55 protein-coding genes, 3 tRNA genes and 1 pseudogene (1 of these 59 cut by a window edge) are annotated in these 56,492 nt (G+C 53.9%); 30 read left to right on the forward strand and 29 right to left on the reverse strand.

The features are described 5' to 3' along the window. A protein-coding gene (locus tag PUZ33_RS10425; protein ID WP_072203715.1) for a LysR family transcriptional regulator crosses the window boundary here: on the forward strand, positions 1-526 show its 3' portion. It extends 359 nt beyond the left edge of the window; the window shows 526 of its 885 coding nt (coding positions 360-885); the start codon falls outside the window, past its left edge; the stop codon is at positions 524-526. Here PUZ33_RS10425 and fumA read toward each other — a convergent pair. Continuing rightward, positions 515-2,164, reverse strand: coding sequence for a class I fumarate hydratase FumA (gene fumA, locus PUZ33_RS10430; RefSeq protein ID WP_038419999.1), 1,650 nt, complete (start codon positions 2,162-2,164; stop codon positions 515-517). The genes PUZ33_RS10425 and fumA overlap by 12 nt on opposite strands. Positions 2,165-2,216: 52 nt before the next feature. Continuing rightward, positions 2,217-3,725, reverse strand: a complete 1,509-nt coding sequence (locus PUZ33_RS10435) for an anion permease (RefSeq protein WP_013097758.1) — start codon at positions 3,723-3,725, stop codon at positions 2,217-2,219. 608 nt (positions 3,726-4,333) lie between these two features. Here PUZ33_RS10435 and PUZ33_RS10440 point away from each other — a divergent pair. Both PUZ33_RS10440 and PUZ33_RS10445 read left to right on the forward strand, forming a co-directional pair. After that, positions 4,334-7,114 (forward strand): flavocytochrome c, encoded by a 2,781-nt coding sequence (locus PUZ33_RS10440; RefSeq protein ID WP_063161188.1) that lies wholly within the window; start codon positions 4,334-4,336, stop codon positions 7,112-7,114. A gap of 94 nt (positions 7,115-7,208) precedes the next feature. Next, entirely contained in the window at positions 7,209-8,171 is a 963-nt protein-coding gene (locus PUZ33_RS10445; protein ID WP_058681714.1) for an FAD:protein FMN transferase, read from the forward strand. Here the strand turns inward: PUZ33_RS10445 and dcuR are convergent. Both dcuR and PUZ33_RS10455 read right to left on the reverse strand, forming a co-directional pair. Further along, positions 8,152-8,871: a two-component system response regulator DcuR gene (gene dcuR, locus PUZ33_RS10450; RefSeq protein WP_013097755.1), complete on the reverse strand. Its 720-nt coding sequence runs from the start codon at positions 8,869-8,871 to the stop codon at positions 8,152-8,154. The genes PUZ33_RS10445 and dcuR overlap by 20 nt on opposite strands. After that, positions 8,868-10,484, reverse strand: a complete 1,617-nt coding sequence (locus PUZ33_RS10455) for a sensor histidine kinase (RefSeq protein ID WP_058681713.1) — start codon at positions 10,482-10,484, stop codon at positions 8,868-8,870. Before PUZ33_RS10455 ends, dcuR begins: the two co-directional genes overlap by 4 nt. A gap of 164 nt (positions 10,485-10,648) precedes the next feature. Between PUZ33_RS10455 and PUZ33_RS10460 the strand changes: the two genes are divergently transcribed. Beyond that, complete coding sequence (locus PUZ33_RS10460) at positions 10,649-11,512, forward strand: N-acetylmuramic acid 6-phosphate etherase (RefSeq protein ID WP_013097753.1); 864 nt, start codon at positions 10,649-10,651, stop codon at positions 11,510-11,512. 56 nt (positions 11,513-11,568) lie between these two features. On the opposite strand, the gene PUZ33_RS10465 is transcribed toward PUZ33_RS10460, so the two are convergent. Then, complete coding sequence (locus PUZ33_RS10465) at positions 11,569-12,642, reverse strand: porin (protein ID WP_038419991.1); 1,074 nt, start codon at positions 12,640-12,642, stop codon at positions 11,569-11,571. A gap of 432 nt (positions 12,643-13,074) precedes the next feature. On the opposite strand from PUZ33_RS10465, the gene drpB reads away from it, so the two are divergent. The 4 genes from drpB (at position 13,075) to PUZ33_RS10485 (ending at position 16,058) form a co-directional block, all read left to right on the forward strand. Continuing rightward, the gene (drpB, locus tag PUZ33_RS10470; RefSeq protein WP_029882559.1) at positions 13,075-13,344 is read left to right on the forward strand and encodes a cell division protein DrpB; all 270 of its coding nucleotides are present in this window, start codon (positions 13,075-13,077) and stop codon (positions 13,342-13,344) included. Between the two features lie 51 nt (positions 13,345-13,395). Then, a complete protein-coding gene (locus PUZ33_RS10475; RefSeq protein ID WP_058681712.1) occupies positions 13,396-14,097 on the forward strand; it encodes a phosphohydrolase in 702 nt (233 codons plus the stop codon). 61 nt (positions 14,098-14,158) lie between these two features. Further along, on the forward strand, positions 14,159-15,574 hold the full coding sequence (locus PUZ33_RS10480) for a DNA cytosine methyltransferase (RefSeq protein ID WP_058681711.1): 1,416 nt from the start codon (positions 14,159-14,161) through the stop codon (positions 15,572-15,574). Further along, entirely contained in the window at positions 15,555-16,058 is a 504-nt protein-coding gene (locus tag PUZ33_RS10485) for a very short patch repair endonuclease (protein WP_023619809.1), read from the forward strand. Before PUZ33_RS10480 ends, PUZ33_RS10485 begins: the two co-directional genes overlap by 20 nt. Here PUZ33_RS10485 and yedA read toward each other — a convergent pair. Then, positions 16,018-16,932 carry a drug/metabolite exporter YedA gene (yedA, locus tag PUZ33_RS10490; RefSeq protein ID WP_058681710.1) on the reverse strand — a complete coding sequence of 305 codons (915 nt, stop codon included), beginning with the start codon at positions 16,930-16,932 and terminating at the stop codon, positions 16,018-16,020. The two genes, PUZ33_RS10485 and yedA, sit on opposite strands and share 41 nt — an antisense overlap. Before the next feature lie 169 nt (positions 16,933-17,101). On the opposite strand from yedA, the gene PUZ33_RS10495 reads away from it, so the two are divergent. The 3 genes from PUZ33_RS10495 (at position 17,102) to dgcQ (ending at position 20,057) form a co-directional block, all read left to right on the forward strand. Further along, the gene (locus PUZ33_RS10495) at positions 17,102-18,022 is read left to right on the forward strand and encodes a DUF808 domain-containing protein (RefSeq protein WP_170942733.1); all 921 of its coding nucleotides are present in this window, start codon (positions 17,102-17,104) and stop codon (positions 18,020-18,022) included. A 78-nt stretch (positions 18,023-18,100) separates the two neighbouring features. Then, on the forward strand, positions 18,101-18,283 hold the full coding sequence (locus PUZ33_RS10500) for a YodC family protein (RefSeq protein ID WP_013097745.1): 183 nt from the start codon (positions 18,101-18,103) through the stop codon (positions 18,281-18,283). Between the two features lie 73 nt (positions 18,284-18,356). Next, positions 18,357-20,057 carry a cellulose biosynthesis regulator diguanylate cyclase DgcQ gene (gene dgcQ / locus PUZ33_RS10505; RefSeq protein ID WP_062676645.1) on the forward strand — a complete coding sequence of 567 codons (1,701 nt, stop codon included), beginning with the start codon at positions 18,357-18,359 and terminating at the stop codon, positions 20,055-20,057. Here the strand turns inward: dgcQ and PUZ33_RS10510 are convergent. Together PUZ33_RS10510 and yodD are read right to left on the reverse strand one after the other, a co-directional pair. Then, positions 20,042-20,872: a mannosyl-3-phosphoglycerate phosphatase-related protein gene (locus PUZ33_RS10510; protein WP_038979683.1), complete on the reverse strand. Its 831-nt coding sequence runs from the start codon at positions 20,870-20,872 to the stop codon at positions 20,042-20,044. The genes dgcQ and PUZ33_RS10510 overlap by 16 nt on opposite strands. A gap of 270 nt (positions 20,873-21,142) precedes the next feature. Beyond that, positions 21,143-21,370, reverse strand: a complete 228-nt coding sequence (yodD, locus tag PUZ33_RS10515; RefSeq protein WP_013097742.1) for a YodD family peroxide/acid resistance protein — start codon at positions 21,368-21,370, stop codon at positions 21,143-21,145. A 128-nt stretch (positions 21,371-21,498) separates the two neighbouring features. Here yodD and dsrB point away from each other — a divergent pair, with 128 nt between their 5' ends. Beyond that, on the forward strand, positions 21,499-21,687 hold the full coding sequence (gene dsrB, locus PUZ33_RS10520; RefSeq protein WP_013097741.1) for a protein DsrB: 189 nt from the start codon (positions 21,499-21,501) through the stop codon (positions 21,685-21,687). Between the two features lie 88 nt (positions 21,688-21,775). Here the strand turns inward: dsrB and rcsA are convergent, their stop codons facing one another. From rcsA to fliF, 14 genes and pseudogenes are all read right to left on the reverse strand, one after another. After that, on the reverse strand, positions 21,776-22,399 hold the full coding sequence (gene rcsA / locus PUZ33_RS10525) for a transcriptional regulator RcsA (protein ID WP_013097740.1): 624 nt from the start codon (positions 22,397-22,399) through the stop codon (positions 21,776-21,778). A 279-nt stretch (positions 22,400-22,678) separates the two neighbouring features. Continuing rightward, positions 22,679-23,480, reverse strand: a pseudogene (gene fliR / locus PUZ33_RS10530) (flagellar biosynthetic protein FliR). 7 nt (positions 23,481-23,487) lie between these two features. Continuing rightward, positions 23,488-23,757 carry a flagellar biosynthesis protein FliQ gene (fliQ, locus tag PUZ33_RS10535; RefSeq protein WP_008500315.1) on the reverse strand — a complete coding sequence of 90 codons (270 nt, stop codon included), beginning with the start codon at positions 23,755-23,757 and terminating at the stop codon, positions 23,488-23,490. A 10-nt stretch (positions 23,758-23,767) separates the two neighbouring features. Then, positions 23,768-24,505 (reverse strand): flagellar type III secretion system pore protein FliP, encoded by a 738-nt coding sequence (gene fliP, locus PUZ33_RS10540; RefSeq protein ID WP_013097738.1) that lies wholly within the window; start codon positions 24,503-24,505, stop codon positions 23,768-23,770. Beyond that, the gene (gene fliO / locus PUZ33_RS10545; RefSeq protein WP_038419977.1) at positions 24,505-24,879 is read right to left on the reverse strand and encodes a flagellar biosynthetic protein FliO; all 375 of its coding nucleotides are present in this window, start codon (positions 24,877-24,879) and stop codon (positions 24,505-24,507) included. Before fliO ends, fliP begins: the two co-directional genes overlap by 1 nt. 2 nt (positions 24,880-24,881) lie before the next feature. Then, the gene (fliN, locus tag PUZ33_RS10550; protein WP_008500318.1) at positions 24,882-25,295 is read right to left on the reverse strand and encodes a flagellar motor switch protein FliN; all 414 of its coding nucleotides are present in this window, start codon (positions 25,293-25,295) and stop codon (positions 24,882-24,884) included. Next, positions 25,292-26,296, reverse strand: coding sequence for a flagellar motor switch protein FliM (gene fliM / locus PUZ33_RS10555; protein ID WP_014832481.1), 1,005 nt, complete (start codon positions 26,294-26,296; stop codon positions 25,292-25,294). The genes fliN and fliM overlap by 4 nt, the downstream gene beginning before the upstream one ends. Positions 26,297-26,300: 4 nt before the next feature. After that, positions 26,301-26,771 carry a flagellar basal body-associated protein FliL gene (fliL, locus tag PUZ33_RS10560; RefSeq protein ID WP_014832480.1) on the reverse strand — a complete coding sequence of 157 codons (471 nt, stop codon included), beginning with the start codon at positions 26,769-26,771 and terminating at the stop codon, positions 26,301-26,303. Between the two features lie 106 nt (positions 26,772-26,877). Further along, positions 26,878-28,113: a flagellar hook length control protein FliK gene (fliK, locus tag PUZ33_RS10565; protein ID WP_045903213.1), complete on the reverse strand. Its 1,236-nt coding sequence runs from the start codon at positions 28,111-28,113 to the stop codon at positions 26,878-26,880. Then, positions 28,110-28,553, reverse strand: a complete 444-nt coding sequence (gene fliJ, locus PUZ33_RS10570) for a flagellar export protein FliJ (RefSeq protein WP_013097733.1) — start codon at positions 28,551-28,553, stop codon at positions 28,110-28,112. The genes fliK and fliJ overlap by 4 nt, the downstream gene beginning before the upstream one ends. Before the next feature lie 21 nt (positions 28,554-28,574). Then, positions 28,575-29,945: a flagellar protein export ATPase FliI gene (gene fliI, locus PUZ33_RS10575; RefSeq protein ID WP_013097732.1), complete on the reverse strand. Its 1,371-nt coding sequence runs from the start codon at positions 29,943-29,945 to the stop codon at positions 28,575-28,577. Then, positions 29,945-30,655, reverse strand: coding sequence for a flagellar assembly protein FliH (gene fliH / locus PUZ33_RS10580; protein WP_013097731.1), 711 nt, complete (start codon positions 30,653-30,655; stop codon positions 29,945-29,947). Before fliH ends, fliI begins: the two co-directional genes overlap by 1 nt. Continuing rightward, a complete protein-coding gene (fliG, locus tag PUZ33_RS10585) occupies positions 30,648-31,646 on the reverse strand; it encodes a flagellar motor switch protein FliG (protein WP_008500327.1) in 999 nt (332 codons plus the stop codon). Before fliG ends, fliH begins: the two co-directional genes overlap by 8 nt. Next, a complete protein-coding gene (gene fliF / locus PUZ33_RS10590) occupies positions 31,639-33,318 on the reverse strand; it encodes a flagellar basal-body MS-ring/collar protein FliF (protein WP_023619799.1) in 1,680 nt (559 codons plus the stop codon). The genes fliG and fliF overlap by 8 nt, the downstream gene beginning before the upstream one ends. 228 nt (positions 33,319-33,546) lie before the next feature. Here fliF and fliE point away from each other — a divergent pair, with 228 nt between their 5' ends. Next, positions 33,547-33,861, forward strand: a complete 315-nt coding sequence (gene fliE / locus PUZ33_RS10595; RefSeq protein WP_013097729.1) for a flagellar hook-basal body complex protein FliE — start codon at positions 33,547-33,549, stop codon at positions 33,859-33,861. A gap of 75 nt (positions 33,862-33,936) precedes the next feature. After that, positions 33,937-34,350 (forward strand): lipoprotein YedD, encoded by a 414-nt coding sequence (yedD, locus tag PUZ33_RS10600; protein WP_013096004.1) that lies wholly within the window; start codon positions 33,937-33,939, stop codon positions 34,348-34,350. A gap of 93 nt (positions 34,351-34,443) precedes the next feature. On the opposite strand, the gene amyA is transcribed toward yedD, so the two are convergent. Genes amyA through fliD form a run of 4 tightly spaced genes read right to left on the reverse strand, consistent with a single transcriptional unit; the run spans position 34,444 to position 38,207 of the window. Further along, entirely contained in the window at positions 34,444-35,931 is a 1,488-nt protein-coding gene (gene amyA / locus PUZ33_RS10605) for an alpha-amylase (RefSeq protein ID WP_058681656.1), read from the reverse strand. 52 nt (positions 35,932-35,983) lie between these two features. Next, on the reverse strand, positions 35,984-36,358 hold the full coding sequence (fliT, locus tag PUZ33_RS10610; RefSeq protein ID WP_058681655.1) for a flagella biosynthesis regulatory protein FliT: 375 nt from the start codon (positions 36,356-36,358) through the stop codon (positions 35,984-35,986). 5 nt (positions 36,359-36,363) lie between these two features. Beyond that, complete coding sequence (gene fliS / locus PUZ33_RS10615) at positions 36,364-36,768, reverse strand: flagellar export chaperone FliS (protein WP_045292524.1); 405 nt, start codon at positions 36,766-36,768, stop codon at positions 36,364-36,366. Between the two features lie 14 nt (positions 36,769-36,782). After that, positions 36,783-38,207 carry a flagellar filament capping protein FliD gene (gene fliD, locus PUZ33_RS10620; protein ID WP_045292522.1) on the reverse strand — a complete coding sequence of 475 codons (1,425 nt, stop codon included), beginning with the start codon at positions 38,205-38,207 and terminating at the stop codon, positions 36,783-36,785. A gap of 390 nt (positions 38,208-38,597) precedes the next feature. Between fliD and PUZ33_RS10625 the strand changes: the two genes are divergently transcribed. The 9 genes from PUZ33_RS10625 (at position 38,598) to sdiA (ending at position 49,816) form a co-directional block, all read left to right on the forward strand. Beyond that, entirely contained in the window at positions 38,598-39,491 is an 894-nt protein-coding gene (locus PUZ33_RS10625; RefSeq protein ID WP_045292520.1) for a flagellin N-terminal helical domain-containing protein, read from the forward strand. Positions 39,492-39,619: 128 nt separating this feature from the next. Next, complete coding sequence (locus PUZ33_RS10630; protein WP_274205315.1) at positions 39,620-43,792, forward strand: O-linked N-acetylglucosamine transferase family protein; 4,173 nt, start codon at positions 39,620-39,622, stop codon at positions 43,790-43,792. Positions 43,793-44,126: 334 nt separating this feature from the next. Next, the gene (locus tag PUZ33_RS10635) at positions 44,127-44,846 is read left to right on the forward strand and encodes an RNA polymerase sigma factor FliA (protein WP_013096018.1); all 720 of its coding nucleotides are present in this window, start codon (positions 44,127-44,129) and stop codon (positions 44,844-44,846) included. Positions 44,847-44,900: 54 nt separating this feature from the next. Then, positions 44,901-45,452, forward strand: coding sequence for a flagella biosynthesis regulatory protein FliZ (gene fliZ / locus PUZ33_RS10640; protein ID WP_013096019.1), 552 nt, complete (start codon positions 44,901-44,903; stop codon positions 45,450-45,452). 86 nt (positions 45,453-45,538) lie between these two features. Beyond that, positions 45,539-46,339, forward strand: a complete 801-nt coding sequence (tcyJ, locus tag PUZ33_RS10645) for a cystine ABC transporter substrate-binding protein (RefSeq protein ID WP_013096020.1) — start codon at positions 45,539-45,541, stop codon at positions 46,337-46,339. A 107-nt stretch (positions 46,340-46,446) separates the two neighbouring features. Continuing rightward, positions 46,447-47,433, forward strand: a complete 987-nt coding sequence (dcyD, locus tag PUZ33_RS10650) for a D-cysteine desulfhydrase (protein WP_045903203.1) — start codon at positions 46,447-46,449, stop codon at positions 47,431-47,433. A gap of 21 nt (positions 47,434-47,454) precedes the next feature. Next, positions 47,455-48,123, forward strand: a complete 669-nt coding sequence (gene tcyL, locus PUZ33_RS10655; protein WP_013096022.1) for a cystine ABC transporter permease — start codon at positions 47,455-47,457, stop codon at positions 48,121-48,123. Further along, entirely contained in the window at positions 48,120-48,872 is a 753-nt protein-coding gene (gene tcyN, locus PUZ33_RS10660) for an L-cystine ABC transporter ATP-binding protein TcyN (protein ID WP_013096023.1), read from the forward strand. Before tcyL ends, tcyN begins: the two co-directional genes overlap by 4 nt. 221 nt (positions 48,873-49,093) lie before the next feature. Next, positions 49,094-49,816 (forward strand): transcriptional regulator SdiA, encoded by a 723-nt coding sequence (sdiA, locus tag PUZ33_RS10665; RefSeq protein WP_045903201.1) that lies wholly within the window; start codon positions 49,094-49,096, stop codon positions 49,814-49,816. A 65-nt stretch (positions 49,817-49,881) separates the two neighbouring features. On the opposite strand, the gene PUZ33_RS10670 is transcribed toward sdiA, so the two are convergent. Together PUZ33_RS10670 and PUZ33_RS25215 are read right to left on the reverse strand one after the other, a co-directional pair. Beyond that, positions 49,882-50,106: a DUF2594 family protein gene (locus PUZ33_RS10670; protein WP_013096025.1), complete on the reverse strand. Its 225-nt coding sequence runs from the start codon at positions 50,104-50,106 to the stop codon at positions 49,882-49,884. After that, positions 50,093-50,173, reverse strand: a complete 81-nt coding sequence (locus PUZ33_RS25215; RefSeq protein WP_418250438.1) for a hypothetical protein — start codon at positions 50,171-50,173, stop codon at positions 50,093-50,095. Before PUZ33_RS25215 ends, PUZ33_RS10670 begins: the two co-directional genes overlap by 14 nt. A 399-nt stretch (positions 50,174-50,572) precedes the next feature. Between PUZ33_RS25215 and uvrY the strand changes: the two genes are divergently transcribed. The 6 genes from uvrY (at position 50,573) to PUZ33_RS10700 (ending at position 54,111) form a co-directional block, all read left to right on the forward strand. Continuing rightward, entirely contained in the window at positions 50,573-51,229 is a 657-nt protein-coding gene (gene uvrY, locus PUZ33_RS10675) for a UvrY/SirA/GacA family response regulator transcription factor (RefSeq protein ID WP_013096026.1), read from the forward strand. Further along, complete coding sequence (gene uvrC / locus PUZ33_RS10680; protein ID WP_013096027.1) at positions 51,226-53,058, forward strand: excinuclease ABC subunit UvrC; 1,833 nt, start codon at positions 51,226-51,228, stop codon at positions 53,056-53,058. Before uvrY ends, uvrC begins: the two co-directional genes overlap by 4 nt. 56 nt (positions 53,059-53,114) lie before the next feature. Further along, the gene (gene pgsA / locus PUZ33_RS10685; RefSeq protein WP_013096028.1) at positions 53,115-53,663 is read left to right on the forward strand and encodes a CDP-diacylglycerol--glycerol-3-phosphate 3-phosphatidyltransferase; all 549 of its coding nucleotides are present in this window, start codon (positions 53,115-53,117) and stop codon (positions 53,661-53,663) included. A gap of 152 nt (positions 53,664-53,815) precedes the next feature. Continuing rightward, positions 53,816-53,891, forward strand: a tRNA-Gly gene (locus PUZ33_RS10690). Between the two features lie 47 nt (positions 53,892-53,938). After that, positions 53,939-54,012, forward strand: a tRNA-Cys gene (locus PUZ33_RS10695). A gap of 12 nt (positions 54,013-54,024) precedes the next feature. After that, a tRNA-Leu gene (locus tag PUZ33_RS10700) sits at positions 54,025-54,111 on the forward strand. A 240-nt stretch (positions 54,112-54,351) separates the two neighbouring features. Here PUZ33_RS10700 and PUZ33_RS10705 read toward each other — a convergent pair. Next, positions 54,352-55,092, reverse strand: coding sequence for a hypothetical protein (locus PUZ33_RS10705; protein ID WP_001721490.1), 741 nt, complete (start codon positions 55,090-55,092; stop codon positions 54,352-54,354). Positions 55,093-55,172: 80 nt separating this feature from the next. Here PUZ33_RS10705 and PUZ33_RS10710 point away from each other — a divergent pair, with 80 nt between their 5' ends. After that, complete coding sequence (locus PUZ33_RS10710) at positions 55,173-56,375, forward strand: site-specific integrase (protein ID WP_252107684.1); 1,203 nt, start codon at positions 55,173-55,175, stop codon at positions 56,373-56,375. The last annotated feature ends 117 nt before the right edge of the window (positions 56,376-56,492 follow it).

A 56,492-nucleotide genomic window follows, 5' to 3' on the forward strand; every position in this document is an offset into this window, starting at 1 on the left:
ACGCCTGAGCCTGACCAGCGCGTCGCGTGACGAGGCCGAAGCCCTGCTGGCGAGCGGAGAGGCGGATTTAGGTATCTGCCAGGCGCGCAACCGCAGCGTGGGTAATGAGATGGAGTGGCGGGCTTTGGGAGCCATCGACATGGATTTTCACGCCGCAGACGCGCTTTTTGCGAAGGTTGCCACGCCGGTTTCGCTGCTCGATCTCTCTCTGGTTCCGCAGGTGGTTATGCATGCCGCGTCAGATGAACCGGTTGCCCGTCGTCTGCAAATTGCCGGGCATACCCTTTTCACTAATGAAATTGAGATGCTGCGCGGCCTGCTGGAGCAGGGCTGTGGCTGGGGCTTTTTGCCGACCCATCTTCATGCGACGCAGTGGAAAAACGTAAAAAGGCTGCCCACCGAAGTGGGCAGCCAGGGGATAAGTCAGACGATGGTCACTATCTGGAAGCCGGGCAGCGACAAGCGTGAGCGGATCAATCAAACGTTGTCGCGGCTGCCGGCACTCTGGAAACACTCAGCGCTGTGAACATCCCTGGCACTGTTTGTTCTGGATCTGCTGGAAGAAGTCGTTACCTTTGTCATCCACCAGGATAAACGCCGGGAAGTTCTCCACTTCAATTTTCCAGATGGCTTCCATTCCCAGTTCCGGGTACGCCACGCACTCCAGGCTCTTGATGCTGTTTTGCGCCAGTACCGCCGCCGGGCCGCCGATGCTGCCCAGGTAGAAGCCGCCGTGTTTGTGGCAGGCATCCGTCACCTGCTGGCTGCGGTTGCCTTTAGCCAGCATGATCATGCTCGCGCCGTGGGACTGCAGTAAATCCACATACGAGTCCATGCGGCCCGCAGTGGTTGGGCCGAGTGAGCCGGAGGCATAACCTTCCGGCGTTTTGGCCGGGCCCGCGTAGTAAATCGGATGGTCTTTCACGTACTGCGGCAGTTCCTCGCCGTTGTCGAGCAGCTCTTTCAGCTTCGCGTGGGCGATATCACGCGCCACGATGATGGTGCCGTTCAGCGACAGGCGGGTAGAGACCGGGTACGCGGAAAGCTGCGCCAGGATCTCGTTCATCGGCTTGTTGAGGTTGATGCTGACCACGTCGCCTTCGCCCTGCTGGCGCAGCGATTCAGGAATGTACTGACCCGGGTTGTGTTCCAGTTTTTCAATCCAGATCCCGTCGCGGTTGATTTTCGCTTTGATGTTACGGTCTGCGGAGCAGGAGACACCCATGCCGATTGGGCAGGAGGCACCGTGGCGCGGCAGGCGGATCACGCGGATATCGTGAGCGAAGTATTTACCACCAAACTGCGCACCCAGACCCAGGTTCTGCGCTTCCTGGAGCAGTTCCTGTTCGAGCTGAACATCGCGGAACGCCTGGCCGTGCTCGTTCCCCTCGGTAGGCAGGGCGTCGTAGTAGCGGGTGGAGGCCAGCTTCACCGTTTTCAGCGTCGCTTCCGCGGAGGTTCCGCCAATCACGAAGGCAATATGGTAAGGCGGACAGGCCGCGGTACCCAGGGTGCGCATTTTCTCCACCAGATAGTTTTTCAGTTTCGCCGGAGTGATCAGCGCTTTGGTTTCCTGATAGAGGTAGGTTTTGTTGGCTGAACCGCCGCCTTTCGCCATGCAGAGGAATTTGTACTCGTCGCCGTCGACGCTGTAGAGATCGATCTGCGCAGGCAGGTTGGTGCCGGTGTTCACCTCTTTATACATATCTAGCGCCGCGTTCTGGGAGTATCGCAGGTTGTCTTCGATGTAGGTGTTGTACACCCCCTGACTCAGCGCGGCTTCATCGCCACCGCCGGTCCAGACGCGCTGGCCTTTTTTACCCATGATGATCGCTGTGCCGGTATCCTGGCAGGTTGGCAGCACGCCTTTAGCGGCGATTTCAGAGTTACGCAGGAACTGCAGGGCAACGTACTTATCGTTCTGGCTCGCTTCCGGGTCGTTAAGAATGGCGGCGACCTGCTTCTGATGGGAAGGACGCAGCATAAACGCAGCATCGTGGAACGCCTGCTGCGCCAGCAGCGTCAGCGCCTCTGGCTCGACTTTCAGGACTTCCTGACCGTCGAACTCGGCAACGGAGACGTGCTCTTTGGTCAGCAGATAATATTCGGTGTCGTCGTGCGCGAGTGGGAAGGGGTTTTGATAAAAAAACGGTTTGTTTGACATAGCTTGCTCCAGAAAAATAAAACCGCCGGAGGAGAAGTCCGGCGGTCAGGAATCAGAACATCATGGACATCCACGGATAACCAATCAGCAGCAGGGCCGCCAGGAAGATGGCACCGAAGATAGTGCCCAGGCGCCAGTAGTCTTTGGTTGGCAGGTAGCCACTACCGTAGTAAATCGGGCTTGGGCCGGTACCGTACGGGGTGATGATCCCCATCACACCCAGCGAGGTCACCATCAGCAGGACGAAGACTTCCATATTCATGCCCGGAATGGTGGAGGCGATGGTCAGCATCGCCGGCAGCAGCGCGGTGGTGTGCGCGGTGGTGCTGGCAAACAGGTAGTGCAGCAGGTAGAACGCCAGCAGCAGTACGATGGTGGCAACGCCCGGCGAGATACCGCTCATTAACAGACCGCCCTCTTTACCCAGCCAGCTGATAAAGCCGGTAGAGGAGAGGCCATCTGCCAGCGCGACCAGGGTGGCGAACCAGACGAAGGTATTCCACGCGGCTTTATTGCCGGTGATATCGTTCCACTCCAGCACGCCGGTCCACAGCATCAGACCCACAATCAGCAGGGCAGCCATGGCCGGTTCAATCCACGCGGCGGCGAAGATCCACATCAGCAGCGCACAGCACACGAACACCAGCAGCAGAATTTCATTGCGGGACAGTTTGCCCAGTTTTTCCAGTTCACGGGTTGCCCACAGCGGTACTTCATTATTCACTTTGACTTCTGGTGGGTAGAACCAGTAGGCCAGCAGCGGCATGGTCAGAATCAGCAGAATGCCCAGCGGCAGGAAGGCGAGGAACCAGGTACCCCAGGAGATATCAATCCCTACCGTGCTTTTCACCAGCGCCAGTGCCAGCAGGTTCGGCGCAAGGGCGGAGAGGAACATCGAGCTGGTGATACAGGCCGCGGTGATCGCCACCCACATCAGGTACGAACCAATTTTACGCGCGCTTGGGTCGTTTGGTTTTGAGCCATACAGCGGCGGCAGGTTAGCGATGATCGGGTAGATGGTCCCGCCGCTACGTGCGGTGTTGGACGGCGTAAACGGTGCCAGCAGCAGGTCCGCGAAGGTGATGGCGTAACCGAGCGTCAGGCTGCGACGGCCGAGATATTTCACCAGAATCAGCGCCAGACGGCGGCCGAAGCGGGTTTTATCATAGCCAGCGGCGAACATGAAGGCGCCGAAGATCAGCCACACAGTCGAGTTACCAAACCCGCTGACCGCCCACTTAAAGGAGGCACCCGCCAGCTTGAATTTCGGGTCGGCCAGCTGTTCAGGGCTGAACAGCACCCACTGGCTGCACAGCGCAATCGCCACCACGCCGGTCAGACCGATCACCGCACCCGGCAGCGGTTCGAAGATTAAGCCGACGATCACGCCGACAAAGATCGCGAAGTAGTGCCACGCATAAGGCGGCAGTCCTTCCGGTACCGGAACAAACAGCAGCAGGACGGCGACGATGACGGGCAATGCCATCATCAGCAGTCGTTTTGCTTTCCCATTTGATGCCTGGTTCGCCACAGGGGGCGTTACAGCAGTTTTTGTATTCATAGTTTCACGTCTTAAGTTGTCAAAAATTCGGTCGCACTGAAAAACAAAATTGCTTTCTTAAGTTTCTTTGCTTTTTTTAGTTATTAAAGGTGCTGATTTGTATTTTCAGTAATAGCGATTTAACGCATTTTGGTTTGCGCTAAATTAAAAATTGATGATGTTTTTATATTGCGCTTTTGGATGCCATGACTATTGATCGCGATCAAAAAAAGAGAATTGCAGCGGTATTTTTATGCTTTTATTAATAACCACTCTGGCGTATGTGGGTATTACGTATATTATGAGTTCAATTTATCATTTCTGTAACAATGCTAAGTTTTGATAATTTTTATCTCATTGATTTGTATGGGTTTGATTGGTTATTGGTGAAATGGTTTTACCATTCTTTATTTAACGAATTTTAAATTATTGTGAATGGCTAAATTACAATCACTAACACCAATGTGTTATTTGTGTTATCGCGGGGATTAAATAGTTTTTTAACTAACGTAATAACTTTAGAAACTAAAAAAATCATTATATTAATATCATGACATCGGCAAATAACGACGAAATAAAAAATCAATCCGATAACGAATTCTTAATTTTTAAAGTTTGGAGTTTCAATTATGAGCACTAACGAACGTATTCTGAGCCCCTTCACATTACCGAATGGCACCGAACTGAAAAACCGTTTGTTAATGGCACCCATGACCACCTGTACCGGCTATTACGACGGCACGGTCACCAGCGAGCTGGTGGAGTACTATCGGGCCCGTTCCGGCAGCATGGGTACCATTATTGTTGAATGCTGCTTTATCGATGACCTCGGCCTTGCGTTCCCCGGCGCGATTGGTATCGATAACGACGAGAAAATCGCCGGGCTGGCGAAAATCGCGGACGCCATTAAATCCAAAGGCTCGAAAGCCCTGCTGCAGATCTACCACGGCGGCCGTATGGTCGATCCAAAACTGATCGGTGGCCGCACGCCGGTTGGCCCAAGCGCCGTTGCCGCGCCGCGTGACGGGGCCGCCACGCCGGTTGCCCTGACCAATGAAGAAGTGGAAGGCATGATCGGCAAGTTTGGTGAAGCCGTTCGCCGCGCTATCCAGGCCGGTTTCGACGGGGTTGAAATTCACGGGGCCAACACCTACCTGATTCAGCAGTTTTACTCTCCAAACTCTAACCAGCGCGACGACGAGTGGGGCGGCAGCCGCGATAACCGCGCTAAATTCCCGCTGGCGGTGCTGGATATCACGCACAAAATGGTGCGCCAGTACGCGGACGACGCGTTCATTATTGGCTACCGTTTCTCCCCTGAAGAGCTGGAAGTCCCGGGTATCCGCTTTGAAGACACCATGTACCTGCTGGAAAAACTGGCGGCACGCGGTGTGGATTATCTGCACTTCTCCGTAGGGGCGACCCTGCGTCCTTCCATTGTCGACACCCAGGACCCAACCCCGCTCATCAAAAAATATTGCGCCATGCGCTCTGAAACCCTGGCTCAGGTTCCGGTGATGGGTGTCGGCGGCGTGGTAAATGCCGCTGACGTTAACGAGGCGCTGGATAGCGGTTACGACCTGATTGCCGTGGGCCGCGCTACCATCGCTTACCCGGACTGGACTGACCGGATCGCGGCAGGTGAAAGTCTGGAGCTGTTTATGGACAGCACCAAACGCGAAGAGCTGAGCATTCCTGAACCGCTGTGGCGTTTCTCGCTGGTGGAAGCGATGATCCGCGATATGAGCATGGGCGAATCAAAATTCAAACCAGGCATGTTCACTGAGAAGGTGCAGGACGATGTTAACGAACTGGTAATCAACGTTAGCCTGGAAACCGATCGCATCGCCGATATTGCGCTGGCGTCTGGCCCGAGCGAACACGTTGAGTTTGTCACCAGCTTTGAAGAGATCCGTACCCGCATTCTGGACGCCAACACCCCGCACGTGGATGCCATCACGGGTGCAACCAGCCAGAGTGAAGCGGTGAAAAAAGCGGTCTCTAAAGCGATGCTGAAATCCAGCAAAGCGCTGGCGGCAGAAGAGGGCGCTGACCCGAACGCGACCCGCAGCGTGGATGTGGTGGTAGTGGGTAGCGGCGGCGCCGGTCTGGCCGCAGCCATTCAGGCCCACGATGAAGGCGCGAGCGTGCTGATCGTTGAGAAGATGCCAACCATCGGCGGGAACACCATCAAAGCTTCTGCCGGGATGAATGCCGCAGAGACGCGCTTCCAGCGGGTGAAAGGGATCCAGGACAGCAAAGAGCTGTTCTACCAGGAGAGCCTGAAAGGGGGCGGTAACAAGAACAACCCGGAACTGCTGCGCCGCTTCGTGGAGAATGCGCCTCAGGCGATTGAATGGCTGGCAACCCGCGGCATTATGCTGAATGACATCACCACCACCGGCGGAATGAGCATTGACCGTACGCACCGTCCAAAAGACGGCTCTGCGGTAGGCGGCTATCTGATCAGCGGCCTGGTGCGTAACGTCAACAAACGCAACATCGACGTAATGCTTGATACGTCTGTCAGCGACATCCTGTTCGAAAACGGCGAAGTCACCGGCGTGCGTCTGACCACAGAAGAGAACGAAACCCTCACCGTGACCACTAAAAGCGTCATTGTCGCCACCGGCGGCTTCAGCGCCAACAGCCAGATGGTGGTGAAATACCGCCCTGACCTGGAAGGTTTTGTCACCACCAACCACAAAGGGGCAACCGGCGGCGGTATCGCGCTGCTGGAACGCATCGGTGCCGGTACGGTAGATATGGGTGAAATTCAGATCCACCCAACCGTTGAGCAGAAAACCTCGTACCTGATTTCCGAATCCATTCGCGGCGGCGGAGCGATTCTGGTGAACCAGCAGGGGAACCGTTTCTTCAATGAGATGGAAACTCGCGATAAAGTCTCGGCGTCAATCATCGCACTGCCGGAGAAATACGCGTATATCGTCTTTGACGAGCACGTTCGTGCCAAAAACAAAGCCGCGGATGAGTACATCGCTAAAGGCTTTGTGACCAGCGCCAGCTCGCCAAAAGCCCTGGCCGAGGCGCTGGGAATGGATTACCACGCTTTCCTGGCGACCCTGGAACGCTACAACGGCTTTGTTGAAAAACAGCATGACGATGATTTTGGCCGTACCACCGCGCTGCGTGCGCCCATCAACGAAGGGCCGTTCTATGCCATTCAGATTGCGCCGGGCGTGCACCACACCATGGGCGGCGTGACCATCAACACCGAAACCTGCGTGCTGGACAGCAACCACAACGTGCTGCCAGGGGCGTTTGCGGCCGGTGAAGTGGTCGGTGGGATCCACGGTGGTAACCGTATCGGCGGTAACGCGGTGGCAGATATCATTATTTTTGGTACGCTTGCAGGACATCAGGCGGCTATGCGTTCGAAAAAGCAGTAAGACCCCTGTGTTGTATGCCGGATACGCGCAGCGTTATCCGGCATTTTCCCCGGCGGCGCGGTGCTTGCCGGGGCTACATCTGAGGACTCATGCTATGCCTGATGACCATCGCGTTTACAGTTATTCCGCCGTCCTGATGGGATCGCCCATTCTCCTCAAACTCTTTTCCCATAACGAAGCCCTCGCCTCCCGCGTGTTTCGCCTGATCAAACAGTACGAAGACCTGCTTACCGTTAACCGCGCGCACTCTGAAGTTATGGAAATCAACCATGCGGCGGGACAGCGCCCCGTCAGCGTCAGCCGTCCGGTGTTCGAGCTGATCCGCTGCGCAAAAGCGGCGAGCCTGCTCAAGGACAGCGCGTTTAACCTGGCGATTGGCCCGCTGGTCAAGCGCTGGAAAATCGGCTTTCGCGGCGACAGCGTGCCGCCCGCCGAAGACATCGCCGCCTTGCTGGCGATTACCCGTCCTGAGGATGTGGTGCTGGACGAGGCCAGCAGTAGCGTCTTTTTGACCCAAAAAGGGATGGAGATCGACCTGGGCGCCATCGCCAAAGGCTATATCGCCGACAGGGTGCGGGATTATCTGCGCAAAGAGGGCGCTGAACTTGGGCTGATCAACCTCGGGGGCAATATCCAGACGCTGGGCTCGCCGGAGGGGGGCTGGAGCGTGGGGCTTAAAAAACCGTTTGCGGGTGATGAGCTGATCGGCGCGATGACGCTAGAGAATCGCTCCGTGGTGACGTCGGGAACCTATGAACGCTACTTTGAACAAAACGGCAGGCGCTACCACCACATCCTGGACCCGCGTACCGGGTATCCGCTGGATAACGAACTGGACAGCGTGACCATCATTTCAAACGATTCTATCGACGGGGATATATGGACCACGCTGATGTACGGCATGGGTGTGGAGAAAGGCTGTGCGGTGCTGCGTGCGCGTCCTGATATAGAAGCGATCTTTGTGACCAAAACAAAAGAAGTGGTGCTCTCGTCAGCGCACCACTTCCGCTTTACTTTACTGGATAATAGTTACCGCATTACTGACAGTACTGTTTGAGCAGGCCTGTCTGCTCGGGCTGGAGACGGTAACGATATACCGGGCGCCCTGTCGCGCCGTAGTGAATGCTGGTGAACAGAATATTGATTTGCGCCAGCCAGATCAGATATTTGCGGCAGGAGACGCGCGAGATATTCACTGCACTGGCCAGGTCATCGGTAGAAAACTCGGTCTCCGGGTGAGCGTCAATCCACTGGCAGATGGTGCGCAGCGTTTGCGGCGTTAACCCTTTTGGCAGCTTTTTGCTGTCTGCCAGCTCCGGCGCCCCGCCGTGGATCAGCCTGTCGACGTCCGCCTGCTCATAATACTGGTGCGAGCCCATCAGGCTGTGCTTTGCCTTCCAGCCGTTCAGCGCCTCTTCAAAGCGCGGGAACTGGAACGGTTTAATCAGATAATCCACCACGCCGTAATGGATAGAGGTCTGGATTGTCGCGGCGTCCGCAGCCGAAGAGATCATAATGACATCGATTGGGCGACCGGAGGCGCGGATCACTGGCAGCAGATCCAGCCCGTTATCCTGCTGCATGTAGACATCCAGCAGCACCAGATCAACCGGCTGGGCAGGGTTGTTAATAATGGCCTCGGCCTGGTTCAGCGTGGAGGCGACGCCGCAGCAGCTAAAGCCTTCAACACGGTTAACATACAGACGGTTGAGGTCGGCTACCATGGCGTCATCATCGACAATTAATACATTTATCACGCGATATTCCTCTCGCTATCCCAGGGGATGTGAACAAAAAATTGGGTAAATACGCCAGGTTCAGATTCGACGGTGATATCACCGCCCAGGTTCTGAATTTGCTGGCGGGCAAGGAACAGCCCAACGCCCCGGTTTTCACCTTTTGTTGAGAAGCCTTTAGTAAAAATAGTCTCCAGCTGGGCGGGATCAATTCCCGGGCCGTCATCGCTGACTTCACAGCTGAGCCAGCCATTCTGATAGTGCAGCAGCAGGGTGATTTCGCCTTCCGGCTGGCCCTCCATCGCGTCCAGCGCGTTTTCAATCAAGTTACCGAGCACGGTAACCAGCACCGCGACCTGCTCTTCGTTGGCGGTATCCGGTATCTGGCACTCATCCGCCAGGGTGAGGCTGATCCCCGCTTCTTTCGCCCGGTTGATTTTACCCAGCAGGAACCCGGCAATCACCGGCGATTTCACCTTGCTCTGGATGGTGCCAATGTCCGTCTGATAATTGTGCGCTGTCTGCAGGATGTACTCTTCCAGTTTGTCGTAGCGCTTGATATGCAGCAGGCCCAGGATCACGTGCAGTTTGTTCATAAACTCGTGCGTGTGGGCGCGCAGGGCATCGACGTAATTCACCATGCCGTCGATGCGCTGCATCAGCTGGCTGATTTCGGTTTTGTCGCGGAAGGTGGTGATGGCGCCTATCACCCGCTCCTGGCTTTTCACCGGCACCATGTTGCACAGCAGCAGCCGTCCGTTGCAGCTGATCTCCTGATCCTGACGCGCGATGCCCGTCTTTGACACCTCACGCAGGCTGGCCAGCAGGGGCGCGCTGGCGTTTTCGGTCTGCTTGCCGGAGGGCAGGAGCAATATCTCTCTGGCGGTGTGGTTTATCATCGTCACGCGGCCATGAATATCGACCGCTAACACTCCTTCGCGCAGCGACTGCAGCATCGCCTGCCGTTGCTCAAACAGCGCGGAGATTTCATACGGCTCCAGCCCGAACAGGATGCGTTTCAGAACGCGAACCAGTCCCCAGATCGCCATGGAGCTCATAAAGATACTGAACAAAATGGTCCAGACGGCGTTGAGTCGTCCGCGGGCGATCTGGTCTTCCACTTTTTTTAGCGAGATGCCGACCACCACCACGCCGATCTGCTCGTGCTGGCTGTCATACACGGGCGTAAATACGCGAAGGGCTTCCGCGAGCGCGCCCCGGTTAACGGAGACGTTCTCTTTCCCTTCCAGCGCCGGGTTCAGATCGTCGCCGATAAAATGCAGGCCAATCAACGCTTCGTTCGGGTGCGAATAGCGAATACCGCGCATGTCGGTGACCACGGTCAGCAGCAGGTCGTTGCGTTTTGTAACGCCCTGGGCGATGGGCTGGATGATATCGGCCTGCGGCGGTTGCATCAGGCCACGCTGGATCTCCGGGCTGTTCGCCAGCGTACGGGCAATACCCAGCGCCGTATCTTTGACGTCATCGCGGGTTGCCCGGGTGATCTGCACTGAATAGAGCGCAAAGACCAGCAGCAGCACAGAGGCGATGATCGCGCACACCATCAACGTGACCAGCGTGTTCAGTTTCATGGGGCGCTTGCGCGTCTGGGGAAAGGGCTGCAAATCGCTCATCAACACTCCGCGATGAAGAAGAAAGGGGTAATTATCGCCGATGACGCGCTTTTCTTAAAGCTGTGTAAAAGCATGCATTTGCTCCGCTTTTCGTGACCCTCCTCGCATGTCATCCATATAAAACACTTTATAGTGTGTGGGTACTCATAATAAGGAGGCTGTTTATGAGCATTATGCTTACCGGTTCGGTCAAGGAAAGACGGCACGCCAGCACGATGAATATCGATAGATTGTCCACGCTGGACATGCTGAAAGTCATTCACCAGGATGATGCACTTATCTCCGCTGCAATCACCCCTTTTTTACCCATTATTGCCCGTGTGGTGGATAACGCCGCCGCGACCCTGAGCCACGGGGGGCGTCTGGTTATGGTTGGCGCGGGGCCGTCCGGCTGTGTGGCGAAACAGGCGGCGGATGAGTATGCCCCGGGTAAAACCCCGGTGATTGCCATCACGGCGGACGACGATGCGACAAGCTACGAGCGCGGCGTTGCCGACCTGCAGGCGATTAACTTTGGCGAGCACGATATGATGCTGGCGGTCACCGTAAGCGGAAAAACGCCGTGGGTCTGGGGTGCCATGCGGCATGCGTGGTCGCTCGGTTCACCGGTGGCGGTGATTACCGATAATGCGCAAAGCGAAGCGGCGCAGCTGGCAAGTATGGTGATTGCGCCAGAGCTGGGCCCGGATGTGGTTGCCGGGTATCTGAACACCAAAGCGGCCATCGCGCAGAAAATGATCCTCTCTATGGTGACCACCGGCCTGGCCGTCCGCACCGGGCGGGTTTACAGCAACCTGCGCGTGGATCTGGAGGCGAGCAGCACCCAGTGGGCTGAACGGCAAATCGCGATAGTGATGGAAGCGGGGGGATGCACCCGAGCGGTAGCAAAAGCCGCGCTGGAGAGCTGTAACCATAACTGCAAAACGGCGGTGCTGATGGTGCTGACCGGGCTGGATGCCTGGAAAGCGCATGAGTTGCTTGCGCAGAATAACGGGTTTATTCGGGTGGCGTTGCAGGAAGCGCCGTAATAGAGAGCGCAGGAATAAAAAAAGGCCGCGATTGCGGCCTTTGGTGTTTTGGGGGATTAGAACTGGTAAACAATACCCATCGCGAACTGATCGTCAGTTGCGTTGCCAGTGATGGCACCGTCTTCTTCGTCCAGCAGGTTAAATTTATAGGCAGTATAAACGTTCATGTTTTTATTGAAGTAGTACCAGGTACCCACTTCAATATAATTTACGCGGTCAGCGTCAACGCCTTTATAGCCATTACGGGCATACAGATCTTTACCCTGTGAATATACATAGCCCAGGGATGGACGCAGACCAAAGTCGAATTGATACTGAACAACGGCTTCAACGTTTTGGGTCTTATTGGCGAAGGCGTTATATCCAACTTTAGTCATATTACGGGTTTCACCGTACATCACCGCAGCATAAACGTTGTTTGCATCATATTTAGCAGACAGAGACCAAACTTCCGCCGTATCGCCATAACCGTCAGCAGATTGCTCATCGGTACGATCGGATTTACCGTAGACGCCAACGAAACCAAAGCCATCAAGGTTATAATTCACAGACATGCTGTAACCATCACCATTTGCTTTGAATTCATTGCGGTTATCGTTTTTACCCTGGTACTGAACAGCAAAGTTAAGACCTTCAACCATACCGAAGAAATCGGTGTTACGGTAGGTCGCAACGCCATTGGTACGCTGAGTCATAAAGTTATCTGTGGCAGCCCATGAGTCGCCACCCCATTCAACCAGCATATCGGTATACGCCGCGCCGTCATAAGCCACGCCGTAGTTGCGGCCATAATCGAATGAACCGTAGTCTGCGAATTTCAGACCCGCAAAGGCCAGACGTGTACTTTCGTCCTGCTCACCTTCAGGCTTGCTGGCTTCAATGTTGTATTCAAACTGGCCGTAACCGGTCAGTTGACTATTAATTTGCGTTTCGCCTTTTACGCCAAAACGGGCATATGACGTATCTTCATTTTCACTGTTGCTTTCATCAGTGTTGGACCAGATGCGTTCACCAACCATCTTTCCATAGAAATCAAGTTTATTACCGTCTTTGTTATAAATCTCAGCGGCATTTGCTGCGCCAGCCATTAATAACGCGGGTACAAGAATGGCCAATACTTTTCTTTTCATTATATATTCCCTTTAGAGATAATTTATATGAATATATGTAATCACGCTCCGCAACTACAGCGTCGATACTATTCCAGGAGAGGGGGTTTAAGTTCAATAATAAATGTAATTAAATGGGTAAAAATATTACTAAATATTTCTAAGTGTCGATTTATTTTTCTCATGAATTATAATTTGAAATATATATTGGTTAATTATTGTTAAGTATTTTTCGTGGTTATTTTATAAATTCTATTATTAGCCTTAATTATATTTCTCCGAATTAAACACTCACCAGTCGTCCTCTTCTGTAACCTTGCCTAGGATCAACTTAAGGCAAACTGAGCGTCAGAAACCTTCACACAGGACAGGGTTTAATGCCAAAATGTGATAATTGTCACAAAACTAGAGTAAGCATGTGCAAACGGTACGGCAGTGACCGTGGAGTGAAAGATGGAACGAAAAATCGAACGCAGCCTGGGAGGCAAACTGGCCCTGTGGGTGTTTTACGCTTTTTGCGGTTACTTTGTCTGGGCGATGGCCCGGTATATCTGGGTGATCAGTAAAATACCGTCGCTGCCGAATGCGGCAGTGGAAGGGGATTTGGGGTCGACCAGCGGCAAATGGCTTGGGGCATTGCTGGGGTTTCTGGTGCTGGGCACGGTCGGCCTGATCCTGGGTGGGATTGCGTGGTACACCCGTCCCCGTCAGGACAACTCGTGATAGCGTCCGGGAAAGTTGCTATTGTAACCATTTTAACAACAGGACGTGATGATGGAACTTACGCAGTGGCAGCAACGTTTTGAGCGCTGGCTCGGGGAAAACCACACCACCGACGACACCGCGCATGATATTTCGCACTTTCGTCGCGTCTGGATGACGGCGCAAAAAATCATGGCTAACCAGGCGGTCGAGCCGCTGGTGATCCTGACCGCCTGCTATTTCCACGATATTGTCAGCCTGCCGAAAAACCATCCTGAACGCGGCCAGTCATCCCACCTGGCAGCGCGTAAAACGCGTGAGATCCTGCATCGCGACTTCCCGGACTTTCCCCCCGCGCATTCTGACGCCGTGGCGCATGCTATTGAGGCGCACAGCTTCAGCGCCGGGATCGCGCCGCAGAGTCTGGAAGCGAAAATTGTGCAGGATGCTGACCGGCTGGAAGCGTTAGGGGCGATTGGCCTGGCGCGCGTGTTTGCCGTTTCGGGGGCGCTGGGCGTGCCGCTTTTTGACGCACACGATCCCTTTGCTGACGCGCGAACCCTTGATGACCGGGCGTTTGCCCTCGACCATTTTCAGACCAAGCTGCTGCGCCTGCCTGATACAATGCAAACAGAAATGGGGCGCGAGCTGGCACGCCACAACGCCGATTTTCTCATCCAGTTTATGGCAAAACTGAGTGCCGAATTACAGGGTGACTGCCTGGGGCTGGATAGCCAGGTACTGAGCCGCTTCCGCCGCAGTTTGCACCGTTGAACTGTGGTAATCTGTTTCCAGTCTTTATTGTCCGGTTAAAAGAATGCAGGAAAATCGATCAGTGAGTGAGCCCGCACCTGAGCAGGCTGAGAAATCAACGGCAACGGTGCAGGCGCTGCTGCGCCAGCTGCTGGATATCTATGATGCCAAAACCCTCGCCAGCCAGCTCATGGCACACGGTGAGGGCCACTGGAGCCCGGCAATCATTAAGAGACTTATCACCAGCGAGCGGGCAGGGCATCGCCTGAGCGACGACGAGTTTCGTTATCTGCAAACATTGCTTCCGCGTCCTTCCGCCGCCCATCCCCATTATGCCTTCCGCTTTATCGATCTGTTTGCCGGTATCGGGGGCATTCGACACGGATTTGAAGCCATCGGCGGACAGTGCGTCTTCACCAGCGAGTGGAATAAACATGCTGTCCGCACCTATAAAGCTAACTGGTATTGTGACCCGGAGGCGCATCAGTTCAACGCGGATATCCGCGATGTCACGCTGAGCCATAAAAGCGGCGTGAGCGATGAAGAGGCGGCAGAGCATATTCGCCAGAACATCCCGGCGCATGACGTACTGCTGGCGGGCTTCCCGTGCCAGCCATTCTCGCTTGCCGGGGTATCGAAGAAAAATGCCCTCGGGCGTGCCCACGGTTTTGCCTGCGATACGCAGGGAACCCTGTTTTTTGATGTCGCCCGTATTATCGATGCCCGCCGTCCGGCCATTTTTGTGCTGGAAAACGTCAAGAATTTAAAGAGTCATGACGGCGGTAAAACCTTCCGCATTATTATGCAGACGCTGGATGAGCTGGGCTACGACGTGGCGGATTCCCAGGATATGGGTGCCGATGATCCGAAAATCATTGACGGGAAATACTTCCTGCCCCAGCACCGGGAACGTATTGTGCTGGTCGGGTTCCGCCGCGATCTCAACCTGAAAGGTGATTTTACCCTGCGGGATATCCCGTCGCTCTATCCGGCGCGCCGTCCGTCCGTCGCCGATCTTCTGGAGCCCGCCGTCGACGCGAAATTTATCCTCACCCCGGTGCTGTGGAAGTACCTCTATCGCTATGCCAAAAAGCATCAGGCAAAAGGCAACGGTTTTGGTTTTGGCCTGGTCAACCCGAACGATCCGCACTGTGTCACCCGTACCCTGTCCGCGCGCTATTACAAAGACGGTGCGGAGATCCTGATCGATCGTGGCTGGGACAAAGCGCTGGGCGAGAAAGACTTTGATAACCCTGAGAATCAGCGTCATCGTCCACGTCGCTTAACCCCACGCGAGTGCGCGCGGCTGATGGGGTTTGAGACGCCGCAGGGTTACAGCTTCCGCATTCCGGTCTCTGATACCCAGGCCTACCGACAGTTTGGCAACTCGGTGGTGGTGCCCGCCTTTGCGGCGGTGGCGAAACTGCTGTCCTCACGCATTAAACAGGCGGTTGCCCTGCGCCAGAGTGAGGCCGTCAATGACGGATGTGCACAATAAGGCGACGCGCAGTAAAAACATGCGTGCCATCGGCACGCGTGATACGGCGATTGAGAAACGCCTCGCCGGGCTACTGACTGAGGCAGGCTTTGACTTTCGGGTGCAGGATGCCGCACTTGCCGGGCGTCCTGATTTCGTCATTGATGCCTATGAGTGCATTATCTTTACCCACGGCTGCTTCTGGCACCGTCACGACTGCTACCTGTTTAAAGTCCCGGCGACGCGCACCGATTTCTGGCTGGAGAAGATTGGCAAAAACGTCCAGCGCGATCGGCGGGATATCGCCACGCTTGTCGAACAGGGATGGCGGGTGCTGGTGGTGTGGGAGTGTGCGCTACGCGGCAGACTGAAGCTGAACGATCGGGATCTGACCGAACGGCTGGAAGAGTGGATCTGCGGCGGCGGTCAGACCGCGCAGATCGACACTCAGGGTATTCATCCGTTTACGGTTTCTCCACCTGACACGGCACCACCTCAGGCTTAGCGGGCAGCAGGTATTTCCCCAGCGTGACCAGCACCACGGCAAACACAATCACGCCCAACGCCAGCCATTCAACCGGCGACAGCGTTTCACCGCCGAGTCCCGTTCCCAGCAGCACGGCCACGACCGGGTTAACATAGGCGTAGCTGGTGGCGACCGCCGGAGACACGTTACGGATGAGGAACATGTACGCATTAATGGCAATGATGGAGCCAAACAGCGCCAGATAACCCACGGCGAGGAAGCCAGACAGATCCGGCATGGTTGTCAGCGTTTCGCCCGTCAGCGTGGAGGCGATCAGCAGCACGATCCCTGCGGCAAGCATCTCAATGGCGCCCGCCATCATGCCGGACGGCAGCTCAATACGCGAACCGTAGACGGAGCCAAACGCCCAGCTCATGGATCCGATAAGGATAATCACGGCCCCCCACGGGTTACCGCTCAGGTTGCCGCCGCTGTTGAGCAGAATGATCCCGGCGAGCCCAATTCCAATACCCAGCCATTCCAGCTTGCGGGTGCGAATGCCGAAAAGACGGCTAAAGCAGAGCGTGAACAGCGGGACGGTGGCGACCACCACCGCGGCGATACCGGAGGGCACGTTCTGATGTTCAGCGACGGTGACAAAGCCGTTGCCCACGGCCAGCAGCAGCAGGCCAATCAGCGCCGCATTCAGCATCGGGCGCAGCGGGGGGAGTTTATGTCCGCGCAGCAGCAGGAAGGCCATCAGCAGGACGCCAGCCGAGAGAAAACGGATACCCGCCATCATCAGCGGAGGCCAGTTTTCCACCCCAATGCGAATGACGAAGTAGGTTGACCCCCAGATGATATACAGCGAAAAGAGCGCCCCGATGAGTGGTAGTAAGTGCCGAAAACGCATAGTCCCTCACGACGAAATAAAAAGTTCGCTCATAGTAAACGCCAAAACTACCGGGCTGGCGAGCCCTTTAATTGTGTAGTTGCTGTGAAATTTTTGTTGACGCAATGTGCCTGTTTCCGGGTGTGCGGTTTTGTTCCATACTATTCACTTAATTAGCAAAAAAAGAAGGATAGTCATTTTGGCGGGAAGTAGCTTATTAACATTGCTGGACGATATTGCCACCTTGCTGGACGATATTTCCGTTATGGGAAAACTGGCGGCGAAGAAAACAGCAGGGGTTCTGGGGGATGATTTATCGCTAAATGCGCAACAGGTAAGCGGGGTGCGGGCTAACCGCGAGTTGCCGGTAGTATGGGGCGTGGCGAAAGGCTCATTCCTCAACAAGGTGATTCTGGTGCCGCTGGCGCTGCTGATCAGCGCCTTTATCCCCTGGGCGATTACGCCGCTGCTGATGATTGGCGGCGCATTTTTATGCTTTGAAGGGGTAGAGAAGGTGCTGCACTCCTTCGCCGCGAGGAAGAAGCACGACACGCCAGAAATGCGCCAGCAGCGTCTGGAAGCGCTGGCGGCGCAGGATCCAAAAACTTTCGAACGCGATAAAATCAAGGGCGCCGTTCGTACCGACTTTATTCTGTCGGCGGAGATTGTGGCCATTACCCTGGGTATTGTGTCTGAATCGCCGCTGCTGAATCAGGTGCTGATCCTCTCCGGGATCGCCATTCTGGTGACGGTGGGGGTTTACGGCCTGGTAGGGCTTATCGTTAAACTCGATGATATTGGCTTCTGGCTGGAAGCGAAATCGAGCGCGGTAGCGAAAGGGATTGGTAAAAGCCTGCTGGTGCTCGCCCCGTGGCTGATGAAGAGTCTTTCCGTGGTGGGGACGTTGGCGATGTTCCTTGTCGGCGGTGGGATTGTGGTACATGGTATTGCGCCGCTGCACCATGCGATAGAACATTTTGCTGCACAGCAGGGCGCCGTGGTGGCGGCCATTCTGCCTACGCTGCTTAATCTGGTGCTGGGCTTTATTGTGGGCAGTATCGTGGTCGCCGCAGTGAAGCTGGTAGAAAAGCTGCGCGGTACGGCGCACTAATTGTTACCCGCGCCAGGATGCAAAAAGGCCATTCCTCGTCTAAATTGAAACAGTTTCACCCTGATACAGGAGGCAGGTATGGTCTTTTTGGTCAGTGATGAAGTTAAGCCTAAGAAGGGCGGCCCACGTATGATTGTCACCGGCTATTCCAGCGGAATGGTGGAGTGTCGGTGGCATGACGGTTACAGCATCAAGCGGGAAGCGTTTCGTGAAGATGAGCTTCAGCCGGGTGACGGGCGGCAAAAGCGTGACAAGGCTTAATCACTTAACGCCCGGCCTTGCCGGGCGTTTTTATATCAAGTATCGGGTGTAAGGAAGCGATCAGGGAGTATGTGTGCAGCGTGATACTTTTGTTGTAAGACGAACTTTTCTGCAATGGCTGCATAAGCGTAGCAATCCAGGTGCGATTGTTAATCTCTGTTTTCTGGTGGTACTGGTTTTTTCGACCCTCCTCACCTGGCGTGAAGTGGTGGTGCTGGAAGATGCCTATATCTCAAGCCAGCGCAACCATCTGGAAACGGTGGCCACGTCGCTGGACAGACAGCTTCAGTTCAGCGTGGACAAACTGCTGTTTTTCCGCCAGAGCATGCGCGATGCGCTCCAGACACCGCTGGCGTTTGATGTCCTGCGTGCTGCGGTGACACGCTTCAATGCAGACCGGACGCGTCCTTTCTGGCAGCTTGCCGTGGATACAAAACGCACGCTGCCCATCAACGGCGTTTCGGATGCTTTTGTTGAAAAAACCACGCTCCTCAATCGCGACAATGAACTTCTCGATAATGAAGTGTCTGCTGCGCTTGAAGTGGGGTATTTGCTCAGGCTGGCCTCTCCGGTCATGCGCAGCGAAGAGCGGGTAGTCTATGTCTCCCGGGCCGGGTTTTACCTCTCCACGGATACGCCTGCACAGAGCGCCGATATCATCCCGCGCTATTACCATCTGGTGACCCAGCCCTGGTTTACGCAGCAAACGGAACGTAATAACCGTGCGCGCGCGGTACTGTGGTTTATCTCCACACCGTCAACCTGGACGGGCAACGAGCGCATGATCACCGCCAGCGTACCCATCTATTTTGACCATTACTGTTACGGCGTGGTGGCGATGGATTTTTCTCTCAATACCATGAAACGTCTGCTGGCCGACGCGACGGATGACCACGCCGAGGGCGAATATCAGCTGTATGATACCCGACTCAATATGATTGCCTCTTCTGAAGCGTCCACAAGCGAGGCCAACCATTTTGATGAGCGTGAAACGGCGCAGATTGCCCATGCCATTGAGAGCGATACCGGCGGCGGGATCCGGCTTGGCAGCCGTTTTGTCAGCTGGGAGCGGCTCGACCATTTTGACGGGGTTATCCTGCGGGTCCATACCCTGCATGAAGGCGTAAAAGGCGACTTCGGCAGCATCAGTATCGTGCTGGCGCTCCTGTGGGCGCTCTTCACCGCCATGCTGCTGATCTCCTGGCTGGTGATCCGCCGGATGGTCAGCAACATGTACACGCTCCAGCACTCGTTGCAGTGGCAGGCCTGGCACGATCCGCTCACCCGCCTCCATAACCGTGGGGCGCTGTTCGAGCGGGCAAAAGCGCTGGCCGCGCAATGTCAGGCGCAGTCGCTGCCGTTCTCGGTGGTGCAGATCGATCTCGATAATTTTAAAAGCATCAATGACCGCTTCGGCCATCAGGCCGGAGATAAGGTGCTGTCTCATGCGGCGGGGCTGATTGCCAGCGCCCTGCGTAAGAACGACGTTGCCGGGCGCGTGGGCGGGGAAGAGTTTTGCGTGGTCCTGCCGGGGATCGGGCTGGAGGAGGCGAGAGCGGTGGCGGAACGTATTCGCTCACGCATCGACAGCAAAGAGATCCTGGTGAAAAAGAGCACGACGTTGCGTATCAGCGCGTCGATGGGGGTCAGCTGCGCGCAGGAGAAGGGGAATTACGACTTCGAACAACTGCAGTCGATAGCGGATGCCCGGCTGTATCTGGCAAAACAGCGCGGCCGCAACCAGGTGGTCTGGGACGATCACGACAAGAAGTGATCCAGCCCTTCATGCCAGCCCGCCGGTCCTGCTTGCTGCGTGTGATACACCCGGGCAGGGTTATCGTCGCGCAGCGTGATGCCCTGGCGGTTAATGCCCTTGATCACCACCGCGAAGTCGACGCTGTCGAGCAGGGGCGCATCATTCGGACCATCGCCCAGCCCGAGCGTCGTGGGCATGATGCCTTCCTGTTCGCGATACTGCGCAATGAGCCAGTTCACCGCCACGTCCTTTCCGCAGCGGGCGTCCAGAATGTGCCAGAAGCGGGCACCCTGCAGGCATTTCAGACCGCGCTGCGCCAGCTCCTCTTCAAACTGCACCATTTTCTCATCGGTGTCGCGCCAGATGAGCGTGACAGAGGCTTCATGTTTACGCGCAAGCGTGGAACGATAGCGGCTCAGCCCCGTCCATTCGCCGATCACCCGGTCATCGACATCGTCAAAGGTGGTGAATTTATACCCTGCCTGCAGGCGGATTTGCTCGATGTACGGGCGAATGTCGCGGTGGAGCATTCCCATAGTATGGCGCTGCGCCTTTTCCCAACGGACATCGGGCTGGATGACTGCGCCGTTTTCGGCAATAAAGGGTAACCCCTCGAGGCCCAGATCCTGCTGAATATCCTGCATCTCCGCTGCGGTTTTGCTGCTGCACAGAATGAGCGGTACCTGAAAATCCTGCAGCTTATCCAGCCAGGGCATTGCCGGCTGCCAGGCGTAGGTATGAATATCCAGCAACGAACCATCCAGGTCGGAAAAAATCAGCAGGGTGTCCTGCAGGGAAGGCCGTGCAGCTCCCGATTGCGAATAGCGCTTCATCTAAGAATATTCCTAAAAAAATAGGACTGTCGGAAGGGAAACGTGCGGAACCGATCCCGCCAAACCCGCATTCGACGTACCTTGCTGCTCATAACAAAAATTCACGTTTAAAAAATATAATATTCGCCACGAGAATATATGCTTGTCAGGCAAAATCGTTGAGGATAGTGTTTCGACTACATCAGATTTCCTGGTGTAACGAATTTTCAAGTGCTTCTTGCATAAGCAAGTTTGATCCCGGCCATCCCCATGACCGGGATTTTTTTCGTCCTAACGATTCGCTTCAGACACGCTAAAGTCATGGATATCAAGCTCGAAGGCCTCGGCCAGTTCACGGTAGGTGTGATAATCCCTTCCGTTGACGATGACCCGGTCAGAGTTGTCATCCGTACGACGAACTTCTGACTCACTGATCTCATTGATGGCGGCCAACAGGGCATCGACATCCACTTCGACCTCGCGTTTGATGGTGTCGCTGTACTCTTTATCGGTCTTCATTTCGGGGTCCTCATTCAACCGTGTCCAACATTGATTATAGACTGAACACAAAAACGCCATTCGCGCGCCGTGGCGATGTGTGATTTTGCGTTTTGTTCTACACTGGCTCAAAACCACAGGAGGAACGTATGAAGGTTAACGATCGGGTTACTGTCAAAACGGACGGTGGACCGCGCCGCCCGGGGGTGGTACTGGCAATTGAAGAGTTTAGTGAAGGTACAATGTATCTGGTATCACTGGAAGACTACCCGCTCGGCATCTGGTTCTTTAACGAACTGGGGCATCCGGATGGCATCTTTGTGGAAAAAGCGGAGTAACACGGCATCGGGTGCCCGACAGCGCCCGTAAAAGCAAAAATCTCTGGCCAGGCCAGAGATCGTGTAGGGTACTCAAGGTCTTATGCAACTAACGCATGTTGACGAAAATCCCGTTCGTCACATTATCGGTCAGGCGGACAACGTGGTAGATCACTTGCTTATTATGGGTTTTAATCTTCCTTTTAATATTTCCTTTATGTGACGAAACGGTTTTCGCTTTAATATTCATCTGGTCTGAAATTTGAATCGTTCCTTGCCCGGCCATCCACATTCGCAGCATGCTTGATTCAGTTCTGCTTAATGATAGGGTGGGTAAGTTAACCGCTCCTACATTCTTAACTTCCTTATTCAAATAATCCCCCAGAATGTCATCCAGCGACTCTGGTTTTATCGATTTAGAACTGATCAATAAATTTTTACGGACTAACAAATACTCATCGAAATGGATATTTGCGATCGCCATAAAAACAATAAACAGGGTTTTAGGATGCTGATTAATGATTTGCTTAATGTGCTGACTGTTGGCTGGATCGTGAATGAAACAGTCCTCATTAATAAACACCACGCCTGGTTTGAGTTCATCACAAGCGGCTGCGAGCTCCTCAACGGTGTGTGCGTCGTTGATGTCTCTCTTTCTTACCCCTCTGCTTGCCAGATACCCGGTTAACCCTAGCCGGGTGTAGCTGCATAAATCCATAATGATCGTTGACATGGCATACCCTCACTCAATGCGTAACGATAATTCACCATCTGCCTGAGAGCTCATAAACAGCCATACGGGATGGAAAAAATTAATAAACCTGTGAGCATGACAAAGACTTTCAGGCGGACTCACTATCCCGTAAAGTTACGTATAATTTGCCAGGAATCATCTTAAAGTAAAGTAAATATTAAGTATTGTGAGGTGGTTAGAAACAATTAAACCGCGTCAGATATATCCTGGAAGATGTTTTTCGTGTTTTATTTTAGGAATATCCTCAGAAAGACAATATCAACTGTGAGGACTATTATTTACGTGGCAGCTCGCTGACAATATCCGCTAAGAGGTTGAATATCTCGCCGAATAAATGCTCACAGAAGGGGGCGATAAGTGGCATTAGCAATGACATTAATAAAATTCCCACCGTCAGCGTCAGCGGAAAACCAATGACGAACACCGACAGTTGCGGGGCCATGCGGTTGAGTAAACCCAACGCCAGGTTCACGGTCAGGAGCAGGGTGATGATCGGCAGCGCCAGCATCAATCCGTTGAGGAACACCAGCCCTGCGGAGCGGGTGAGTGCCAGGAACGCATTGCTGTTAACCGGGTTTTCCCCAATGGGCAGCGTGTGGAAGGTGTCCACCAGCATGGAGATGAGCCACAGATGGCCGTTAAACGACAGGAAAAGCAGCATCGCCAGCATATCGATAATGCGCGCCAGCACCGGCATGTTGAGGTGGCTGCCGGGGTCGACAAACGTGGCGAACGATAGCCCCATCTGCAGGCCGATCAGTTCCCCGGCGGTGCGCACGGCCGCAAAGGCCAGCTGCATGGTAAAACCAACCGCCACGCCAATCAGAATTTGCTGCAACGCCACCCATACCGCATTGGCCGAGAAGATCGGAACATTCACCGGAGGCAGGGAAGGGGCAACGATGATGGTGATGATGATGCCCAGCCCCACTTTGACCCGCTTCGGGATCGCTTTCTCGCTCAGAATCGGGGCGGTGGTGATCAGCGCCAGGATGCGCAGCATGGGCCAGAAATAGACCCCAAGCCACTGAATCCACTGGTCGCTGGTAAAATGGAGCATCGTCGCGTCAGCCGATGATGTACGGCAGATTGGTAAACAGGTTACGCATGTAGTCCAGCAGCAGATTGAGCATCCACGGCCCGGCAACAATGATTGCCACGAACACGGCGATGATTTTCGGAATGAACGAGAGCGTCATTTCGTTAATCTGCGTGGCGGCCTGCAGAATACTGATGATCAGACCGGTCACCAGGGCGACAAGCAGCAGCGGCGCGGCAACGGCAATCGCGATTTTCATCGCTTCCGTGCCCATCATCATGACCGATTCTGGCGTCATTGCGTGCTCCTCAACTGTAGAAACTCTGCGCCAGCGAACTGACCAGCAGCTGCCAGCCGTCGACCAGCACAAAGAGCATGATCTTAAAGGGCAGGGCAATGGTGGCTGGCGGTACCATCATCATACCGAGCGCCATCAGTACGCTGGCGATCACCAGGTCGATAATCAGGAACGGAATAAAGATGGTAAAGCCAATCTGGAAGGCGGTTTTCAGCTCGCTGGTGACGTACGCAGGCAGCAGTATGCGCATCGGCACGGCTTCCGGGCCCTGCAGCTCCCCGGTGTTGGAAAGGCGGGCAAAGAGGGCCAGATCCGCTTCGCGCGTCTGGCGCAGCATGAATTCACGCAGCGGCTGCGCGCCTTTCTCCAGCGCCTCCTGCATGGAGATTTTATCTTCACTGAACGGCTGGTAGGCGTCGGTATAAATCTTATCGATCACCGGCGACATAATAAAAAAGGTCAAAAACAGGGCCAGGCCCAGCAGCACCTGGTTTGGCGGCGCGGACGGGGTACCCAGCGCGTTTCGCAGCAGGCCAAAGACAATGATGATGCGGGTAAAGCTGGTCATCATCAGCAGGATCGCCGGAATAAAGGTCAGCGAGGTGATGAACACCAGCGTCTGAACCGGGAGCGACCAGCTTTGTCCGCCGCCCGCCAGAGGGGTTGAAACCAGACCGGGCAGTTGCGCATAAACCGCAGGAGCAAACAGGCCAACGCCCGCGAGCGTCAGGGATAACAAACGGCGCATCAGGATCTCCCGGAACGCTTAAGCAAACTCTTCATGACGGACTGGAAATCCGCAGGGGCTTCTGCACGCTCATCACTGACAGCAGGGGCGGGCGGCAGTTTATGTAAAACGTTGACGTTTGACGCGGTGACGCCCAGCACCAGCCGTGCGTCCTCAACGTCTACGATGACCACGCGCTCGCGTGGCCCCAGTGTTGTACTGGCGCTGACCTTCAGACCGCGCGTCCCGGCGGTTTTACCCGCCAGGCCAAAACGCTTCGCCAGCCAGGCGGCGATAAGAATAAAGGCAATAATACCGAGCAACGCACCGCTCACCTGGAGCAGCGGTGAGCCGGGAACGGCAGAAGGTTGTGATACTGTTGCCTGGGTTTTCATTCTTAACGGCTCAGACGACGCATGCGCTCAGACGGGGTAATGATGTCGGTGATACGCACGCCGTATTTATCGGCCACGACCACCACTTCACCCTGAGCAATCAGATACCCGTTGATCAGGATATCCAGCGGCTCACCGGCCAGACCGTCGAGGGCCACGACGGAACCCTGCGTCAGACGCAGCAGCTCTTTAATGGTCATGCGGGTGCGGCCCAGCTCAACGGTCAGCTTAACCGGGATATCCATAATCAGGTCGATGTCCTGCAGCGTACCGCTGACATCACCGCCGCCTAACTGCTGGAAGACGGCATCCGCTGCACTTTTGGCCGGGGTCGCTTTTTGCTCGTTTAACGCGTCAGCCCACAGATCGTCCAGTGCTCCGCTGTTTTCATCGGACGGATTGTTCATGTCACTCATTTGGGCTGTTCCTCATTCAGCGAATTCAAAATCGGGTTGATCAAGTGCTCAACGCGTAACGCATACTGGCCGTTAATTGTGCCGTACTGACTTGTCAGCACGGGGACACCATCCACATGGGCAATAATGCGGTCGGGTTTTTCTATCGGCAAAACGTCGCCGGGTTGTAATTTCAGGATCTGGGATAACCGCAGCGGGATATCGGCAAAGCTCGCCACCAGCTCAAGCTGAGAGTGCTGAACCTGGCGCACCAGGTTTTCACGCCAGTTCTGATCTTCATGACGTGAGTTCTCCAGCGGCGGGTTGACCAGCAGCTCGCGCAGCGGTTCGATCATGCTGAACGGCAGGCAAATATTAAACTCGCCGGTCAGGTTACCGATCTCCACGTGGAACGGGGTGTTGACGACAATATCGTTCGGAGAGGTGGTGATATTGGTAAATTTCACCTGCATCTCAGAACGTACGTACTCCACTTCCAGCGGGTTAATCGCCTTCCACGCGTCGCTGTAAGACTCCAGCGCCAGTTTCAGCATGCGGTTAATGACGCGCTGTTCGGTGTGGGTGAATTCACGACCTTCCACTTTAGTCGGGAAACGCCCGTCGCCGCCGAACAGGTTATCCACCGCAATGAACACCAGGCTTGGGGAAAATACCACCAGCCCTGTGCCGCGCAGCGGTTTCAGATGAATCAGGTTAAGGTTGGTTGGCACCGGCAGGTTGCGGGCAAACTCATGATACGGCTGAATGCGGATCGCACCCACGGTGATATCCGGGCTACGACGCAGCAGGTTAAACAGCCCCATACGGAACTGACGTGCAAAACGTTCGTTAATGATCTCCAGCGCCTGCAGACGTTCACGTACCACGCGACGCTGGGTATTCGGGTCATAGGGACGAATATCGTTATCGCCGCCAATACCCGGTTGTGGATCATCACTCTTATCGCTGTCGCCGTTGAGCAGCGCATCGATTTCTGCCTGAGAAAGAATACTGTCGCCCATGTCGTTACCGCAGAATAAAGGCTGTATACAGAACGTCAGTGACTTCCTGCTTAGGTTGGCCGTTCACCAGCGGGGTTGCCAGCGTTTGCTTAATAGCGTCGACCAGCTTTTGCTTACCTTCATCGGTGGCAAGCGTCGAAGCGTCCTGACGAGAGAACAGCAGCAGCAGACGGCTGCGCACTTCCGGAAGGTAATCGTTCAGTCGGGAACGGGTGGCTTCATCTTTCAGGCGCAGCGTGATGCCGACATACAGCACACGATCCGCATCACCGAGGTTGACGGTGAAGGTATCCAGCGGGAAGAACACCGGTGCCGGCGGAGGTGGCAGTTCGGCTTTGGCCGCAGCAGTAGAAGGTTTCTGCTGCATGCGCCAGTAACTATAGCCCGCGGTAGCGCAGGCGGCGAGCGTGATTAACACCAGCAGCGGGATCCAGATGGAACGCTTACTTTTTTTGGTGATCGCGGAGTCAGTCATCTGATACGAGCTTCCTGTTTCGGTACAGCTTAATATGGTGATTATCCCGTGTCCGGCTGACGTCAAAGCGTGGAAAAGACGGGGATAATCACGCTACCTCTGGCGTTTAGGCGAAGATGTCTACGGCGCGGTTGCCGCTCGCAGCGGATTGCAGGGCTGCCGGGGTCGGCAGCAACTCATCGCTCTCTTCAGTAAATCCGCCATGTTGGCCGGAACGCGACGCCTGCTGTTGCTGCTGGGACGAAGACTGCTGCTGCCCGGCAAAGCTCTCGCTGCTGACGCTACTTTGCGTAAGCTGAATGCCGTTTTCCGCCAGTGACGTACGCAGTACCGGCAGGGCGGCTTCCAGTGCGGCACGCACGTGGCCGTGCGCAGACACCATCTGCAGCTGCGCCTGGTCATTATCCAGCTTCAGCGAAATGTGCACCTGGCCCAGATCTTCCGGGTTCAGGCGCAACTCTGCGGTTTGCTGTCCTTGCTTCGCAAACAGCGTAATGTGCTGGCTCAGGTTCTGTTGCCATTCGTGGGTGCCGAGCGGCTGACTCAGCACCGGTGCGGTGGCAACGGTTGCGGCAGGCTGCGCGGTGGCGTGGCTGGAGACAATCGGCGCCAGGGTGGCGGTTGGTGTTGAAGACGAAGACGCGCTGGCAAGATCCTGTTTCTCGGCCGCGACGGCGAGCGCTGGCGTCGCCGGTGCGTTGGCCGGCAGGGACGGATCAACGTTTTGCGCCTGCCCGGCGAAAGACGGCTGCGCGTTATCCTTGCCCGTCAGGGCGCTGCCCAGTGCGTGTGCAGACGTGCCGTTTTGCGTAAGCGTCGTGGCGGTCAGGGCTGACGTTGCTTTGAGTCCCTCACTGCCCGCGCCTTTCGCCGTGACCGGCGTGGAGGTCTGCTGGTGCGGCAGCATGGCCATCAGCGCGCTTAAGCCCGCCAGCTCTTCTTCGCTCAGTTCGGTTTTGCTGTTATCGGCGCTATTCGCCGTGGTCAACGTCTTCAGGGCATCGCCCTTAGCGGCAGGCATCAGCCCGGAGACCAGCGTTTGCAGCGGCGTCGTCTGCGCCGTTTCATCGCCAGCCTGCGTGGATTGACGCGCGAGCAGATCGGCAATTTTCGCCTGCAGGGTGGACTCTCCCCCGGCGTCCTTCGCGACCTTTGACAGCTTGCTGCCAGCCGCCTTCAGGTCGGCCAGCGTCAGCGGCGCATCTTTGCCCTGACCGCTGGCGTCCGTTAACGCGCCCGCCAGCAGAGAAAGAAAGTCTTGCGCACCGTCGGTGCCTTTCCCCGTTTGCATGCCGCCTGACAGGTCGCTGTCGGTCATCAGCAGTTGTTGCAGTGTGATCATTCCGGTTTCCTCATTGATGCGCGCTGGGCAAACTCATCCATTTTTTTCTGATCCTGGCGGTTTTCCGCCAGCGTCGCCGCGGCAATCTGCCGGTCCTGTAAGGTCTGCCAGGCCTGCAGTCGCTGCTTCTTCTCGCGCCAGAAATTCAGCGCGGTGTCGACTTTTTGGGTCCATTGCTGAAGCTGCTGGCGATGCTGTTCTATCGCCTTCTCCAGCGTCTGAATAAACTGCTGATAGTTAATCCAGCGCTGGCTTCCAATGCCCTGTGTCATATCGGTATTGAGGTTGGTGCGATACTCATGCTGATAGTCGATTAACATCTTCAACTGCTCTTCAGCCTGCTGGCACCCGCGTCGCATTGCGCCAAGCTGCAATGCGGCATCATCAACTTCTTTTTCAGCCAGATCTTTCAGCGTTGATAACGCGCTGTTTTGCGCCATGACCGTCGCCCTCCACCTGTGTTACACCTGCGGGAAAATCAGCTCCAGAGCCTGAATCGAATCTTCCCAGTCGGCACGTTCAAATATGCCTTGTTGCAAAAATGCCTCCAGCTGCGGCCACAGGCTAATCGCTTTGTCGAGCATGGGATCGCTACCTTTGGCATACGCCCCCACGCTCACCAGGTCGCGGTTGCGCTGGAAGCTGGAGAGCAGTTGTTTGAAGTTACGCACGCGGGCGTAGTGCTTCTCGGTAATCAGCGCCGTCATTGCGCGGCTGATGGATGCTTCAATATCAATGGCCGGATAGTGTCCGGCTTCGGCCAGGCGACGCGATAACACAATATGACCGTCGAGGATCGCACGCGCAGAGTCGGCAATCGGGTCCTGCTGGTCGTCGCCTTCGGTCAGCACCGTATAAAACGCGGTAATGGAGCCACCGCCGCTAATGCCGTTCCCTGCGCGTTCAACCAGTGCCGGGAGTTTGGCAAAGACCGACGGCGGATAGCCTTTGGTGGCCGGTGGCTCACCGATGGCCAGCGCGATTTCACGCTGCGCCATCGCGTAACGGGTCAGGGAGTCCATGATCAGCAGCACGTGCTGGCCGCGGTCACGGAAATCTTCGGCGATGCGGGTGGCATATGCGGCACCCTGCATACGCAGCAACGGGGAGACATCCGCCGGGGCGGCGATGACCACCGAACGGGCGCGGCCTTCCGCACCCAGAATGTTTTCAATGAAGTCTTTAACTTCGCGGCCACGTTCACCGATCAGCCCCACGACGATCACATCGGCCTGGGTGTAACGGGCCATCATGCCGAGCAGGACCGATTTACCCACCCCTGAACCGGCGAACAGCCCCATACGCTGGCCGCGACCGACGGTCAGCAGGGCGTTGATCGGGCGCACGCCGGTATCAAGAACATGTTCGATCGGGGTACGCTGCAGGGGGTTAAACGGTTGGGTGATCAGCGCGCCGGTTTCGGTGGTGTCCGGGGCGGGAAGGCCGTCGAGCGGTTTACCGCTGCCGTCCAGCACGCGGCCCAGCAGGGCAGGGCCGAGCGGGAGCTGCTTACCGCTTTGCAGACCATCGCCGATGATGTTTTTTGCATAGACGCGCGCGCCGGGCAGAATGCCTTCCACCTCTTCAAGCGGCATCAGGAAAAGACGCTGGCCGTTAAAGCCCACCACTTCGCTTTCCACTTCTCGCGTTTCCTGCCCATCCTGACGCTCGATCACGCAGGTGGCCCCCAGAGGCAGCTGCAGGCCGGTGGCTTCCAGCACCAGACCGGTGGCGCGGGTCAGGCGCCCATAACGACGAACAGATGGCAGTTGCGCCATCTTCGTTTCAAAGTTATCGAGCGTGTTGAGCCAGCGAGTGAGGCGTGCGGTCATCAGACGACTCCCGGAGCCGCCAGGCGGCACAGTTCCTGCCAGCGGGTGGCGACGCTGGCATCCAGATCGCCTTCATCGGCGGAGACTTTGCATCCGCCGTGATGTAACGACGGGTCACCGCGCAGACGCCAGCCGTGCAGGCTCAGCGTGGCACCGAGACTCTCTTCCACGCGCTGGAGATCGTCCGGATGAACGCGCAGTTGCGGTTTCCCGCTGAACAACGGCTCTTGCTGCAGCAGGCCCTGAATTTGTTTGATCAGCGCTGAATTATCGACCGCCGGGGTCTGACCAATCACCTGACGGGCCGCTTCCAGCGCCATCTGCATCAACCGGGAAGCAATCACACTGTCCAACGCATCCAGGGTGTGCTGGAACTCGCTGACCAGTTGCTGCATACGGGCATGGAGAGGCGCCTGCTGCTGGCGCGCCTGCTCAATACCCTGTTCTAACCCTTTCGCCAGACCTTCCTGATAACCCTGGTCATGGCCCTTCTGTCGGCCTTCGTTCAGACCTGCATTAAAACCCTGCTCATGCGCCTGCATTTGTAACTGCGCCAGCATCTGCGTGCGCTGTTCTTCTTCGCTCAGTTCAGGCGCCTCGACGTCGGTGTCGCCCTCCTCGGGCGACGCTACGACAGCCGGGGTGAATTCAGAGAGGGCAGGGGCCAGATCGTCAGGCGTCCAGCGCTTCCACGGTAGCTCATTAGACATAGGTGTCGTCTCCGCTGCCAATTACCATCTCGCCGGTTTCTGCCAGACGACGAACGATGAGCAGGATCGCTTTCTGTTCGTTTTCCACCTGAGACAGACGCACCGGGCCACGGTTGGCAAGGTCGTCGCGCAGGATATCTGCCGCACGCTGGGACATGTTGCGCAGGAACTTCTCGCGCAGCGGCTGTTCGGCACCTTTGAGGGCGATAAGCAGCGACTCGGAGTCCACTTCCTGGAGCAGGCGCTGGATGCTGCGGTCGTCCACTTCGACCAGGTTTTCGAACAGGAACATCTCGTCGATAATTTTCTGCGCCAGCTCGCCGTCGAATTCGCGAACCGCCGTAATAACGGCTTCTTCCTGCTGCGTTTTCATCAGGTTGATGATTTCCGCTGCCGTTCTCACGCCGCCCATTTTGCTGCGCTTGAGGTTCTGGCCGTCGAGCAGGTTGTTCAGCACTTCGGTCAGCTCCGCCAGCGCCGCTGGCTGGACACCGCCGAAGGTGGCGATACGCAGCATCACATCGTGACGCAGGCGCTCTTCGAACAGCGCCAGAATATCGGCCGCCTGACCACGTTTGAGGTGAACCAGGATGGTGGCGATAATCTGCGGGTGCTCGTCGCGAATAAGGTCTGCGGCACTCTGCGGCTCCATAAAGTTGAGCGTTTCGATCCCGCTGGCGGTATCGCGCGTTTCGAGAATGTCCTCCAGCAGGCTGGCGGCACGCTCTTCGCCCAGCGCCTTAACCAGCACGGAGCGCAGATAGTCGTTGGCGTTGACGTTGAGCGCTGCAAACTGTTCGGCTTCCTGCTCAAACTCCGACAACACTTCGGTCAGCTGTTTGTTGGAGATCTGACGCACGTTGGCCATGGCCGCACTCAGAATTTGTACTTCTCGCTGGGAGAGGTGTTTAAACACCTCAGCCGCACGATCTTCGCCAATGGTCATCAACAGGATGACGCTTTTATCGGTGCCCGTAAGCGTATTACTCATGTTCGTTACCCATCCACTGGCGGATGACCAGCGCCACGACGCGCGGATCGTTATCTGACATTTCGCGAATGCGCTGGCTCATGACCTCAGCCCCCATGCGCTGGTTAGCACGACGCTGCTGCATCTGTTCGTCTTTGCTGAGGCGGACTTCAACCGCTTCTTCCACTTCCTGACGCGCGTTCATCTGTTCGCGAGCTGCTTTCTCGGCTTCTGCACGACGCTGCAACTGAGGACGAACGCCCTTACGCCACAGCAGCCAGGCGACAATCAGCACCAGCAACCAGCGGCCCGCAGACATCAGCTGATCGATAAACGCCTGCTGTTGCCAGAACGGCAGCTCACCGCCGGTCTCATCTACCGGGTTAAACGGTGAATTCACCACGTTGAGGCTATCGCCACGCTTCTCGGAGTAACCCATCGCTTCACGGGTCAGGTCTTCGATCTGCTTCATCTGCTCTGCCGTCAGCGGCAGCGGTTTGCCATTCGGCAGCGTTTTGTAGTTCACCACGACGGCCACCGACAGACGCTGAATATCACCTACGTTCAGTTTCGTGTGGCGGATAGTCCGATCCACTTCGTAGTTGGTGGTTTCGTTACGGCTGCTGGTACGTGGACCGGCATTGCTGGCCGTCGAGGTTGTGGTCTGCTGATTTTGCTGACCGTTCTGCTGATTAGCCGGCGGCGTGGAAATAGGGGCCGCGTTAGCCGGGGCAGGCTGGTTAGAGAGTGCGCCCGGCACGCCGCCTGGGTATGCACCGCCAACCTGTTCGTTTTCGTTAACCTGGCGAGAGCGCATCACTGCCTGAGCCGGATCGCCGTTCGGGCGGTACTGCTCTTCGGTCTGTTCTTTATTAGAGAAGTCGATCTGCGCGGTAACCTGGGCATGGACGTTGCTGTTACCCACAACCGGGCCGAGGATCGCTTCGATGCGGCGCTGGAGGCGCGCTTCCACATCGGCGGCATATTTCAGCTGCGCGTCATTCAGATCGCGCCCGGCGGTATTGCTTTGGGTCAGCAGGTGACCACTCTGGTCAACCAGCGTGACGTTACCCGGCGGTAAACCGGCGACGGCGCTGGAAACTAAATGTGTAACCGCGCTGATTTGCCCTTCATCCAGCGCCCGGCCGGGTTCAAGGTTGACGGTGACGGAAGCCGACGGGGATTTCTGTTCGCGGACAAACAGGGACGGTTTAGGCATGGCAAGGTGCACGCGGGCGCTCTTCACCGGGCCTAATGTTTCAATCGTGCGGGCCAGTTCACCTTCCAGCGCACGCTGGTAGTTCACCTGCTCGCTGAACTGGCTGATACCGAACTTTTCCTGATCCAGCAGTTCAAAACCCACCGCGCCGCCCTTCGGCAGGCCCTGCTGCGCCAGACGCAGACGGAGTTCATGGACTTTATCTGCCGGTACCTCAAGCGCACCCCCGTTATCGGCGAAGCGATAAGGGATGTTCATTTGAGTCAGTTGGGTGACGATGGCGCCGCCATCCTGATCGGAAAGGTTGCTGTAAAGCGTGCGGTAATCAGGACTTTTCGCCCACAACACCATCGCTACAAGGATCGCAATTGCGGCAGCGCCTGCCACGATCAACGGGATTTTAGGATTCGCGCGAAGGCGGTTCATCCACTCGAGTGATTTATTCTGCGGCGCTGTCGATGCTGCTGCACTCATTGCGCACCTCTTAAATCCTGGTGGTTTACGTTATTCGTGTAGAGAAACAAAACTGACTCCCGGGTCGGCAAACACGACAAAAGTTCCATATTGATGGCCCAGCCATTATTTGATGATTCGTGATTTTCTATGGGCCAAATAACCTGGTTTTTTATCGCTATTTACCGCCATTATCTTATTGACAAGCTGTTAGTCTTGACCGCGTAAAAAACCATCCAGGGGAGAGTCATGGCTATACAGGGTATTGAAGGGGTTATCAGTCAGCTGCAGGCAACCGCGATGACGGCCCGTAATCAGAATGTGGCAGAACAGCAGCCGACCATCAGCTTTGCCGGGCAACTGCATGCTGCGCTCGACCGTATCAGCGATACCCAGACCGCTGCGCGTACCCAGGCCGAGAAGTTCACCCTCGGTGAACCTGGCGTGGCGCTGAACGATGTGATGACCGATTTGCAAAAAGCCTCGGTCTCTCTGCAGATGGGGATCCAGGTGCGTAATAAGCTGGTGTCTGCGTATCAGGAAGTGATGGGGATGCAGGTCTAAGACCTGGACGATCTTCGCTGGCAGCCTTAGCGCTTTAATGCCACAATATTTTTTTCTTCGAATGCAGGAAAGATGATGAAAAAAATAGCAATTGCTGGCGCGCTGCTGGCACTCACCGGGTGCGTACAGGTTGATAGCTACAAGGATGTGATCAAACATCCTGTTCCGGCACATCTGGCGGGATACTGGCAGTCAAAAGGGCCGCAGAGCAAAATGGTCAGCCCGGAGGCGATTGCCACGCTGGTGGTGACGGAGGAGGGCGATACGCTGGACTGCCGTCAATGGCAGCGCGTAATTGCCGTGCCGGGTAAAATCATGCTGCGTTCAGACAGCTATTACAACGTAACCAGCAAGCTGGATATCTACCCGCTGGAGCGCGATGGCTCGGTGCTGGAGTATGATGGCATGGAGCTGCAGAAGGTCGATCGCCCAACGGTGGAGTGTGCCGATTACCTGAGCAAAAATCCGCTGGAAAGTAAGCTACCGTAGCTGTTAGTTGCCGGGTGGCGCTGACGCTTACCCGGCCTACGGGACGGGGCTTTTGTAGGCCGGGTAAGGCGAAGCCGCCACCCGGCATTGTTTCTACAATGCATCCTCAATCACCCACACGCTCACGCTTCCGCCTTTGCAGGTAAATGTCCCTTCGCCATCCGCTGCGGTGGTGACCGTTTCTTCACGATTGCCGAGAAAATTACGCCAGGTTTTGTTGCCGTAGTTTTCCCCAAGGCAAATCACCTTCTCGCCATCATCACCGTTGGACATCACCACCACGCAACCGGGATCCTCTTCCGTGCCACTGCGGCTGAATGCGATGCAGTTAGGGTGGTCAAAAAACAGTGTCTGCACGCCGTGGGCAAAGCGCTGACGGGCGAGGATCAGCTCGTGCAGTTGCTCAATCACCGGCATATCAATGTGGTAGGTTTCACCGTCTCCCCCGGTATCGTCATAGCTGGCGCCAAAGAGATCGGGATAAAACACGCTCGGCACGCCATTTTCCCGCAGCAGGATCAGAGCGTAAGCCAGCGGTTTAAACCAGGCTTCCACCGGGGCTTCAAGCGCCTGCAACGGCTGGGTGTCATGGTTGGCAACCAGCGTCACCGCATGGAACGGATCGGCCTCCACCAGCGTGCCGGTGAAAATCTGGCTCATGTCGTAGTCCCGCCCCTGACGCGAGGCCTCGTGAAATTTCATCTGCAGGGGGGCATCAAACAGCATCGTTTTACCCTCGACCTGGTTAATATACGCCTGCAGTTTATCCACCTCGTGCGACCAGTATTCCGCGACGATAAACAGCGGTTGCGTTGCCACTTCCTGGACGTGTTCAATCCACTCCTTATAGAACCAGGCGGGGATGTGTTTGACCGCATCCAGGCGGAATCCGTCGCAGCCGGTTTGTTCCATGACCCAGCGCGCCCAGTACTTGATCTCCTCCGTCACGGCATGGTTACGGAAATCGATATTTTCGCCCATCAGATAGTCGAAATTACCCATTTCGTCATCGACCTGATCGTTCCAGCCTTCGCCGGTGTAGTCATTGACGATTTTGAAGATGCCATCCTCATCGGGGTTTTCGATGTGGTCGATGCCGCTAAAGCATTTGTAATCCCAGACGAACTGCGAATACTGTCCGGCGCGGGCAGGGAAGGTGTAGCGGGTCCAGGCTTCGCACTCGATGATCTCATCATCGATTTGCGTGCGGTCCTGTTCGTTCACGCGCTGAACGCGAACGTGCTCTTTCTCATCGGCGCCCATTTTGTGGTTAACCACCACATCCAGCAGCACCGCGATGTTATTGCTTTTGAGCGCATCAATGGCTTCCAGAAGCTGGGCTTTATCACCGTATTTGGTGGCAACACTGCCTTTCTGGTCAAACTCGCCGAGATCAAACAGATCGTAAGAATCATACCCGACCGAGTAACCGCCCGATGCGCCTTTATAGGCTGGCGGCAGCCAGATCATATTGATGCCGATTTCGTTAAGATTGGGGGCTAATGCCGTGACCTCTCGCCACAATTCACCGCCTGCAGGGTAATACCAGTGAAAGGATTGTAACAGGGTGGGGTTTTTCATCGTCCGTGCTCCAGAAGCCGTTTGGCTGACTTCTGGAGTATGGATGAAGAAATCATAATTGTGTGTCGCGGGTCAAACTTTCTGGATAAAGAATATTCCCTGACAGCTTTCCATAGGTTGATGTGATGGATTGCTGTTTACCGGTTTGATCAATGAGGCTGCGCAGTTCGTCCATGCGGGACTGAAGCAGTGCTTTAAGTTCATTCTCATTTTCGAGGATCTTTTTTAACAGGAAACGCGCTTGCTCTACTTGAGCAGGAGAGCACGACGTAATGGGATTACTGGAAATACTTTCTACCAGTTGAACGTAATGCATCTCTTGCTCAATGAGCTCATCCCACTTACCGGTATGAGCAAGATTTAGCATCGTTATGCTTTGAGCATGTAAAGCGTGCCAGTGACTAAGCGCTGCGCTGGGCATATTCATCAAAATTATCCTGAGATAGAGGACGCATTGGGGCCAATTTGCTTCCACGCATCCGCAATATTGTTTAAAAGGTTTTCAACCTCTACAATTGCCTCAACGTCGTTATGCAAATTCGCAATTAATAACCGTCGAACCATATATTCGTATAAAGACGCCAGATTAATTGACAGTTCTCCTCCAGCCTCCACGTTCAGCGCTGCTTTCAATCCGTTGTCGATGATATTGATTGCTTTTGAAAGCGCCTGGCCTTTCTCTGCAAGCTGTCCTGCATCAAGAAACAAGCGCGCTCGGATAAGGGCGCTGTGCGCCCCATCAAAGAGCATGACAATCAACTGGTGAGGGCTGGCATTCATCACCGCGCTTTCCACTCCTATATTTTGATAGGACTGGACACCAGAGGTGTTATACATACTTACTCCTACATTTATGATGATTTAGTGAACTGCTGAGTCAGATAGTTCGCTGTATTGGTCATTTTCGTCACCAGTACGTCCAACTGGGTAAACTGGGCTTTGTATCGCGCCATAGTTGCATCGATAGACGCTTCCATATCATCGTAGCGTTCACTCAGACTCTTCAGTGTTTTATTGATACCGTCTTTGGCATTCTGGATGACCCCGGTTTTACCGACGCTGGTGCTCAGCATAGAATCCAGCGTGCTGCTCATTTTAGTGGCCAGCCCGGTGGTTGTTCCATCACCGATAAAGTATTGCTGTACACCGGCAGGGTTGTCTGTTAGTGCCTTTTTCAGTTTATCATTATCAATTTTCAGGTTACCCATAGTGCCATCGCTACCTTTCGCCGGGTCCTGAGTAATACCTAACTGCGCCATAATCTGTACGGAGCCGCTTTGAATATCCGTCAACATGCTACGAAGCTGCGCCTGGATGCTACGGACATTACCGTCACCCACTAATGCCCCGTTGCTGGCGGACTGATCTTCACCCGCGTCTACAGCCACATACTTGGTGACGCTGTTGATGGTGGACTGTAGCGAGTTATACGCCGTTACCCAGTCAGAGATCGCTTTCTGATTTGCATCGGTTGCACGCGTAATATCCAGCGTTTCGTCTGCTTTACTCTCCGCTTTGACCGTAAACGTCACGCCCGGCAGCGCATCAGAAATCGTGTTGCTCTGACGCTCGATGGTAATGTCATTCACCACCATGATTGCATTTTGTGCTTTCGTCTGTACGGTTAGTGCACCCGTAGCGCTTGCAGAGTCATACCCGATCGCTGCCTGTAAGGTATTGTCGCCGGTGACATTAATGGTCATCTGACCGTCGGTACCCGTTGATTTCGAAGTCAGCAACAGACGGTAGTCGCCATCTTTAGCTTTAATGACACTGGCGGTGACGTTGCCGTTCGCTTTGTTAATCGCGCTAGCGATGCCGCTCAGAGACGTGTCTGCGTCAGAGAGCTCAACTTCCAGCGGCTTTTTCGTACCTGGCTGGGTAATCGTAATGGTACGTTTAGCACCGGTTACTTCACCCAATTTTTCAGTATTACTTGAAATAGAGCCGCTGGTCAGGACCTGCGCTTTGGCCATTTGGTTCACGTTGACCGTGAACGTGCCGGTAGAAGCCTCAGTCGAAGTTGTCGCCGTGAACGCGGTATTCGTACTGCTGACAGACGTGGAGTTCCAGGTCGCAGGTTTTGCCAGTGCTGCCGTCGCAGTTTGTAGGTTTGTCATGGCGCTCTGCAGCTTGCCGTACGCACTTAATTGCGCATTGTAGGTCGTCTGCTGCGTTGTAATGGTTTTCAGCTTCGTTCTTTCTGCTGTATCTAACTGATTATACAGGTCCCCGAGTCCTGCTGAGCCTATCCCGAGGTTAGTGATAGTAGCCATATCTGTTTTCCTTAAATGCGGTGGTAGAACAGGACTCTTTATCGGCGCATTGGTGGAAAAGTTTACGCCAGAGACAAAAAAATAATCCCTGGAATAGCCACCAGAGGCGGGGGCTTATAGCTGGATTACACCTTGAGGTAAATAAAAGGGCAACTTACGCCCATGAACGAGAAGTGTTAAACAAGCACTGACAGGGCAGAGGATTTGCTTTTGGGATGCGTCACTGCAAAGCAGGTTTGATATATAAACGCATATAAATCAATGAAATAATTTTTTTTTGAAATTGATTCTAAAGTCTTTTTGGGATGCGTCGATAACCTTGTTGACGGTGAGAGACGCCGTGAGTGTTAGGCACCGAAACCTAAACCCATTTTTGAAGGAAATAAAATTATGGCAGTTATCAATACTAACCTGTTGTCCCTGACTACTCAGAACAACCTGAACAAATCTCAGTCTTCCCTGGGTACTGCGATCGAGCGTCTGTCCTCTGGTCTGCGTATCAACAGTGCAAAAGATGACGCTGCTGGCCAGGCAATTGCTAACCGTATGACTGCACAGGTTAAAGGACTGACTCAGGCTGCACGTAACGCTAACGACGGTATCTCTGTTGCACAGACTACCGAAGGCGCACTGAACGAAATCAACACCAACTTACAGCGTATTCGTGAACTGACCGTACAGGCTCAGAACGGTACTAACTCTGCTGATGACCTGGTTTCCATCAACAACGAAGTTGTTGATCGTATGAAAGAGATCAACCGTGTTGCTAGCCAGACTAGCTTTAACGGTGTGAAAGTCCTGTCTACTGCTCAGACCCTGAACATCCAGGTTGGCGCGAACGATTCCGAAACTATCGGCATTTCCCTGAAGAAAATTGACTCTTCTACTCTGTTCGCCGGCAACGCCAAAATGTCTGGTATCACCGAAGGTTCTACCGGTAAAGCTTCCGTTGGTATCCTGGCAACTTACTCCCCTGCTAGCGGTGCTACCGCTGCAACTGCGACCGTTGCTTCAGGTCTGCTGGCTGAAATTGACAAAGCGATCTCTGACGTTGACTCACTGCGTTCAAGCCTGGGTGCGAGCCAGAACCGTTTCGAATCTACCGTTAACAACCTGAACAGCACCGTGACCAACATCACCGCTGCGAAGAGCCGCATTGAAGATGCTGACTACGCGACCGAAGTATCCAACATGAGCCGCGCGCAGATCCTGCAGCAGGCTGGTACTTCTGTACTGTCTCAGGCTAACCAGGTTCCTCAGACCGTTCTGTCCCTGCTGCGTTAATCGCTCAGTTACAATCTGTCTAATTAAGCTAAAAAATAACGGGTATTTCACCCGTTATTTTCTTTTGTGCTTTTTATACTGAACGCCCAATCTCAGCCAGACGGTTTAACCTGGATTAATGTGCCTTTATGAAAAAATCACCCGCCACGTCTTTCCCAAATAGTAAACAGGCTATTAATAATTTGCTTAATGAGAAGATGCGTCTTGCTGTGGACTGGTTAACTACCAGCCCACAAGATTCTCTTGCTCTGGTAAATGAGCTAATGGTGAACAATAAGGATAATATCCTACTACTGGTCATCGCTGGACGCGCTCATCAGAGACTGGGGCAGTTTTTCCAGGCGGGTGAATGTATTGATAATGCATTGAAAATTGACAGAACTAATGTCGAAGCCATCTATGCTAAATCAGATTTATTATACCGCAGCGATCGTTTGTCGGAAGCAGAAGAATATCTAACGGATGCGATTTCTCGTATAGACAACAGTGCCGCCAGGCCGCTGCGTCTGCTTCACGCTACCGTTCTGCAGAAAGCAAAAAAGTATGAAGAGGCGCAGGCGCTTTATAAGCAGTTAACCGCTGAAATGCCAGCTAACTGGCTCTATTGGAATAATCTCGGGATGGTCCAACAAGACTTGAGCCAGTTCAACGAGATGGATGAGGCGTACCAGCACAGCTGTGAAGTCTCAAAAGACAACCCTACGCCCTATTTTAACCGTATCGTTGGTGCCCACTATAATCCGGAGCGCAGTGCCGAAGACATTCTTGAATTGTGTAAAAACTGGCAGGAAAAGTTCCCCCCGCGCTCGGCTAAGCGTGCGGTTGCCAAAAATAAAGCATTAGATAAATGCCTGCGTATTGGTCTTGTTTCGGATGGTCTGCGCTTACATCCGGTCGGGCAGATGATTGTGATGGGGTTAGAGCACGTTCCTGCCTCCCAGATTGAATTCTACGCCTACAGCACCAACTACCAGGAAGATCACCTGACCCATCGCCTGAAGCGCATGTGCGCGAACTGGCGGGTCGTTGAGCATATTGGCGCCACCGAACTTGATAAGATTATCCGCGAAGACGAGATTGATATTCTGTTTGACCTATGCGGATACAACGCTAACAGCCGTATGCAAACCTTCCAGCTGCAGCCTGCGCCTATTCAAATCAAGTGGGTAGGAGGGTTAATCAGCAGCACTGGGCTGGTCGGCATGGACTATCTGCTTAGCGACGCCATCGAAACGCCGGAGTGGGCGGATTCACTGTATACCGAAAAGTTGATCCGTATGCCGGATGACTATATCTGCTACGATCCGCCGTTCTACCTCCCGGCGGTCAGCGAAATGCCTGTTAAAACCAAAGGCTACTTCACCTTTGGCTGTTTTAATAACGCCTCTAAAATCAATGCGTTTTTATTAAACCAGTGGGCGGTGCTTTTGCACTGCGTGCCGGATTCTAGGCTTTTCCTGAAAAGCTTTAACTTTGATAACGAGAACTTAAAAGAGCGTGTATTAACGACCCTTGAAGGTCACGGCATCGCGCGCAAACGCGTGCGTATCGAAGGGATGGCACCGCATCAGGAGCTACTGGCCTGCTATAACGAGGTAGATATTGCCCTCGATCCCTGGCCGTACTCCGGTGGGCTGACCACCTGTGAAGCTCTGGCGATGGGGGTGCCTGTCGTGACCTTGCCGGGCCCGACCTTTGCCGGTCGTCACTCCGCCTCTCACTTGGTTAACGCGGGCCTGCAGGAGCTGGTGGCAAGAGACTGGCAGAACTTTATCGATATTACCGTCGGCCTGACCCAGGACTTAAAAAGCCTGGAGATTATTCGCGGCAATATGCGCGAGATTTTACTGGCCTCGCCGGTATGCGACGGCCAGCGCTTTGCAAAACATTTCTCGCAGGCTATGCGCGCCGTCTGGCAGCGTTATTGTGAAGGTAAAATGCCCGAGGCACTGACCCTGCGCCACGACGCGGCACCTTATTTCCTGGATGATACCCAGCCGGTCGAACTGAAGATGCCGGCAGAGGTTGACGTTGCAGCGAAACGAATCGAAAGTGAAGGCTTCTCCTTCGAGCTGGCGGGTAAGGTCATCACCATGGACTTTGGAGGCAGCTTCACAACGGGTAAAAAATTTGTCAGCCTGACCGAGTTGGACTCATTCTACTTTATCATTATGGATACCCTCGGGATCGTCGAAGATAAACATCTGCCGCCGCGCAAAAAATCAATGCAGCACATCAAACTGCACACCTTAGGCAACGGCGAACTCACGCCGGTGTATATGTGTATGGATAATCAGCTAAGCAGTACGCTAAAACCTCTGAATACAATGAACGCCGCTGGTGCAGAAGTTCTCGTCGAGCTGAAATCACAGTCATCTCAGCTTGATAATATACATGGGCTGGAAAAGGTCGATCTGCTGGTGCTGGATAATAAATTTGATCTGGCACCCGTCTTCCAGTATGGGTCGCGCATTCTGCAGGAGTGTCTGACCGTTGAAGTCAAAATTACCTTTGCGAATACCCATCAGGGCCAGATGTCCTTGGACGCGATTGGCAGCGTACTCGCGCACTCTGGCTTTATCTTCCACAGCTTTACGGACGTTGAGTACGGTGCGCCAAAAGTTATTGCTAACGCTGAGCCTATGGCCTCAACACACATGGTGTCGGCGAAAGCGATATTTATTCCGGGCGAGCACAAGCTGTGCAATCTCAGTAGTGCGCAGCATGAAAAATTAGCCTTTATTATGCATGTGGTTTATGGCCTGCATGACGTTGCGGCCACACTGTTGCAGGCACATTCGTCTGGGCGTGCAGAGGCCTATATTAATGAGATTCTATTACCCCACCAGCAAACTACTGCAAAACAACGGAAACACGGTTTACCGCAAAAGCTTGTTATCAGCTTAACTTCCTGGCATAAGCGTTTTGCTACGCTGCATTACACACTGCAATGTTTATTGAAACAAACCGTTAAAGCGGATCGTATTATTTTGTGGCTTGCCGAGTCGGAGCGCCATCTCGTTCCACAAAGCGTACTAGCCTTTGCTGCGAAGGGCATAGAGATAAAGTTTTGCGAAGATATTCGCTCTTACAAGAAAATTGTCCCGACGTTAATCGAGGAACCGAATGCTTTCATCGTGACAGCCGATGATGACTTAGCCTATCAGCCGGAATGGCTGGAAAAACTTATAGCTGGTTGGGACGGGGATTATAAAACGGTGGTTGCGCACCGGGCACATAAAATCCGCCTTGGTAGCGATAAAACCCCCGTTCCTTACAAAGAGTGGAAATGGAATTACTCAGTCACCACAGATCTTTCTAATCTTATTTTCCCGACCACAGGCTTCGGCGCACTTTATCCGCCGAAGTGTTTCCACGCTGATGTGCTTAAAAAAGAGATTTTTGAACATTTATCACCAGGAGCTGATGATGTCTGGCTGTTCTGGATGTGTCGTATGAACGGGGTAAAATTTAATGTTGTTCCTGAGCATATGATATCTGAGGAATGGAACGGAACCTCGGAAGTTGGCCTGTGGCAGAATAACTTGCTGCAAGGTGAGAACGACAAGTATATTAAAAACATGATTGCCCATTATGGATTTGCGCCGGAAGCAAAAGCGGTTATTGATCGTCTGGTGACTAAGGCTGCCCCTAACAGCGCCTCTCAGAATGAATCTCTGGTCTTCCGCCAGTCGGGCCAGTGCTGGGACGATCGTTACCGCTTAAAAGGCAACTCCGGAGCGGGCTCTTACGGTCGACTGGCTGACTTTAAGGCCGAGGTTATTAATGCGTTCGTGAAAGAGGAGAAGGTGAAGTCTGTGATGGAGTTCGGTTGCGGTGATGGTAACCAGTTATCCCTCGCTGACTATCCTCGCTATACTGGCTTCGATATCTCTGACCATGCGATACAACTCTGCCAGAACAGGTTTTGCAATGACCCGACAAAAGATTTTTATCCGGTAGATTACTGGACAGGGCAGCAGGCGGAATTAACCCTCTCCTTGGACGTGATATATCATCTTATTGAAGATGAAATCTTTGAAAAATATATGCAGATGCTTTTCTCTGCCGCATCGAAATTTGTCATCGTTTATGCTTCGAATAATGAGGAATTCAACGTGTCCATCTCGAGATATGCCCCGCACGTCTATCATCGAAAATTCACGGATTGGGTCGTAAAAAACAGAGGCGAATCTTGGGTTTTACATAAGTACATACCCAATAAATATCAGTTTGACGCTAACGATCAAAACAACACGTCGTTTGCTGATTTTTATATTTTCTGTAGAGTTGATAGCTGAGACGTTGTGTTAGCGCATTTAACAGGACTGTTAAATGCGCTGCTATGTGTTTTTAGTGTTCGTTGCGTGCAGCGAAAATCTGTACGCGAAGGACACACTATTCCCTTCAAGACAAACGGAGCGGCAGGTGTTTTAGTCATGCCCGGATGCCTCGATTTCTTTATGTCGATGGTAATTTATCCCCTGTTTTTTTAGGCGGTTAGCCCCAAATTGTCTGGCTCTTCCCCTGGCGTTAGCCAAATAACCCACTTTTTGTTCCCTTATTCACCCGATTAAAACCCCTGCAGAATCGGATAATCATGCCGATAACTCAACTAACGCAGGGCTGTTTATCGTGAATTCACTCTATACCGCTGAAGGTGTAATGGATAAACACTCGCTGTGGCAGCGTTATGTCCCGCTGGTGCGTCACGAAGCATTGCGCCTCCAGGTGCGTTTGCCGGCGAGCGTGGAACTGGACGATCTGCTACAGGCGGGCGGTATCGGGTTATTGAATGCAGTTGACCGATACGACGCTCTGCAAGGAACGGCATTTACCACTTACGCAGTTCAGCGTATTCGTGGTGCGATGCTGGACGAGCTGCGCAGCCGGGACTGGGTGCCGCGCAGTGTTCGCCGCAACGCGCGCGAAGTGGCGCATGCGATGGGGCAGCTGGAACAGGAACTGGGACGCAACGCGACGGAAACGGAAGTGGCGGAACGGCTTGGTATTCCTGTTGAAGAGTATCGTCAGATGTTGCTCGATACCAATAATAGCCAACTCTTCTCTTATGACGAGTGGCGCGAAGAGCATGGCGATAGCATCGAGCTGGTGACGGATGAGCATCAGCAAGAAAACCCGTTACACCATTTAATGGAAGGTAATTTACGCCAGCGCGTGATGGAAGCCATTGAAGCTTTGCCAGAGCGCGAACAGCTGGTGTTAACCCTCTATTATCAGGAAGAGCTTAATCTCAAAGAGATTGGCGCTGTTCTGGAAGTGGGAGAGTCGCGGGTAAGCCAGCTGCACAGCCAGGCCATCAAACGCTTACGAACCAAGCTGGGTAAGTTATAGGTGATTGATTCACCTGAAAAATGCCGCACAACGTATTGACAACCAGGAGTTATCATGACGGTGCAGCAATCTAAAAGACGGCCTTTAAGCCGCTACCTGAAAGACTTTAAACACAGCCAGACGCATTGCGCCCACTGTAACAAGTTACTCGATCGTATCACGCTGGTTCGTCGTGGCGAAATCGTCAATAAAATTGCGATTTCTCGTCTCGACACGTTGATGGACGAAGCCGCGTGGCTCGAAGAGCAGAAAGAGTGGGTGGCGCTTTGCCGTTTCTGTGGCGATCTCCACTGCAAAGAGCAAAGCGACTTCTTCGATATTATCGGTTTCAAACAGTTCCTGTTTGAACAGACCGAGATGAGTCACGGGACCGTTCGCGAATACGTGGTTCGCCTGCGTCGCCTGGGACAGCATCTCACCGTGAATAATATTTCCCGCGATCTGCTCAAGACCGGCTATCTGGATGAAAACCTGGAGCCGTGGCTGCCTGCGACCAGTACTAATAACTACCGTATTGCGCTGCGCAAGTACGCACAATATAAGGTCCAAATGCCGGCGGCGGTAAAGCAGAAAGCCCACGCCGGGACAACTTCTGATATATATTAAAAAAGAATAAAATGTAGCGCAGTCGCCTTTGACCTTGCAGGCGATTTCTCTACACTACACAAAAATTCCACTATATCGGGGTACTTATGAAATTAGCACTTCTGGGTCGTCAGGCGCTGATGGGCGTTATGGCCGTTGCGCTGGTCGCGGGAATGAGCGTGAAAACCTTCGCCGCAGAGAACCTGCTTAACAAAGTGAAAGAGCGCGGTACGCTGTTGGTCGGGCTGGAAGGAACCTATCCTCCGTTCAGCTTCCAGGGTGATGACGGTAAACTGACCGGTTTCGAAGTGGAATTTGCAGAGGAACTGGCGAAACACCTTGGCGTGAAAGCGTCCCTGAAACCGACCAAATGGGACGGTATGCTGGCGTCGCTGGATTCCAAACGTATTGATGTGGTGATTAACCAGGTGACCATTTCTGACGAGCGTAAGAAGAAGTATGACTTCTCCACGCCGTACACCGTGTCCGGTATCCAGGCGCTGGTGAAGAAAGGTAACGAAGGCTCAATCAAAACGGCCGCGGATCTGAAAGGTAAAAAAGTCGGTGTCGGTCTGGGAACCAACTACGAAGAGTGGCTGCGCCAGAACGTTCAGGGTGTGGATATCCGCACCTATGATGATGACCCGACAAAATACCAGGATCTCCGCGTTGGCCGTATCGATGCCATCCTCGTTGACCGTCTGGCGGCGCTGGATCTGGTGAAGAAAACCAACAACACCCTGGCGGTCGCCGGTGATGCGTTCTCTCGTCAGGAATCCGGGGTTGCTGTCCGTAAAGGTAACGAAGACCTGGTCAAGGCGATCGACTCCGCCATTGCGGATATGCAAAAAGACGGCAGCCTGAAAGCGCTTTCTGAGAAGTGGTTTGGGGCAGACGTCACCAAATAAGTCTTTGACGTTAAAAAAAGGCGCTTTTAAAAGCGCCTTTTTTATTTCTTACGCGTCTGCGTGCATAATGAAAAATATCACATTTTGTCTGAGTTACCGGAGAACCCATGTCACTACAGAATTTAACGCGCTTTCCCCGCCTGGAGTTTATCGGCGCGCCGACGCCGCTGGAGTATCTGCCGCGATTTTCTGACTATTTAGGACGCGATATTTTTATTAAGCGTGATGACGTGACGCCAATGGCGATGGGGGGCAATAAGCTGCGCAAACTGGAGTTTCTGGCGGCTGACGCGCTGCGTGAAGGGGCGGATACGCTCGTCACCGCAGGGGCGATTCAGTCCAACCACGTTCGCCAGACGGCGGCGGTGGCGGCAAAACTTGGGCTGCACTGCGTGGCGTTGCTGGAAAACCCAATCGGTACACGGGCAGAGAACTACCTGACCAACGGCAACCGTTTGCTGCTAGATCTCTTTAACGTGCAGGTTGAAATGGTCGATGCGTTGACCGACCCGACCGCACAGCTCGATGAGTTGGCCACACGCCTTGAAGCACAGGGCTTTCGTCCGTATGTCATTCCGGTGGGCGGCTCGAATGCGCTGGGTGCGATGGGGTATGTGGAAAGCGCGCTGGAGATTGCTCAGCAGTGCGAAGGGGCGGTGAGCCTATCGTCAGTGGTGGTTGCCTCTGGCAGTGCGGGCACGCACGCTGGGCTGGCCGTCGGGCTGGAGCACCTGCTGCCGGACGTTGAGCTGATTGGTGTGACGGTATCGCGCAGCGTTGCGGATCAGAAACCCAAAGTGGTGAGCTTGCAGCAGGCGGTGGCAGAGCAGCTGGAGCTGAAGGCAAAGGCCGATATTCTGCTGTGGGACGACTATTTTGCGCCGGGTTACGGCACGCCGAACGAAGAGGGAATGGAAGCGGTTAAACTGCTGGCGCGCCTTGAGGGCATACTGCTGGATCCGGTCTATACGGGCAAAGCGATGGCCGGGCTTATTGATGGCATTGCGCAGAAACGCTTTAAGGATGAAGGCCCGATTTTATTTGTGCACACCGGCGGCGCGCCCGCGCTGTTTGCCTATCATCCTCATGTCTAAAAATCAGGTCGAAAAATAATAATGCAAGAAAGTATTCAACTGGTTATCGATTCGCTGCCGTTCCTGCTGAAAGGCGCGGTGTTCACCTTACAGCTCAGTATTGGTGGCATGTTCTTCGGCCTGGTACTCGGGTTTGTGCTGGCCTTAATGCGTATGTCGCCCGTCTGGCCGGTACGCTGGCTGGCTCGCTTTTATATCTCTGTGTTTCGCGGTACGCCGCTTATCGCGCAGCTCTTTATGATCTACTACGGTTTACCGCAGTTCGGGATTGAACTGGACCCGATCCCGGCGGCGATGATTGGTCTGTCGCTTAATACGGCGGCGTATACCTCGGAAACCCTGCGTGCGGCAATTTCGTCGATTGATAAAGGGCAGTGGGAAGCCGCGGCCAGTATCGGTATGACACCGTGGCAAACCTTGCGCCGGGCCATTCTGCCGCAGGCGGCGCGGGTGGCGTTGCCACCGCTCAGCAACAGCTTTATCAGCCTGGTGAAAGACACCTCGCTGGCGGCGACGATTCAGGTGCCGGAGCTGTTCCGTCAGGCGCAGCTTATAACCTCGCGCACGCTTGAAGTGTTTACCATGTATCTTGCTGCCTCGCTGATCTACTGGGTGATGGCAACGGTGCTGTCTGCCCTGCAAAACTATTTTGAAAACCAGCTTAACCGCCAGGAGCGTGATCCAAAATGAGTGCTATCGACGTTAAAAACCTGGTGAAGAAATTCCACGGGCAAACGGTGCTCCACGGGATCGATCTGGAGGTGGAGCAGGGTGAAGTGGTGGCGATTATCGGCCCGAGCGGCTCAGGAAAAACCACGCTGCTGCGCAGCATTAACCTGCTTGAACAGCCGGAGGGAGGCACCATTCGGGTTGGGGAGATCACCATTGATACCGGTAAATCCATCAGCCAGCAAAAAGGCCTGATCCGCCAGCTGCGCCAGCACGTGGGGTTTGTTTTCCAGAGCTTCAATCTGTTCCCGCACCGGACGGTGCTGGAGAACATTATTGAAGGTCCGGTGATTGTGAAAGGTGAACCAAAAGAGGAAGCCACGGCACGCGCGCGTGAACTGCTTGCCAAAGTGGGGCTGGCAGGGAAAGAGACCAGCTATCCGCGTCGTCTTTCGGGCGGGCAACAGCAACGTGTGGCGATAGCCCGCGCGCTGGCAATGCGCCCGGATGTGATCCTCTTTGACGAACCCACTTCTGCGCTTGATCCTGAGCTGGTGGGCGAGGTGCTTAACACTATTCGTCAGCTGGCACAGGAAAAACGCACCATGGTCATTGTGACTCACGAAATGAGCTTTGCCCGTGACGTCGCCGACCGGGCTATTTTCATGGATCAAGGACGGATTGTGGAGCAGGGGCCGGCAAAAAGTTTATTTGCCAACCCGCAGCAGCCGCGAACCCGTCAATTCCTTGAAAAATTCCTTATGCAGTAGCATTTTTGCACGCATTTGCTCCAGATTTTTCTTCTGGAGCAAATTATTCTCTCGCGGTTTCGTCTGCCATGTTTTTTTATTCCGCTCAGTACAGATAAACCTTATCAAAACTAAAGTTAATTGTGCTATTGCCGATATTTTGTGGTTAGAAATAAGTTTTATGTGTTAGGTTATATTCACCTTAATAATGAATATCATTTCAGAGGCTTCATTTAGTAAGTATGAAGGATTCAGACTTTTTCACCTGGCGACGGGATTGCTTCCTCCGGTTTCAGGCACTGACCAGTGCCAGTGAGGTATATCAGGAACTACAGCGACAAACTCAGGCGCTCGAATTTGATTATTACGCACTCTGTGTACGCCATCCTGTGCCATTTACGCGCCCCAGGATATCTGTACACGCCACGTATCCACAACGGTGGATGGCGCAATATCAGTCAGAGAATTATTTCGCCATTGATCCGGTGCTCAAACCGGAGAATTTCATTCAGGGCCATTTACCCTGGACGGATGAATTATTCGCGGACGCTGAGGCATTATGGAATGGCGCACGCGACCATGGCTTGCGTAAGGGAATAACACAGTGCCTGATGCTGCCAAATCACGCGCTCGGTTTCCTGTCCGTTTCGTGTACCAACGTTCAGGCGGGCGCGGTCACCAGCGAAGAATTAGAGCTGCGGTTGCAGATGCTGCTGCAAATGGCGTTAACCAGCCTGCTGCGTTTTGAAGATGAGATGGTGATGCCACCCGAAATGAAATTCAGCAAACGTGAGCGGGAAATTCTGAAATGGACTGCGGAAGGGAAGACATCAGCGGAAATAGCGATCATTCTCTCTATCTCGGAGAATACCGTTAACTTCCATCAGAAGAATATGCAGAAGAAATTCAACGCGCCAAACAAGACGCAGATTGCGTGTTACGCGGCGGCGACAGGGTTAATCTGAGCAGAGAGAACGTTCTGCGTGCCAGACGAGATAACGGCTGAATGCAACACATTCAGCCGTTTTTTTTACTGACGGTAGGCTTGTTTAATTTGCTTAACGGTATTGGCAAATACCGCTGACTCAGCCTGGTTTTCCATCTGCGCGATTTGCTTTTCCATTTTAATGATCACACGTCCGGCGTCAGCCTGACCCATTGCCTGTAACATCAGCGTCAGCAGGGCTTTCAGGCAGTTGACTTCCTGGGCCAGTTCCTGGCTATTCTCCGCAGTTGCAAATTCAGGTGTGCTCATTTATTTTCCTCGTTATAAAACAGCGCTCGCGCGCGATGATGCAAGTCAAGGCGGCGGAGTATACCACAAGCTGTTCCAAAAAATGCAGCGGTTGTTTTTCATACTTTTCCGCAGGGTGTTTATTTGCATAAACACCGCGTGCCAGTAAACTGTACAGGGTCGAAGATTATTAATTGTTTATGGCCGGTTCGCTTGCCGTTAATTATTGTTACAAAAATTTGAGAACTGTTTTTTTGACCGTGACGGGGCAGCGATTTTTGTAACTTTTTGAATACAGATGCTTAAAAAAAGCCGTACAAGCGCTCACCGCGCGGGCTTTCTTTCCAGCATCTGTACAGGCTAATTTCCAAAAACGCGAGCGAAATCGAATAGCCGGTTTTTTAACGTTTTAATCTTGTGAGGAAAAACGTTAATATAAAGCCAATTATCACTCAGTAGCGTTATCCCTATTCTGGAGACATTCCCTTTGATCAACGTCCTTCTTGTTGATGACCACGAACTGGTGCGCGCAGGGATACGACGCATTCTTGAAGATATAAAAGGTATTAAAGTTGCCGGTGAGGCGTGCTGTGGCGAAGATGCCGTTAAATGGTGCCGCACCAATTCAGCCGATGTGGTGCTGATGGATATGAACATGCCCGGTATCGGTGGGCTTGAAGCAACACGCAAAATCGCGCGTACCTTTGTTGACACAAAAGTCATCATGCTGACCGTACATACCGAAAACCCGCTTCCTGCGAAGGTGATGCAGGCAGGGGCGGCAGGTTACCTCAGTAAAGGCGCCGCGCCGCAGGAAGTGGTGAACGCGATTCGTTCCGTCTTTGCCGGCCAGCGTTACATTGCTTCCGACATTGCGCAACAAATGGCGCTGAGCCAGATTGAGCCGGAGAAAACCGAATCTCCGTTTGCCAGTTTGTCTGAGCGTGAATTGCAGATTATGCTGATGATCACCAAAGGCCAGAAGGTAAATGAGATCTCGGAGCAACTGAATCTCAGCCCGAAAACGGTGAACAGCTATCGTTATCGGATGTTCAGTAAACTGAACATCCACGGTGATGTTGAACTGACTCATCTTGCCATCCGTCATGGTCTGTGTAATGCGGAGACGTTATTAAGTCAGTGAGTGATGTATTTGATTCAAAAGCATTTCTGAAAACCGTGACCAGCCAGCCTGGCGTTTATCGCATGTATGACGCTGGCGGTACGGTTATCTACGTGGGGAAGGCGAAAGATCTCAAGAAACGCCTCTCCAGCTATTTTCGCAGCAACCTTGCCTCCCGTAAGACTGAAGCGCTGGTCGCGCTCATCCAGAATATTGATGTCACCGTCACCCATACGGAGACAGAAGCACTCCTGCTCGAGCACAACTATATTAAGCTCTATCAGCCGCGCTATAACGTTCTGCTGCGGGATGACAAATCCTACCCGTTTATTTTTCTGAGCGGCGATACCCATCCCCGGCTCGCGATGCACCGTGGTGCGAAACATGCGAAGGGTGAATACTTTGGGCCGTTTCCTAACGGCTATGCCGTGCGTGAGACGCTGGCGCTGCTGCAAAAAATCTTTCCTGTTCGTCAGTGCGAAAACAGTGTCTACCGTAACCGCTCGCGTCCGTGCCTGCAGTACCAGATTGGCCGCTGTCTGGGGCCCTGCGTCGCCGGGCTGGTGAGTGAAGAAGAGTACGCGCAGCAGGTTGAGTACGTGCGCCTGTTTTTAGCCGGTAAAGACGATCAGGTCCTGACCCAACTGATTGCCCGTATGGAGAAAGCCAGCGCCGCGCTGGAGTTTGAAGAGGCCGCGCGCATACGTGACCAGATTCAGGCGGTGCGCCGGGTGACGGAGAAACAGTTTGTTTCGAACACCGGTGACGATCTCGACGTGATCGGCGTTGCCTTTGATGCCGGTCTGGCCTGTGTGCATGTGCTGTTTATTCGTCAGGGCAAAGTGCTCGGCAGCCGCAGCTATTTCCCGAAAGTGCCAGGCGGTACGGAGCTGGGTGAAGTGGTTGAAACGTTTGTCGGCCAGTTTTATCTGCAGGGGAGCCAGATGCGCACGCTGCCGTCGGAGATCCTGCTTGATTTTAATCTTGCCGATAAAACCCTGCTGGCCGATTCTTTATCCGAGCTGGCGGGACGCCGGGTGAATGTCCAGACCAAACCGCGCGGCGACCGTGCGCGTTATCTGAAGCTGGCGCGTACCAATGCCGCGACAGCGCTCAGCACCAAACTTTCCCAGCAGTCGACGGTGAGCCAGCGTTTAACGGCTCTGGCGACGCTTCTGAAATTGCCGGAAGTGAAACGCATGGAGTGTTTCGACATCAGCCATACCATGGGGGAGCAGACCGTTGCTTCCTGCGTGGTGTTCGATGCGAACGGTCCGCTGCGTGCTGAGTATCGTCGCTACAACATCACCGGCATCACCCCGGGGGATGACTATGCGGCAATGAATCAGGTGCTGCGTCGTCGCTATGGTAAAGCCATTGAAGAGAGCAAGATCCCGGATGTGATCCTGATTGACGGCGGGAAAGGGCAACTCGGCCAGGCGAAGGCGGTCTTTGAATCCCTTGACGTCAGCTGGGATAAAAACCATCCCCTGCTGTTGGGGGTGGCAAAAGGGGCCGATCGTAAAGCCGGGCTGGAGACGCTATTCTTCGAGCCGGAAGGTGAGGGCTTTAGCCTGCCGCCGGATTCCCCGGCGCTGCATGTTATTCAGCATATTCGCGATGAGTCACACGATCATGCCATCAGCGGTCACCGTAAAAAACGGGCGAAGGTGAAAAACACCAGCACGCTGGAGACCATTGAAGGCGTTGGGCCAAAACGTCGCCAGATGCTGCTGAAGTATATGGGCGGATTGCAAGGATTACTCAACGCCAGCATGGAGGAAATTGCAAAAGTGCCGGGTATTTCGCAAGGGCTGGCAGAAAAGATCTACTACTCGTTGAAACATTGAGGGCTCTGTAGCAACATAGAGCTAAATTTTACTGACAACAAATAGTTACCGTCATCATGCAATATAACATCCCTACGTTGCTCACTCTCTTTCGCGTCGTGCTTATCCCGTTCTTTGTACTCGCGTTTTATCTGCCGTTTGTCTGGGCTCCTTTTGCCTGTGCGCTGATTTTCCTGGTTGCCGCGGTCACCGACTGGTTTGATGGCTATCTGGCGCGCCGCTGGAACCAAAGCACCCGTTTTGGTGCTTTCCTCGATCCGGTGGCCGATAAAGTGATGGTGGCTATTGCCATGGTGCTGGTGGCTGAACATTACCACACCTGGTGGGTGACACTGCCAGCCGCCACCATGATTGGACGCGAGATCATCATCTCTGCACTGCGTGAATGGATGGCTGAACTGGGTAAACGCAGCAGCGTGGCGGTATCCTGGATCGGTAAAGTGAAAACCACCGCGCAAATGGCGGCGCTGGTCTGGATGCTGTGGCGTCCGAACGCCTGGGTAGAGTGGGCGGGAATCGGCCTGCTGTGGGTTGCCGCGGTGCTGACCCTGTGGTCAATGCTGCAATATTTGAACGCGGCGCGCGGAGATTTGCTTGAACAGTGATCGTTTCGCCGTAATTTTCAGCAAACGATCCGGGGATGCAAAAAATAACGTTGACTCATCACGTCATATCAGTAGAATGCAACGCATCGAACGGCGGCACAGTTAGCCGGACGATAATGAAATCAAGTGGTTAGCAGTTAACTTGATGACATGCGGGAATAGCTCAGTTGGTAGAGCACGACCTTGCCAAGGTCGGGGTCGCGAGTTCGAGTCTCGTTTCCCGCTCCAGATTAAAGACATGCGCAATAGCGGGTGTCAGTTTAAAAAAGTTTAACGGCGCGTTAGCAAAGCGGTTATGTAGCGGATTGCAAATCCGTCTAGTCCGGTTCGACTCCGGAACGCGCCTCCACTTTCTTCCCGAGCCCGGATGGTGGAATCGGTAGACACAAGGGATTTAAAATCCCTCGGCGTTCGCGCTGTGTGGGTTCAAGTCCCACTCCGGGTACCATGGGAAACATCAGAATAATCAAAGCAATAAGCAGTGTCGTGAAACCACCTCCGGGTGGTTTTTTTGTGCCTGAAATTCATGTCCTGTGCATATCCTGTGCTCACGGGGTGCGATGAGCTGCAATCTTCAGCCTGGCAATGCCGAATCGAACGTGTCGCCTCCAGCATAGAGAACCAGGCCGCTTTGCCTGTTTTCCGGTACGCTTCCGGGAAGGGGGCCCGCTGAGCAAGCTGTAATGCTCTAGCCACCCTGAGTACAAAGTTGCTTAATTCGTGCAATCACCTCATCTCTGTACTTCTGGTGTCCGCGCATAGCCCGTGGATGGGCAATTCTGAAACAGATTGCATTACCTGTTTTGAACTCCCATAGCTTCCCCGGAATGACTGAAGAAGTCTCATAGCCGCCCAGCTCAGTAAGCACCTGTTTTATGATGTAGTCTGTTCTCCGGGCTCCAGATGCAAAGATGATGAAATCAGGCTCAAGGTGTTTAATTTGTACCGCCAGTAGCTTCAGCGAGGCTAATATGACTTCCTGCAATTCATTTTGAGGGCGATTGAGAGGGGTCAGTCCGTCGTAATCCCACGCCAGTAGATTGGCATACACGATAGCCTGAGGAGGAATATTAAGCTCCCGGGCCAGCCTGAAATGATATTGCGTGAAGCGGCTACGTGATTTGAGGTTGGTGGTGCCATCATTTTGTACCGGAAGATGTTTCCTGTAACGATCTACAGCCTCTTCAACCACCTGCCCGATGGTGACGTCAGGCATAAGTCCCAACACCCGTGATATCGTATTCTTACCATTCAGCGTATTCCAGCCAGCGGTTTCACGTCCAACCAGCATGATTTTTACCGGTGAATGCCAGTATTCTTCAAACGGCACGGGTAAAAAGACGCCTGAGTATTTATCTTCATTCAGGTTAAATGACTGGGCGTCAACTTCCTGTAATATCCGTTTGTACGCGTCTAATAGCCTTTCCATTCTTCAATCCTGCCCCGTAATAAAAACACCTTCAGATATATATTATTTTCATGATATCAATCAGATATATGAGGATAAATATGCAAAAATCCTTCCGATTCACCAATTCATCCATCAAAGCCCTTCCGGCAAACACAGATACCCGATCTACAGAGCTTGAGGTATCTGATACCGAGGTCATTGGCCTCAAATGCCTCTCAGGTCGAACGGGTAACAAACGTTTCCTCCTGCGCTACACATTCCACGGTACCAAAAAAAGTATCAGTATTGGCAGATTCCCTGAAATTGATGTGGGGACAGCCCGTCAGATAGCTCGTCGTCACAAGGAGGCGATTGCACTGGGAAATGACCCTAAGGCAGAACGCGATAATTATCGTGCTATGCCAACGCTTAGTGAGTTTTTTCACCAGACCTATGTTCCGTTCATCAAGCGCCATAAAAAGTCCTGGGATAAGGATGTTCAGCGTTTCACGCAATACATTGAACCTCGTCTGGGGAAGATACGTTACTGCGACCTTCGGGCCCGGGAAATCCAGCAGGTGCTTTTCGACATGCTTGAGGGTCGTATTCACGGCCAGCAGTATGCACCGTCAACCTGTAACAGGGCACTGGCTATTCTGAAAACTATGGGGCGTTATGCGCTACGACAGGATGTCCTGGAGAAGAATGAAGCCGATAAGATCCCTTTGCTGAAGGAGAATAATCAGCGGACGCGCTTTTTTGACGCCGATGAGATCAGAAGGATCCTCGACGCTGCGGCACGATATCCCAATAAGGCTGCCGGGGGACTAATAGCCATGCTGTTGTTAACCGGTACCCGCAAATCAGAAATGCTTAACGTCATGCACAAACATATTGATCGGGATAACAGGTCGTTATTCATTCCTTATACTAAGAATGGTCGCAGCAGAACTGTGTATCTCAGTGATGTTGCATTATCTATTATTGATTCGATCCCACGGGCTGGCAGCAACCCCTATCTGTTTGCCGTAAAAGATAATGGAAAACCAATATCAGAACCCCGGTGGGCCTATGAAAAAATACTGGCAGAGTGCGGGATAGATAAAAGTGAAGTCTGTTTCCACACTACGCGCCATTCCGTCGCATCATTACTTGTCTCCAGCGGACAGTACAGTCTGTATGACGTTAAAGCCCAGCTGGCGCATGCCAGTATTCAGAGTACGGAGCGCTACGCAAAACTGACACCAGAGCGAATGCGTCAGACCGGGCAGGGTGTTACCGACCTTCTTTTACCCCCCGTAGCTACCAGTGTAGAACAGTGATTTTTGCGTCTCTTAAACGTGGAGAATGATTATGCCGTTAAAGTGCCCTAAGTGCGGTAGTCGGAATACAGTCACAGAAACTGCCGGAAATATAGCAAAGGTGACTCGCGATGACCG

This window comes from Enterobacter cloacae complex sp. 2022EL-00981, assembly GCF_028737495.1.
In the GTDB taxonomy this organism is placed as follows: domain Bacteria; phylum Pseudomonadota; class Gammaproteobacteria; order Enterobacterales; family Enterobacteriaceae; genus Enterobacter; species Enterobacter cloacae.

What these genes read in the sequence shown, in the direction of transcription:
- fliD (WP_045292522.1), bottom strand. Translation starts at nt 38,207, where the DNA reads ATGGCTACTATCACTAACCTCGGGATAGGCTCAGCAGGACTCGGGGAC.
- sdiA (WP_045903201.1), top strand. Translation starts at nt 49,094, where the DNA reads ATGAAGGATTCAGACTTTTTCACCTGGCGACGGGATTGCTTCCTCCGG.
- fliT (WP_058681655.1), bottom strand. Translation starts at nt 36,358, where the DNA reads ATGAATATGCCCAGCGCAGCGCTTAGTCACTGGCACGCTTTACATGCT.
- PUZ33_RS10465 (WP_038419991.1), bottom strand. Translation starts at nt 12,642, where the DNA reads ATGAAAAGAAAAGTATTGGCCATTCTTGTACCCGCGTTATTAATGGCT.
- fliI (WP_013097732.1), bottom strand. Translation starts at nt 29,945, where the DNA reads ATGACCGCACGCCTCACTCGCTGGCTCAACACGCTCGATAACTTTGAA.
- fliP (WP_013097738.1), bottom strand. Translation starts at nt 24,505, where the DNA reads ATGCGCCGTTTGTTATCCCTGACGCTCGCGGGCGTTGGCCTGTTTGCT.
- PUZ33_RS10500 (WP_013097745.1), top strand. Translation starts at nt 18,101, where the DNA reads ATGGTCTTTTTGGTCAGTGATGAAGTTAAGCCTAAGAAGGGCGGCCCA.
- PUZ33_RS10475 (WP_058681712.1), top strand. Translation starts at nt 13,396, where the DNA reads ATGGAACTTACGCAGTGGCAGCAACGTTTTGAGCGCTGGCTCGGGGAA.
- fliZ (WP_013096019.1), top strand. Translation starts at nt 44,901, where the DNA reads ATGACGGTGCAGCAATCTAAAAGACGGCCTTTAAGCCGCTACCTGAAA.
- PUZ33_RS10625 (WP_045292520.1), top strand. Translation starts at nt 38,598, where the DNA reads ATGGCAGTTATCAATACTAACCTGTTGTCCCTGACTACTCAGAACAAC.
- dcyD (WP_045903203.1), top strand. Translation starts at nt 46,447, where the DNA reads ATGTCACTACAGAATTTAACGCGCTTTCCCCGCCTGGAGTTTATCGGC.
- drpB (WP_029882559.1), top strand. Translation starts at nt 13,075, where the DNA reads ATGGAACGAAAAATCGAACGCAGCCTGGGAGGCAAACTGGCCCTGTGG.
- fliJ (WP_013097733.1), bottom strand. Translation starts at nt 28,553, where the DNA reads ATGGCGCAAAACAGCGCGTTATCAACGCTGAAAGATCTGGCTGAAAAA.
- rcsA (WP_013097740.1), bottom strand. Translation starts at nt 22,399, where the DNA reads ATGTCAACGATCATTATGGATTTATGCAGCTACACCCGGCTAGGGTTA.
- fliH (WP_013097731.1), bottom strand. Translation starts at nt 30,655, where the DNA reads ATGTCTAATGAGCTACCGTGGAAGCGCTGGACGCCTGACGATCTGGCC.
- fliN (WP_008500318.1), bottom strand. Translation starts at nt 25,295, where the DNA reads ATGAGTGACATGAACAATCCGTCCGATGAAAACAGCGGAGCACTGGAC.
- PUZ33_RS10670 (WP_013096025.1), bottom strand. Translation starts at nt 50,106, where the DNA reads ATGAGCACACCTGAATTTGCAACTGCGGAGAATAGCCAGGAACTGGCC.
- PUZ33_RS10510 (WP_038979683.1), bottom strand. Translation starts at nt 20,872, where the DNA reads ATGAAGCGCTATTCGCAATCGGGAGCTGCACGGCCTTCCCTGCAGGAC.
- yedA (WP_058681710.1), bottom strand. Translation starts at nt 16,932, where the DNA reads ATGCGTTTTCGGCACTTACTACCACTCATCGGGGCGCTCTTTTCGCTG.
- fumA (WP_038419999.1), bottom strand. Translation starts at nt 2,164, where the DNA reads ATGTCAAACAAACCGTTTTTTTATCAAAACCCCTTCCCACTCGCGCAC.
- yedD (WP_013096004.1), top strand. Translation starts at nt 33,937, where the DNA reads ATGAAAAAAATAGCAATTGCTGGCGCGCTGCTGGCACTCACCGGGTGC.
- PUZ33_RS10710 (WP_252107684.1), top strand. Translation starts at nt 55,173, where the DNA reads ATGCAAAAATCCTTCCGATTCACCAATTCATCCATCAAAGCCCTTCCG.
- PUZ33_RS10445 (WP_058681714.1), top strand. Translation starts at nt 7,209, where the DNA reads ATGCCTGATGACCATCGCGTTTACAGTTATTCCGCCGTCCTGATGGGA.
- PUZ33_RS10460 (WP_013097753.1), top strand. Translation starts at nt 10,649, where the DNA reads ATGAGCATTATGCTTACCGGTTCGGTCAAGGAAAGACGGCACGCCAGC.
- pgsA (WP_013096028.1), top strand. Translation starts at nt 53,115, where the DNA reads ATGCAATATAACATCCCTACGTTGCTCACTCTCTTTCGCGTCGTGCTT.
- PUZ33_RS10485 (WP_023619809.1), top strand. Translation starts at nt 15,555, where the DNA reads ATGACGGATGTGCACAATAAGGCGACGCGCAGTAAAAACATGCGTGCC.
- tcyJ (WP_013096020.1), top strand. Translation starts at nt 45,539, where the DNA reads ATGAAATTAGCACTTCTGGGTCGTCAGGCGCTGATGGGCGTTATGGCC.
- dsrB (WP_013097741.1), top strand. Translation starts at nt 21,499, where the DNA reads ATGAAGGTTAACGATCGGGTTACTGTCAAAACGGACGGTGGACCGCGC.
- tcyL (WP_013096022.1), top strand. Translation starts at nt 47,455, where the DNA reads ATGCAAGAAAGTATTCAACTGGTTATCGATTCGCTGCCGTTCCTGCTG.
- PUZ33_RS10705 (WP_001721490.1), bottom strand. Translation starts at nt 55,092, where the DNA reads ATGGAAAGGCTATTAGACGCGTACAAACGGATATTACAGGAAGTTGAC.
- PUZ33_RS10440 (WP_063161188.1), top strand. Translation starts at nt 4,334, where the DNA reads ATGAGCACTAACGAACGTATTCTGAGCCCCTTCACATTACCGAATGGC.
- tcyN (WP_013096023.1), top strand. Translation starts at nt 48,120, where the DNA reads ATGAGTGCTATCGACGTTAAAAACCTGGTGAAGAAATTCCACGGGCAA.
- PUZ33_RS10435 (WP_013097758.1), bottom strand. Translation starts at nt 3,725, where the DNA reads ATGAATACAAAAACTGCTGTAACGCCCCCTGTGGCGAACCAGGCATCA.
- fliK (WP_045903213.1), bottom strand. Translation starts at nt 28,113, where the DNA reads ATGATCACACTGCAACAACTGCTGATGACCGACAGCGACCTGTCAGGC.
- PUZ33_RS10455 (WP_058681713.1), bottom strand. Translation starts at nt 10,484, where the DNA reads ATGAGCGATTTGCAGCCCTTTCCCCAGACGCGCAAGCGCCCCATGAAA.
- fliE (WP_013097729.1), top strand. Translation starts at nt 33,547, where the DNA reads ATGGCTATACAGGGTATTGAAGGGGTTATCAGTCAGCTGCAGGCAACC.
- fliM (WP_014832481.1), bottom strand. Translation starts at nt 26,296, where the DNA reads ATGGGCGACAGTATTCTTTCTCAGGCAGAAATCGATGCGCTGCTCAAC.
- fliG (WP_008500327.1), bottom strand. Translation starts at nt 31,646, where the DNA reads ATGAGTAATACGCTTACGGGCACCGATAAAAGCGTCATCCTGTTGATG.
- PUZ33_RS10630 (WP_274205315.1), top strand. Translation starts at nt 39,620, where the DNA reads ATGAAAAAATCACCCGCCACGTCTTTCCCAAATAGTAAACAGGCTATT.
- yodD (WP_013097742.1), bottom strand. Translation starts at nt 21,370, where the DNA reads ATGAAGACCGATAAAGAGTACAGCGACACCATCAAACGCGAGGTCGAA.
- amyA (WP_058681656.1), bottom strand. Translation starts at nt 35,931, where the DNA reads ATGAAAAACCCCACCCTGTTACAATCCTTTCACTGGTATTACCCTGCA.
- fliL (WP_014832480.1), bottom strand. Translation starts at nt 26,771, where the DNA reads ATGACTGACTCCGCGATCACCAAAAAAAGTAAGCGTTCCATCTGGATC.
- fliF (WP_023619799.1), bottom strand. Translation starts at nt 33,318, where the DNA reads ATGAGTGCAGCAGCATCGACAGCGCCGCAGAATAAATCACTCGAGTGG.
- fliO (WP_038419977.1), bottom strand. Translation starts at nt 24,879, where the DNA reads ATGAAAACCCAGGCAACAGTATCACAACCTTCTGCCGTTCCCGGCTCA.
- fliS (WP_045292524.1), bottom strand. Translation starts at nt 36,768, where the DNA reads ATGTATAACACCTCTGGTGTCCAGTCCTATCAAAATATAGGAGTGGAA.
- fliQ (WP_008500315.1), bottom strand. Translation starts at nt 23,757, where the DNA reads ATGACGCCAGAATCGGTCATGATGATGGGCACGGAAGCGATGAAAATC.